Source organism: Klebsiella sp. JB_Kp004, from assembly GCF_040065795.1.
Taxonomy (GTDB): domain Bacteria; phylum Pseudomonadota; class Gammaproteobacteria; order Enterobacterales; family Enterobacteriaceae; genus Klebsiella; species Klebsiella quasipneumoniae.
The window spans coordinates 1-57,671 of record NZ_JBEAKW010000004.1 but is presented as its reverse complement, the minus strand read 5'-3'; the positions used below and the strand labels follow the sequence as shown (position 1 = coordinate 57,671).

Sequence of the window (57,671 nt, the reverse complement as noted above, 5' to 3'; positions counted from 1 at the left end):
TGCATTAATTTATGCGGAGTCAAGATGGAAAGCAAACGCGACCAATCCTACTGGTTCGGGGGCGGTAGGGTTAGGACAGTTTAAACCTGATACATGGTTACCCCTTTGTGCTGAACCTGAGTCTAAGGTTTATCAGTTTATAACAGAAAAATATTCTTACCAAAAACTGTTCTATACAAATGGAAAGCTTTTTGGAGAATCTGTTGATGGGACGGTAACAGAAATTGATAAAGATACTGTTTTATCTTTGCGGGTTAATGTAGAATACAGTATTGATATGATTGGCTTGTATGATAGACAGGGACTTGACAATATTTCTGGCGTGTTACTTGGTGTGTTATCATTAGAACCAGATGAAGTCGCGAAATTAGCTTATCTTATCCATCATAATGGTGAGAACGGAGCATATGACATTATTATGAATGGTGCTGGAACGGAGAATAAATATAGAGTTTATACGGATAAAACTTTAGAATCCAGACTTAAAAGTAATGTTAATGATGAGGATGTAGAGAGGTATCTTTCTATCGATGGAAAAGGTCGTACTGCATATGTGGCTTGGTTAATTTCTTATTACAGAGCTATTATTGTTCCAGATGATTATAGAGTGATACCAAAGGGAACAGATTATGATCTTAAAGAAATCATTAAAAAACTTAATCCTAATTTTGATTTGAATACCGAATTACCGGCACAAACATCGACTGCATCGACTGCATCGACTGCATCGACTGCATCGACTGCATCGACTGCATCGACTGTTGGTGTTGATTCAATGTCAGGATATTCTGACAAATGGCATAACCCTTTAGATATATGTAAAATTAGAACACACGGACTAAGTGGACCCAGAGCTGCGAGTTTTGGAAGTAATGTCAGGCATGTTCACGGAGTACCAAGGCCTCATCAAGGAGTGGATATTGAAGCTCTTCCTGGTACACCTATTTATGCAGTAGCTGATGGGCGTGTGGCTATGATTAGAGATAATGGTGATTATGGAAAACAGATTTGTATTATCATACAAATAGAGGATTTACCTGAAAATAAGATTTCCCTTTGCCAATATGATGGAAATCAGTTACAGGATGTTTATTTTTTTTATGCGCATCTGTCAGAGATTAACTCTGATATTTCTCATGACTCATCAGTGAAATGTGGGGATGTTCTGGGGAAAACAGGATGCACAGGGAATGCTGATGGCATGACTACAATTGAACTGGGTGCACATTTACATTTTGAAGCAAGAAGAATTGAAAGACCTGGGCGAGGGATCATTGACCGTATTGATCCTGTGCCATTTATTGATGGATTCAATTATCCTTAAGGAATTTATGATGACTAAATTAATTAAATTCTTGATATTCTGCTATATAATAATATCGCCATTAACTCAAGCAGAAACTATATCTTCTGGTCGCGTTGATGATCAGTCATGGCAAACTCGTCAAGAAGCTTTTGATCGAGAGCAACATGAAAATTATATAGAATTCAAAGTTAAACAAAATAATCTTCCTGATAATCAAAGATCAAAGCTATTAACAACCAATGAATATTGGTTGGTAAATAAAAAACAGGACTTATGGATTGGGATATTTGATGGGAAATATGTAAAAATACCCGCAGGTACTTATGTTAATATTCCTGGCGAAACGTTATTTCCAGAAAGCATAATTCGAATAAAAAGAGGTGGTAAAATATCTCAATTTTTATTACTAAATAGTAATGGTAAATATCCATCCGTTTGTGTCAATCGAAGAGATGGGATATTGTTTGATGCTCAGGATTATATGGTTTTTTATACTGGATGTGCCCGTGGTGATAAATTATACTCTAAAAAATTAGGCATTTTTTATAATATACTATTTTACAGTAAGACGTTTGATACAATATTGCAGCTTGATGAATTTCCTGATTCGGCATTGCAGGGAGATAGTATCAGCGTTTTCAAAAAATCGGTTGAAAAGGTTAGAGATTATTATATCGATTACAGTATTGAGTCAGCATTTAAGTTTACAGGTTCAGATCAGGTTATTGTTGTTGATAAAAAAACTGGAAAACCCCAGGAAAAGGTACCAGAAATAGATGATAACGGAAGTCCTGTCATGAAAAATGGAAAACCAGTTATGATTGATGATCCAGATGGATTCCAACCTGTCATTTTAAAAAGACTTCCTGAAGTCACTGTTGTTGATTAATATCTCTATTAATTATTTTGATTACCCATAGGGGATAAATCATGAAATATTTAGTTTTATTTTGTTTTTTGATATCAACACAAATTGTTCGTGCTAGCGATAAAAATGATGAGATATTCTCTTCCGAGAGTGATTTTGGAAGTCTATTAGATCTGGATGCAAATGAAAGATATCATGATCAATTTATTGATTTTAAAAAAAAGTCAAAATAACCTCACTGATAGTGAGAGAACAAAGATGTTTTTCAAAATCAATACTGGTTGATAAATAAAAAACAGGACTTATGGCTTGGCTTTTTTGATGGCAAAAAAGTTAAAATCTCCAAAGGTATTTATCCAGATATAAATATTGATTCATATCTGCCACAACAAATCATTAGGATTAAAAAGGGCGGTAAACTATCTCAGTTTATTATAAAAAGCACTGAGGTGAACAGCTATGAATATCCTTTACACTGCTATAATAAATTTGATGCTGTATTACTTGATAAACCTGATTATCTGCTATTTTATTCAGGGTGTACAAATATCAGTCCGGGAAAGGATGGACGTCGAGGTACCTCATATAACATCCTGTTTTATAGTAAAACATTTGATACGTTAGTTTCTATAAATGAATTTACTTCCTCTGCAATAATTGATAATAAGTTGCATGCTGCTTTCCTCAAAAGTAAAGAAGATTATTTTGTTTATGAAAAAAACAATATTGCATTTAGAATCAATGGAAAGGATAAAGTAGAAGATGTGAATCCCGATACAGGATTGCCATTAAATAGGGATGATAGTTCTGAGGATGCTGATGGTGTTCTGGTGTTACCGCTTGAAAGACTTCCTGAGATAAACAATAAATAAAAATGGTTATGATATGAAAAAAACTATCTGTGTAGGTGACAAAACATCTCATGGTGGATCTGTTTTAACGGGCTCACCTCAGATCACCATTGATGGCAAATCTGTGGCACGTAAATCTGATCTTGTCTCCTGTCCGACACATGGTTTGAATAATATAAGTGAAGGGGATGAAAACCATTGCGATAATGGATTAGCTATTGCATTAGAGGGACATCGCTGTGCGTGTGGTGCTATTCTTATCTCTTCTGGTTCGCGTGTTTTAAAGGAATAGAATTATGCCAGTAAATATCTTTGATATTCCATCAGCAGAAAAAGCAGCTCAAAAAAAATTGCCATTATGGATTGATGCCGTAATTTCTGTTTGCATAGTGGTGGTATATATATATGTTTTTTTAGTTTATTTCCCTCAGTATTTATCAAAAAATAGCTTCGCTTTTTGGACTGAATTATTGCTGGTACCACTACTTTTTTGTGGAGCTGTATTTTTTTTCAGAATTATACTTTGGGATAATGAGGATATTGAGGTAACCAACTGGAATGAAACTCGCTCCACTTATTATCAGGAGTTGCTTCAAAAAGGAAGGGTTAATCTTGATATTATTGAGTTACAGGTCAGATTACCTGATTTAAACGGGAAAGTGGTTGATGTGGCAGGCAATTCTTTGTTGCCCGTTCGTTACACACCAAAATCCACACATATGTCCAGGTACCTTACTTTTAATTCGTCAGTAAATGAATTAAAAAGCGGTAGTCAAATACAGCAAAGAAACGTTCATTTATTTAATGAAATCATGGGGGAGTTCATTAATGATATTCATATGCATATAACTATTTTACCTAAGCATGCCAGAATAAAGGTAGTGTGTGTTCTTCATGATAATTTAAAATCTTTGATGGAAAAAATTTGGCAAGTTCGGTTTGAGAATGTATTTCCGTTAGCGAATGTTGAGTTTAGCAATAATCTATCAGAATCTATTGATAGCTGGTTAGACAGATCTTCTGATGAATATATTATTCTCATCGCTGCCAGTTTTCATGGTGTGGAATTATTTTATGATAAAATTGATAATAAATCTGAATCTGTAATGTTTTTATTTGGAAAATTAAAAAATGATGACGAAGGTGGCAACAACTCATCTTTAGGATCTCTTTTTCGTCCAGAATACGACTGGCCGGGGATAGATAAGTCACTAATTTGGGGTGGTGCTAATGATGGGGAGAAATTATCCGGTGTTGTATATTCCGGGTTGAATGAAGAAGAGCTAAAAAAGCTGGTGTTAAAAACCACAGACTATATGTCTGAAAGTGCACTTTCGTCGTATACCTACGTTGATTCAGGCAACTATGTATGTTTATGCCCGCCGCTTACCGAATTTTTACAATTGAATTATGTAAATGAATATCTTCTTCCTGGAAAATATTTGTTTGTAAATAAAAATGATGACCTCTTAATCTCTCATTTCTTTAATTCGGCTGCCAGTGGTAAAGGTGTGCTATAGCATGAAAAGTTTCATTATCAAATTTTCTGGCATTTTTTTTGTTGCTATTGTTACGGCTATTTTACTTCTGATTTATTACTTATGGGGGCCATCTTTAGGATGGACAGCACCAGCAGAAAAATTTGGCATACTCTGTACTATTTTTTCTGTTCCGGTTTTCCTCTCTTTATTGCTTGTAAGTCGGCGCTCACTTGTTGTGTTTGCATCAAGACTGCGTTTTTTTCGTCAGTTAAATGATAAACAGGGCGCTCGATCAAACAATAGCGTTCATTTAAAACAGGTGGCAGTAAATAAGAAATTAATAACCGAATTACAACAAGCCCTGCGACACATTTACGGTAATTTCTGGCCCCGCAAACTCCGCATCCTGCTGATTACCGGCAGCATCGCCGACGTCGAACAGCTGACCCCAAAACTCACCCAGGAACTCTGGCAGGAAGACCGGGGGACATTGCTGCTGTGGGGCGGCGACCCGGCGGCACCGGTGGACGCCGCCTGGTTCGCCGCGCTGCGAAAGCTGCGCCGTCGCCCGGCGGACGGTATGGTGTGGGTGACCTCCGCTTTTGACTCTGTTCCCGGTGCGGATGGCGATATGCCCGCCGCATCACTCACTTCTGATGCGACGGATGCGCTGGCCCATGCCCTGAGCGGTCGTTATGAGGCCCTGGGCTGGCGGCTGCCGCTGTATGTCTGGTCGCTGCACGGGCGTGGCGGGGAACAGGCTGGCCGGACAACCCAGCCGGTGGGCTGCCTGCTGTCAGCGGGATGTGCGCCTGACGCGCTGGCCCGCCAGCTGAACGGGCTGATACCGGCGCTCACCGCGCAGGGCATTCAGCAGATTTGCGACAGACCGCAGCATCATTTTCTGCTCACCCTGGCCGACCAACTGACCCGCGGGCCGGAAAGCCTGACCGGTCCCCTGTCCGTGCTGCTTAATCCGTACCGTCCGCTGCCGCTGGCGGGGGTGGTGTTCAGCGCCCCCTCTGCCGGGGCGCAGCGCAGCGTTGCCCACCACTGGAGCCGGGATAACCGCTGGGACGCCATCCCGGAATCCCCGCTGGCGTTACCGGCAGGCCTGCGTGCGCGTAAACCGGGCGTCAGCGGGGCGCAGATGGCGGGCGTGAGCATTGCGGTGCTGATGGCGCTGTGGGCCGCCTCAATGACCGTCTCCTTTATCACTAACCGCAGCCAGGTGGCGCAGGCGCAGCAGCAGGTTCAGCCGCTTTCAGCGGAGAAACAGCCGCTGACGGTCCGTCTGCATGCCCTGTCTGAACTGCAGAAAACCCTTGCCCGGCTGGAATACCGGTCACAGCACGGAGCACCCTGGTACCTCCGCGCTGGCCTCAGCCAGAATGATGACCTGCTGGCGGCGCTTCTGCCGCGCTATGGCGAAAGCGCCTTACCGCTGCTGCGTGATGCGACGGCGCGCCATCTGGAAGGGCAACTGAACGCCTTTGTGCAGCTTCCGCCGGACAGTCCGCTTCGCGAGAAGAGGGCAAAAACGGCTTACGACCAGTTAAAACTGTACCTGATGCTCTCGCGCCCTGAGAGGATGGACGCGTCCTGGTTTGCCACCACGCTGATGCAGGACTGGTCGCAGCGCTCAGGCATCGCCGACGCCGTCTGGCAGGGCAGCGGCCCTTCGCTACTGGCATTTTACGCTGCCAGCCTGGCGTCGCATCCGCAGTGGCGTCTGCCTGTCGATGACGGTCTGGTCAGCCAGGCGCGCACACGGTTAATTCGCCAACTGGGCCAGCGCAACAGTGAGTCCACGCTTTATCAGAAGATGCTCGCGCAGGTGGCGAATCAGTATGCGGACTTGCACCTGGCGGACATGACCGGCGACACCGACGCGTCGCGCCTGTTCACCACCGATGAGGTGGTGCCGGGGATGTTTACCCGTCAGGCCTGGGAGCAGGCCGTACAGCCGGCCATTGAGAAAGTGGTCGAGGAACGCCGCGATGAAATGGACTGGGTGCTGAGCGACGCGAAGCAGCCTGCCGCGCAGTCGGCGTCGCCGGAAGCTTTGCGAGTCCGGCTGGCGGAGCGTTATTTCGCTGATTTCAGCGGCGCCTGGCTGGATTTTCTCAACAGCTTACGCTGGCAGCGCGTGGAGACCCTCTCCGATGCCATCGACCAGCTGACCCTGATGGCCGATGTGCGCCAGTCGCCGCTGGTGGCGCTGATGAACACCCTGAGCATGCAGGGGCGAACCGGCCAGACCGGGGAAGCTATTGCCGATTCGCTTGTCAAATCAGCGAAAAATCTGTTTAACCGCGACGGGCAGTCCGCCATCGACCAGCAGGGTGGCGTGCGCGGTCCTCTGGATGCCACCTTCGGGCCCGTACTGGCGCTGCTGGACAATCGCGACGGCGGGGCGTCCACCAGCCGTCTTAGCCTGCAGACCTTCCTGACCCGCGTCACCCAGGTGCGTCTGCGCCTGCAGCAGGTCACCAACGCCACCGACCCGCAGGCGATGACGCGCCTGCTTGCGCAGACGGTGTTCCAGGGCAAGGCTGTGGATCTAACCGAAACGCGCGACTACGGCAGCCTGGTGGCGGCGGGACTGGGCCAGCAGTGGAGTGGTTTTGGGCAGACGCTGTTTGTTCGCCCGATGGAGCAGGCCTGGCAGCAGGTGCTGACCCCGGCGGCGGAAAGTCTCAACGCCCAGTGGCGCAGCGCGGTGGTGGAGGACTGGAATAGCGCTTTTGGCGGTCGCTACCCCTTTAAAAATACCAGCAGTGAAGTTTCACTGCCGCTGCTGGCAAAATATCTCAATAGCGAGACCGGACGCATCGCCCGCTTTCTGCAGACCCGGCTGAACGGCGTGCTGCATAAAGAGGGGAGCCGCTGGATGGCGGACAGTATCAATGCCCAGGGGCTGACGTTTAACCCGGCCTTTCTGCAGGCGATGAATACCCTGAGCCATCTCTCCGACGTCGCGTTCGCCAACGGCGAAGCGGGATTGCATTTTGCGCTACGCCCCGGCACCGCGGATGGCGTGATGCAGACGGAGCTGGTCATCGACAGCCAGAAACTTGTCTACATGAACCAGATGCCGGCCTGGCGGCGGTTCAGCTGGCCCGCCGATACCGAAGCGCCGGGCGCCAGTCTGAGCTGGATCAGCACCCGGGCGGGCACCCGCCAGTATGCAGATCTTCAGGGGGCCTGGGGCTGGATCCGCCTGCTGGATAAGGCGGTGGTCAGCGCTTACCCCGGAACGAGCAGCAGCTGGAGCCTGAGCTGGAAAGCGCCGGATGGTCTGTCGCTGAACTACACCCTGCGCACCGAGTCGGGGGAAGGACCGCTGGCGCTGCTGGCCCTGCGAAACTTTACGCTACCGGAGACGATATTCAGCGTGCGCGCGCCTGCTGAGCGTGTTCCGCTGACCGACGATATACCCGGCGAAGAGGGATACTGAAACCGCCTCCCTCACTGATTGGCGTTGACCTGCGACGCCGGGCCTCCTCTGCTCATGGCCGCCCGGCGGCCAACTAATCTGCCCGCGCAGCCATGCTGCGTGTCTCCCTGAAGACGAATAATGGAATAGTCATAATGGACGATTTAACCCTGCGATATTTTGACGCTGAAATGCGCTACCTGCGTGAGGCGGCAAAAGCGTTCGCGCAGGCTCACCCCGACCGGGCGGCGATGCTGGATCTCGATAAAGCCGGCACGCCGGACCCTTACGTTGAGCGCCTGTTTGAAGGCTTTGCCTTTTCCGTAGGTCGCTTGCGCGAAAAAATTGATGATGATCTGCCGGAGCTGACCGAGGGGCTGGTCAGCATGCTGTGGCCGCACTATTTGCGCACCATTCCGTCGTTATCGATCGTGGCGCTGACCCCAACGCTGCCGGCGATGAAGATGGTGGAAACGGTGCCCGCCGGGTTTGAAATAAGCTCCCGCCCACTGGGGCCGAAAAATACCGTGTGCCGGTACCGAACCACCCGCGATCTGACGCTTAATCCGCTGGCGATAGAGGAGGCGGTGATGACGGCGGAGCCGGACGGACGTTCGGTCCTGCGGCTACGCTTCACCTGTAGCGAGCTGGCAGACTGGTCGCAGACCGATCTCCGCCGCCTGCCGCTGTACCTGGGGGAAGACGCCGTTACCGGCAGCGCTCTTCATCTTTGGCTGACCCGACGCCAGGCCTCGCTGTACCTGCGCCTGCCAGGGCAGGCGGAGCGGGTAAGTCTGGACGGCTATTTTTCGCCGGGGGGATTTAGCGAGGAGGATCGTTTATGGCCGAAGGGGGAGAGCGCTTTCAGCGGCTATCAGTTGCTGCTCGAGTACTTCACCTTTCGCGAAAAATTTATGTTCGTGCAGCTAAATGGTCTGGAAAACATGACGCTACCGGCGGGGATAGCGCATTTCACGCTTGAGGTGGTGTTCAGCGAGGTCTGGCAAAGCGATTTGCCCGTCAGCGCAAGCAGCCTGCGCCTGCACTGTGTGCCGGTGATTAACCTGTTTACCCTTGAGGCTGACCCGTTAACCATCAGCGGGCTGGAGAGCGAATACCTCCTGCGTCCGAAGCGCCTGCAGGACGGGCATACCGAAATCTATTCTGTCGACAGCGTGACCGGCTCCGGGCGCACCGGGGAGGCACGCTATGTGCCTTTCACCAGCTTTCGTCACCAGGGCGGGATGATGCGTCGCCATGCGCCGGAACGCTACTACCACACCCGCGTCAAACGGGGCGTCACCGGCATGCACGATACCTGGCTTATCCTCGGCGGACAGCAATGGGAGGCTGACCGGGCGCTGGCGCGGGAAACGGTCTCCTTGCGCATCACCGGCACTAACGGCCAGCTGCCGCGCCGGGCGCTACAGAGCACGCTGCTGGATCGCTGTGAGTCGATATCAGCCACGCCGCTTACCGTCCGTAATCTCTGTAAACCCACGCTGCCGGCATATCCCCCGGCGGAAGACCGCTACCACTGGCGGGTCATGAGCCATCTGGGCACCCGTTTTCTCAACATGATGAGCAGCGCCGAGGTACTGCGCGGTACGCTGTCGCTCTACAACTGGCGGGAGGATGAGCTCAATAACCGTCGTCTGGACGCTATTCTGGCGGTCAGCCATCACCGAATTCAGCGTTTCGAACAGGGCTTCCTGCTGCGCGGGCTGGATATCGAAGTGACGCTCGACGGCAGTGGATTTACCGGCATGGGGGATGTCCATCTGTTTGGCGACATGCTCAACCGCTTTTTCGCGCTGTATGCCGATATGAATCAGTTCAACCAGCTAACGCTCATTGTTCAACCTGAAGGAAAATGTATCCGGTGGAAAGAGAATCACAGTCTGCGCCTGCCCGGCTGATGGCGCAGCTCCGGCCTCAGTTGCCGTACATGAATTTTTACCGCTTCTGCCAGTTGCTGGAGGAGAACCATCCGAAGGCGCCGATCATCGGCAGCGGCTGGCTGGTGGGTGATGAACCCATACGCTTTCGCCCGCATCCGGGGATGGGCTTCCCGGCCGGCGAAATCCGTGGAATGGACGATCCTGACCCGCCCCGGCCGCCGGCGGTTCGCGTTGCTTTTATGGGTCTCTACGGCGTGGAATCCCCGCTACCGACCCACTATAGCGATGACATTGCGCAACGGCGGGAAGGCGTCGAGGCGACCGAGGATTTTCTCGATATCTTTAACCATCGGCTGATCGCCCAGTATTACCGTATCTGGCGCAAATATTCCTACCCGGCAACCTTTCGGGCGGGTGGCACGGACAACACCTCGCAGTATCTGCTGGGCCTGGCGGGGCTGGGTATACCGGGATGTGCCGCCGTTGCCGCAGCGCCGCTGTCGCGATTTCTGGCGTTGCTGCCGGTAATGATGCTGCCGGGGAGATCCGGGGAAGGCATGGAGGCGCTGGTGGCGCTCCTGGCCCCGGGGACCCGGGCGACGGTGTACCACCACGATCCCTGCCGGATCCCCTTGTCGCAGCCGTTAACGATGAGCATCCGCCAGCCGGTTAGCCTGCAGCATCGGCCAGTGATGGGAACTCACGCTACGGATGTGAACGGTCAGGTGTTGCTGCAGCTGGCGACGGAAAAGCCTGATGAGGTCCGCGGCTGGCTGCCCGGCGGCGAACTGTTCAGCGACCTGATGGCGCTCCTGCACGTCTGGCTCGGATCTCATCTCGACGTGCGGCTGCAGCTTTGCGTCGCCCGCCATTTACTGCCGGATGCGCAACTTTGCTGCCAGCAGGCGCATGCCGTCCAGCTCGGGAGAACGGCTGTGCTGCAACCGCTGGATGCGCAGAAGCAGGCTGACGACAGGATCACGATTTATCTGGGGCGCTATCAGCGCGTCCGGGAAAACCTCCACCGCAGGGAGAGCGATGAAGATGGCGATTACCGTAGTTAAACCCTCTGCCACGTTACTGGCATTCTTCATGGTCACCCTCTTAACCGGCTGCGGCCTGACGCAGACCGTAAAAGACGGCGCCGTTTCCGTGACCCAGTCCATTTTTTACCCCCAGGTGAAAACGCTTCATCTGGATCTTCGCGCCCGGGAAGGCGTGAATAACAACGCCAAAGGCGCCTCCCTGGCGACGGTGGTGCGTATTTACCAGCTGAAGGACCGACAGGCGTTTGACAATACTGACTACCCGTCGCTGTTTGCCGGCGATGGCCAGGCGCTGCAGGCGGACCGGGTGGCGGAAAAAGATATTCGCCTGCGTCCGGGCGAATCGGTGACCGTTGATATGCCCATGGAAACCAGCGCGCAGTTTGTGGCGGTGGCGGCCATGTTTATCGATCCAGACCTGACGCTAAATAGCTGGCGGCTGGTACTCACCCGGGACGATCTCGACCCGGCGAGACCGCGCATTATCGAAGCCAGCCAAAATCAACTGACGCTGCACCCGCTTAAGGAGAAGTGAAATGCCTCGTCCCTCCCTGTACGACATCCTCTACGGCAATTTCGCCGGCGGGCTGGACCTGAACAACGTCAGCGAAACGGATCAGGTCATCCTGTCGGTGCTCGATAACATGCAGCGCATCCTCAACTGTCGGGCCGGAACGCTGGCGCATTTGCCGGACTACGGCCTGCCGGATATGACCGCTATCCTCCAGGGCATGCCGGCGTCGGCGCATCAGCTGATGAGTACGCTGTCGGCGGTGTTGCTGAAATACGAACCGCGCCTGCAGCGGATCGCGGTGGTGATGCTCGATCAGGATGCGCCCGGCGAACTGCGCTATGCCATTGATGCTGAGCTGAAGGATATCGGTCTGGTACGTTACGGCACAGAGTTTATGCCTGAAGGCAGGGTGCTGATCCGCCACCTTAAACGTCAGCAGTACCTTGACGCCCGCTCCGCCCTCTAATCTCTCGCTGAAAGACATCATGATGACAACACATAAAGACCGCCGTTATAAAACCGGTGGCGACCCGCGCACGCTGGCTGATTTTATTGCCCTGCGTGCGGAAATGAACAAGCTCAGCCACCCGGCGCGGCCGGATATTAACTGGCCGTATGCCGAGCAGCTTGCCCGTGCGCTGCTGGAGCATCACGGCGCGGATCTGCAGACTGTCGCCTGGTATACGCTGGCCCGCGCCCGGCTGGACGGCCTGGCAGGGATCAACGAGGGGCTATCGCTGCTGGAAACGCTGCTGGCCCACCAGGGTAAAAACCTGTGGCCGCAGGCGCTCCCGGCCCGCACCGAAATCTTCCGCACCCTGAGCAAGCGACTGCGGCAGGTGATCCGCACCCTGAACCTCACCCCGGACGATCTTGCGTCGCTTAGCCAGGCTGAGTGTTCGCTGCAAACCTTCGACGCGGTGCTCCAGCGCCTTGAGATCGCGCCTGAAAACCCGCTGAGTGACCTGCGGGCGCTGCTGCGCAGCACGGCAACCCGCTTCGAGAACCTCGACCCTGCGCCAGCGCCTCCCGCCACGCCGCCGGTGGCGATGTCTGAGGCGGCACTTCCCGACGCTCTGGTCAGCGAAGAGGATGCTGCGAAGGCTGAGCCAGCGCCAGAACGACAACGTAGACCAGAGGCTGAGCCGCTGGCTCCGTCTTCACCAGCAAAGCGGCCCGCGCCAGGGATGGCATCGACTCCGGTCGCCGCGTCGCGCTGGAAGCCATTTATCGCCGGAATGGTCACCATGCTGGCGGTGTCGGGCATCGCCGTCGGTGGATGGCTGGCGCTGCGCCAGACCGATTTGCCGCCAACTGTGATGACGCAACAGGCTGGGCCGCTAGCGGACCTCCCGGGGGCATCTCCCCACGCGCCGGTCGATCTGCGCCAGGCGCAGCGCCAGCTTGACGATCTCGCCCGCCTGGCGCCGGACTGGGCGATAAGCTACGGCGACCGGCTGGTCCAGCTGGCCTTGAGCCGCTGGCCGGAACAGGCAAAGCCCCTGGCGCAGCAGTGGCAGCGGCAGCTAAGCGCTGCGGCATTGCCCGCGGAAAACCTCACCGGCTGGGCGGAGGGCATGCGTCAGCTGCAACGGCTCGCCGGTCAGCTCAATGCCCTCGACGAGCAGAAGGGGAAGTACCTGACGGTGAGCGAACTGAAAACGGCGGTGTTTGCCATTATGCAGTCGCTTAACCGCGCCGTTCCGCTGGAAGAGCAGCTGCGCGAGCTGGCCGCGCTCCCCGCAGGTCAACCCTGGCCAGCCGCCCGCGGCAGTCTCGCCGAACTGCATCTGCAACAGCTGATCGTGGAGTATGCCCTGCTGAAGCGAAAACAGCCGGCGCCACCGCCCGCTGCGCGACCCGCAACCGGTGGGCCTTCGGTGAGTGAGGCGGTGAAATAAAGTGTGCGCATGGCAACATTTTCTTTACATCATGATTGCAAGAACTCTACGCCCTTCGTAGTCTGAAAATGATTTAAATATACCGTTTAATTTTATATTGAAAATTTTATTTCGACCTCTGAGGGCATGCTATGAAGCACTGTAAAATCATCCTGTTAGTTGGCCTTCTGGCCAGTTCCGCTTCGGCATTGGCGGAGAAGATCGGCGTCTCGATGGCTTACTTCGATCAAAACTTTCTCACCATTATTCGTCAGTCCATTGAGAAAGAAGCTCATGCCCGCCAGGTCGAGGTGCAGTTCGAAGACGCCCGCGGCGACACCGGACGCCAGGCCGATCAGGTGCAGAGCTTCATTGCCTCCGGCGTGGACGCGATCATCGTTGACCCCGTGGACTCCGCCAGCACCCCGCAGCTGACGAAGATGGCGCAGCAGGCCAGGATGCCGCTGGTGTATGTGAACCGGACGCCGGGGGATAAAACGTTACCGCCTGGCGTGGTGTTTGTCGGTTCGGACGAGCGGGAGTCCGGCACATTGCAGATGGAAGCGCTGGCGAAGCTGGCGAACTACAAAGGCAACGTCGCCATCATGATTGGTAATCTCACCGATGCCGGCGCGCTGCAGCGCACCAGGGACGTAGAGCAGGTGGTGGCCAAATATCCGGCGATGAAAGTAGTGCAGAAACAGCCGGCCAACTATTCCCGCAGCGAGGGAATGGATCTGATGCAGAACTGGACAGGCAACGGGGAAGCGATTGATATTGTGGCGGCGAACAACGACGAGATGGCGATTGGCGCGGCGATGGCGCTGGAGAAGAGCCAGAAGAAGCTGCTGATCGGCGGCATCGACGCCACGCCGGATGGGCTGAAAGCGTTGGCCAGCGATAAGATCCAGGTAACGGTTTTCCAGGATGCCGTTGGTCAGGGCAAAACGGCCTTAGCGGTGGCGTTGAAGCTGATTAAAGGAGAAAAAGTCGAGTCCCATGTCTGGATCCCGTTTGAGTTAGTGACCAAAGAAAACATGCAGACCTATGTGGAAAAGAGTCATTAACGGCAAGGCAGAAATGTTCGAACTTTGCTGATAAAACCGGGCTGAGAATATGACGCCCGGGCAACGAAACCGGAGGAAAAGAGATGGCAACGGCAAAAAGCGGCTATACGCTGCAGGTGATAAAGGCAGGGCAGCAGGGGCATGTTGAAATGAGGTGGGGGCATCTCGCGGAAGTTGATACGCGCGTGGTGGCGGCGACCATCGCGCAGCATATCGGGCGACCCTCGTCTGCGGCGGATCCGCAGGAGATCAGCCTGTCGCTGACCAATGCCGCCAGCGGCATCTCGGTGGAGCTTCATCACCCGACCTCAGGGGAAAGCGCCACCCCGGCTTTTATTGAGGACGAGTTAAAAAAGATTGTGCAGATCGTTGATGGCTACGAGGCGGCAGAAGAGACCCATATCGTGGAGTAGCGCGCCGCCTTGCGCACAGGAAAAAAATCCACGCCGGAGCGTGGATTTTTTATTACTCGATGGCGGCAGAAACGCCAGCCAGCGGGATTAGACGTTGAACAGGAAGTTCATCACATCGCCATCTTTCACGATGTAGTCTTTACCTTCAGCGCGCATTTTACCGGCTTCTTTCGCGCCCTGTTCGCCTTTGTAGGCGATAAAGTCTTCATAAGCGATGGTCTGCGCGCGGATAAAGCCTTTTTCGAAGTCGGTGTGGATCTTACCGGCTGCCTGCGGCGCGGTCGCCCCGACCGGGATGGTCCATGCGCGAACTTCTTTCACCCCAGCGGTGAAGTAGGTCTGCAGGTTCAGAAGGGCGTAGCCAGCGCGGATCACGCGGTTCAGGCCCGGTTCTTCGAGACCCAGCTCAGCCATAAACTCATCACGCTCTTCATCGTCCAGTTCGGCGATGTCCGCTTCAACCGCGGCGCACACCGGCACCACTACAGACCCTTCCTGCTCGGCGATAGCGCGAACCTGATCGAGGTACGGGTTGTTCTCGAAACCGTCTTCGTTGACGTTCGCGATGTACATGGTTGGCTTGAGGGTCAGGAAGCTCAGATAGCGGATGGCCTCTTTCTCTTCTTTGGTCAGATCCAGCGCGCGCAGCATACCGGCGTTTTCCAGCTGCGGCAGGCATTTCTCCAGCGCGGCCAGCTCAACTTTCGCGTCTTTATCGCCGCCTTTGGCTTTTTTGGAGACGCGGTGAATCGCGCGCTCGCAGGTATCAAGGTCAGACAGCGCCAGCTCGGTGTTGATAACGTCGATATCTTCCGCCGGGTTCACTTTACCTGCCACGTGAATGATATTGTCGTTTTCAAAGCAGCGAACCACATGGCCGATAGCTTCGGTTTCGCGGATGTTGGTCAGGAACTGGTTGCCGAGACCTTCGCCTTTGGACGCGCCTTTCACCAGGCCCGCGATATCAACGAACTCCATGGTGGTCGGCAGGATACGCTGCGGTTTGACGATTTCAGCCAGCTTGTCCAGACGCGGATCGGGCATCGGTACGACACCGGTGTTCGGCTCAATGGTACAGAAGGGGAAGTTGGCCGCTTCAATACCCGCTTTGGTGAGCGCATTGAACAGGGTGGATTTGCCGACGTTGGGCAAACCGACGATACCGCATTTGAATCCCATGATTTAAATCACCTTAATCTTTGGATAATCAATCTGTTATCAGGAACAGATTGCAGAAAATTGAATAGCTTTGCCTATTATACACGGTGCGCGGCAAAAATGCCGCACGACAACGGCTTATTGCGCCTTAAAGGCGTGTAAACGGTTGGTCGCTTTAGTGAGACCATCCTTTAACCAGATTTCCGTACAGCGCGCCGCTTCGTCGACGGCATCATCAATCAGTTTCTGCTCGCTGGCCGGTGGTTTGCCGAGGACAAAGCCGACAACCTTGTTTTTGTCGCCCGGATGGCCGATCCCGACGCGTAAGCGGTGAAAGTTCGGGTTATTGCCGAGCTTGCTGATGATGTCTTTCAGGCCGTTGTGGCCGCCATGGCCGCCGCCAAGTTTAAATTTCGCCACGCCCGGCGGCAAATCCAGCTCATCATGGGCAACCAGAATTTCGTCCGGGTTGATGCGATAAAAGGTCGCCATCGCGGCCACGGCTTTACCGCTAAGGTTCATAAAGGTGGTGGGCACCAGCAGGCGAACATCCTCGCCCGCCAGGTTGATGCGCGAGGTATAGCCGAAGAATTTGCTCTCTTCGCGCAGCGGCGCGCGATGGCGATCCGCCAGTAAATCCACATACCAGGCGCCAGCGTTGTGCCGGGTGGCGGCATATTCCGCACCGGGGTTGGCCAGGCCGACAATCAGTTTAATGGTCACGTTTTCTTTCCTGCATGGGGCATTCTCTGCCGCGTAGTGTACTGTCTGCGGGCGCGCTTGACAAAGTTCTGGCCTCGAGACAATACCAGCATTGATGATTTACTCTCTAAACCATTAGAATTTGATATTGTTCATAGGCTTATTTGTAAATTTTTGTCTATTTGCTGTTCACTAATGTGATCGTGGGCGCACTCCACAGAAGAGACCTTGTCTATACTACACCTATAAGATTTGGGGACATTCCCTGGCAACCCAAAGTCCGGAGGTGACACATGAAACGCAAAAACGCTTCGTTACTCGGTAACGTACTCATGGGGTTAGGGTTGGTGGTGATGGTTGTGGGGGTGGGTTACTCCATTCTGAACCAGCTTCCGCAGCTTAACCTGCCACAATTCTTTGCGCATGGCGCAATCTTAAGCATCTTCGTTGGTGCGGTGCTCTGGCTGGCCGGTGCCCGTATTGGCGGCCACGAGCAGGTCAGCGACCGCTACTGGTGGGTGCGCCACTACGATAAACGCTGCCGTCGTAATCAGCATCGCCACAGCTAACCGTAGCATGATTCCCGCATCGGTCCCTGAAGACCGATGCGTTTTACTGTGCCTCTCGTTATCTCTTCTTCTTTTTCCCGCCATTTGACGACCCCCGTTCCGACCTGAGCTTCGGGATGCTATGGTTGCCGCCAAAAGTGAATATCAAGCGCGTTTTTCGCTTGACCCTGACGTTACGTCAGGCAGCAGAGTAGCGGACCTGGCCACAGAGAGGAGCAGTCATGTTAATTCAGGTGGGAGAGCTGGCGAAGCGCGCCGGGCTGACGGTGCGTACGCTGCATCATTATGAACAGACGGGGCTGTTAACGCCTTCGGCCAGAAGCGAGGCGGGCTATCGGCTCTATAACCTGTCCGCGGTTCAGCGCCTGCATATGATCAAGGCGCTGGCGCAGACCGGGCTGACGCTCGCCACCATTAAGGACTATCTCGATCGGCGAACGCTGTCGCTGCCCGAACTGCTGACGCAGCAGATAGAGACGCTTAATGACCAACTGCGCGATGTCGGCAGGCTGCGCGACCGGCTGTTGGCGCTGCGCGAGGCGCTGGCGAGCGGCAATGAACCCGATCTGGAGTCCTGGCTACAGACGCTGGAGTTAATGAAAATGTACGATCGTTGGTTTAGTCAACAGGAGTTAGCCGTGCTGCCGTTTGCGGCACAGGATGAACAGCGCGCGCAGGCGTGGCGCGAGCTAACAGAGGAGGTGCAGACGCTGATGGCGAGCGGCTGCCCGACGGACAGTCCGCAGGCGATGAGTCTGGCGACGCGCTGGATGGAGCGCCTGGAGCAGGATACGGCCGGGCGCCCGGAGTTTCTGACCCGCCTGAACGAGATGCATGCCGCCGAGCCGCAAATGGTTGAACAGACCGGCGTCACCCCGGCCATCATTGCCTTTATCACCGAAGCCTTTGCCGAAAGCAAACTGGCCATCTGGGCGCGGTATCTCGACGACGAGGAGATGGCGTTCACCCGCCGGCACTACTTCGACCGGCTACAGGAGTGGCCAGCGCTGGTGGCGAAGCTGCATCAGGCGTGCCGTGAGGGCGTAGCGCCGGACTCGGCGTCGGGTCAGGCGCTGGCCCGGGCGTGGCTTGAGCTGTTTCAGTCCTACGCCGGCACCCGGCCGCAGACGCTGCAGAAGTTTCGTCAGGCAATGGAGCAGGAGCCGCATTTGATGAAGGGCACCTGGATGACGCCGGCGGTGCTGCGCTGGCTGCAGCAGGCGACCGGAGCCTTGATGCGGCAGGCGCAGGGGCCTGCCGCCGGGTGATCACAGGTCAGCCAGCGCGGCCTGACGATCGGGGTAGAAGCTCAGGCGTCCGGGCAGCGGCTTGACGCCGGCGCGCGCTAACGTGCGTAGCGGCTGAAATTCGAGGTTAGATACGCGCAATTCACAGCCTTCCGGCAGCTTGTTCACAAAGCGCTGGAAGGCATCCAGACCGCCGGCGTCGAGAACCGGCACCGCGTCCCACTTCAGCACCACGATGCGCTTGCCGGCGATTCGGGTCTCCAGGTCGTTGAATAGACCTTCGGCGGCGGCAAAGAACAGCGGACCGATCACCCGCAGCACCAGCACGTCGTCTGGCACTTCGACGTTGACCGGCGCCAGATGGGTCATGCGCGCGATACGGCGCATAAATAACAGCGAAGCCAGCACGATCCCGACGCTGATGGCGATCACCATATCAAACAGCACCGTCAGCGACATGCACATCAGCATCACCACAATGTCGTCCTTCGGCGCGTGGCGCAGCAGATTGATGACTTTATGCGCCTCGCTCATGTTCCATGCCACCATCAGCAGCAGGGCGGCCATCGCCGACAGCGGCAGCCAGGAGAGCAGCGGGGCGAGGATCAGCAGCGCCATGATCACCAGCAGGGCGTGGATCACGGCGGCGACCGGCGATGTGGCGCCGGCGCGGACGTTCGCCGCCGAGCGGGCAATCGCCGCGGTGGCGGTGATCCCGCCGAAGAAAGGCGCAACGATGTTGCCCAGCCCCTGGCCAATCAGCTCGCTGTTGGCTTTATGTTTGGTACCGGTCATGCCGTCGAGCACCACCGCGCACAGCAGAGATTCAATAGCGCCCAGCATCGCCATGGAGAAAGCCGCGGGCAGCAGCGCCTGCAGCGAAGCCCAGCTCAGGGTAAAGTTGGAACCCGGCATATCCCAGGGCAGCACCAGCTGCGGCAGCAGCTGCGGAATGCCGTTGCCCTGAGTGCCGTCCGCCAGCTGATAGTGGAACTGCGAGCCGATCGTCGCCACATCGCCGCCGAGCAAGTTGACGACCAGCATCACCCCACAGCCGGCCAGCAGCGCCGGGAGGTGGCCCGGCAGACGGATACCCAGCCGCGGCCAAAGGATCAGGGTGCCGAGGGTGACGACGCCGATGGCGGCGTCCCCGACGTTAATGGTCGGCAGGGCCATCGCCAGCGCCGCCACTTTCTGCAGATAATGCTCCGGCACATGGGGCATCTGCAGGCCGAGGAAATCTTTAATCTGCATGGTACCGATGGTGATACCGATCCCGGAGGTGAAGCCGAGGGTGACCGACAGCGGGATATATTCGATCAGGCGGCCAAAGCGCGCCAGGCCGAAAAGCATTAAAAAGATCCCCGACATCAGCGTCGCCACCAGCAGCCCCGCCAGGCCGAACTGCTGGGAAACCGGATAGAGGATCACCACAAAGGCGGCGGTCGGTCCGGAAACGCTAAAGCGCGACCCGCCGGTTAAGGCGATCACAATCCCTGCCACCGCTGAGGTATAGAGGCCGTACTGCGGCGGCACACCGCTGCCAATCGCCAGCGCCATCGCCAGCGGAATCGCAATGATCCCGACGGTGATCCCGGCGATCAGGTCGCGGGTAAAGCGGGCAGTGGTGTACTTTTCTTTCCAGCAAGCGTCGATGAGGGCGCGGAAAGGCATCACATGTGAGGAAAATAATCTGTTCACAATAATGTTTCATCCATGAGCGCATCATCTGTCAACTGAATGGCAGGTGAAGGAGGCATCGGTCATTGCCACATCATCCTTCGGGATGCCTCTGTATTGGCTGCGTTCATTTACCCTGGTCACGTACTGCCTGTACGCTCCCGGGGATTCATTCACTTGCCGCCTTGACGCATGCCGAATGATTTTGTGGAAGAATTAAAAATTCAGAGACAAAAAAACCCGCCGCAGCGGGTTTTTGTGCTCGGCTCGATTAATGTTCGAACATAGCAGAGATTGATTCTTCATTGCTGATACGGCGAATAGCTTCAGCCAGCATACCGGAGAGCGTCAGAGTACGCACTTTATCCAGCGCTTTAATTTCTGGTGCCAGCGGAATGGTATCGCAGACGACAAATTCATCGATCACAGAGTTTTTAATGTTCTGGATAGCGTTGCCGGAGAAGATCGGGTGCGTCGCGTAAGCGAATACGCGTTTCGCGCCGCGCTCTTTCAGCGCTTCTGCCGCTTTACACAGGGTGCCGCCGGTGTCGATCATATCGTCGACCATCACGCAGTCACGACCCGCGACGTCGCCGATGATATGCATCACCTGGGAGACGTTGGCGCGCGGACGGCGCTTGTCGATGATAGCCATATCGGTATCGTTCAGCAGTTTAGCGATAGCGCGAGCACGAACCACGCCGCCGATGTCCGGAGAAACCACGATCGGGTTGTCCAGGTTCAGCTGCAGCATATCTTCCAGCAGGATTGGGCTGCCGAACACGTTATCAACTGGCACATCGAAGAAGCCCTGGATCTGTTCTGCGTGCAGGTCAACGGTCAGTACGCGGTCAACGCCGACGCTGGACAGGAAATCTGCCACCACTTTCGCGGTGATTGGCACACGAGCAGAACGAACACGACGGTCCTGACGAGCATAACCGAAGTAAGGGATAACGGCGGTGATACGACCTGCCGAAGCACGACGCAGAGCATCAACCATAACAACCAGTTCCATCAGGTTGTCATTGGTGGGAGCACAAGTGGACTGGATGATGAAAATATCACCACCGCGTACGTTTTCATTGATTTGTACGCTGACTTCGCCGTCGCTAAAACGACCTACAGCGGCGTCGCCAAGAGAAGTGTACAGGCGGTTGGCAATACGTTGTGCTAGTTCCGGGGTGGCGTTACCAGCAAAAAGCTTCATATCAGGCACGAGAAGAACCTCAGGCATGCGTCCAGTGGTGGATGAATGGGCCAATAATGTGCGGGCTGGCGCCATTCGATCCAGTCGGTGTATTTAAAGAGCACGATGCAACGTCTGGAACAGGGTGACGTTGTCACCGTAACTCAATTTCCCCGGCTGACTCATGAACGATGCGCCCTCACGGCGCAGGATTCAGAGCAGGGCCTGCTTGAGCGGCGAGAGGTTTACTCCGCGCGCCACAAAGCCATTTAGCCATGCCGGGGCAGTGTCCAGCACCTGACGGGCAGCGGATTCGGTGTTAAATTCAGCAAACACACAGGCCCCTGTGCCGGTCAGGCGTGACGGCGCATATTCTAACAGCCAGGAAAGCGCGGCATCAACCTCGCGAAAACGTTTTCTTGCGATAAGCTCGCAATCGTTGCTGAATTCACAATTTAATAACGTATTAATTGACCGGCGCGGGGTATTTCGTGGTAGCTCCGGGTCGCGAAAAATGATCGGCGTCGGAATACTGACGCCCGGATGGGCCACCAGGTACCATTTTTCCTCGGGCTCCACCGGCGTCAGAATTTCACCTACCCCCTCGGCAAAGGCTGCATGGCCGCGCACGAAGACCGGCACATCGGCCCCCAGCTGCAGGCCCAGGGTCGCCAGCTCATCTTCCGAGAGTCCGCAGCCCCAGAGATGGTTGAGCGCCACCAGCACGGTGGCGGCATTGGACGAGCCGCCCCCCAGGCCGCCGCCCATCGGCAGGCGCTTATCGATACTGATATCGGCGCCGCTGCCCGCCGGCAGGCGGCCGCTTTCGCCGGCGGCGCGCATCAGCAGACGCGCGGCGCGAACGATCAGATTCTCTTCGTCCGGCACCCCGGCCACCGGCGTCAGCAGGCGCAGTTCGCCGTCAGCGCGCGGTTCGATGGTCAGCGTATCGCCGTAGTCGAGGAACTGAAACAGCGTCTGCAGGGTGTGGTAACCATCAGCCCGCTGGCCGGTGATATATAAAAACAGATTCAGTTTTGCAGGTGAGGGCCAGCGGCTCATCATTTCACGATCCAGTTATCCATCTTCAGCTTGATGCGCTGGGCGCCATTGTTCAGCTCGACATTAGACGGCAGGGCGGGCTGGGTATCGCTGGTGTAGCCGCCGTAGGTGACGTGCCAGGTTTTGCCGTTTTGCGTGTAGTTCAGTTCACGCAGACGGTACCGATCGTCCAGCGAATAGTCGGTGGCGTCGCCCGGCAGGCCGATGATCCACTGGCGCAGGCTGTTCAGCGGGATCGGCATCCCGGTCAGGCGGCCAATCATCTCTTCGGCATCGGTGGCGGTGTAGGTCTGGCCTTTGTTGTCGATCAACTGCACGCTGCCAGGCTGCGCGGTCAGCGACAGCTCGGTGCTGCCCAGTGGGTTGGTCAGCAGCAGGCGATAGCGGTCCTGGCCGGTCTGCTGCCAGAAGAAGCGGGCATAGACTTTTTGCTCATCAGAGAGATAGGCAAACGCCCCGCGGGTCTGGAACTGGTTGAGGCTGCGAACAGCCTGCTGGTGCTGGCGCCACTGCGGCGAATCCGGGCTTTTGCCAGGCCCCTCGGGGGTATGAACAGAACAAGCGGTCAGGACGAGGCTGGCCAGCGGCAGCAGGCGGAACAGTCGATTCATAATGATGACAAATCCTTGATGTCTACAGTGAAATCCGGCGGCAGGGGAACAGCGGGCCGATTTGTGTAGCAGGTTACATTTATAATCCTTAATGCTAGCGTCGCCGGGCGATAGCGTCTACGTTCAAGTTGTCTGAAATCAAAAAATTAACCTTAATGGCGGTCTTGCTTTGGCTATTACTCCAAAAGGGGAGCCTCTCTTTTATTGATTACGCGCATCCTGTATGATGCACTCAGACTAACCTTAGCAACGCTGGTACTACTCCCTCACAATGACCCTTTTAGCTCTTGGCATCAATCACAAAACAGCTCCGGTCGCCCTGCGAGAACGCGTCGCGTTTTCGCCGGAAACGCTCGATAAGGCGCTGGAGAGCTTGCTGGCTCAGCCGATGGTGCAGGGTGGGGTGGTGCTGTCGACCTGCAACCGCACAGAACTCTATCTCAGCGTCGAAGAGCAGGATAACCTGCAGGAAGCGCTGATCCGCTGGCTGTGCGATTACCACGGCCTCAATGAAGAAGACCTGCGTAAAAGCCTCTACTGGCACCAGGATAACGACGCCGTCAGCCATCTGATGCGCGTCGCCAGCGGCCTTGATTCGCTGGTGCTGGGCGAACCGCAGATCCTCGGTCAGGTGAAAAAAGCCTTCGCCGATTCCAGCCGCGGCCATCTTAACGTCAGCGAACTGGAGCGGATGTTCCAGAAATCGTTCTCGGTGGCCAAGCGCGTGCGTACCGAAACCGATATCGGCGCCAGCGCCGTTTCCGTCGCGTTCGCCGCCTGTACCCTGGCGCGGCAAATCTTTGAATCCCTGTCGAGCGTGACGGTGCTGCTGGTCGGCGCCGGTGAAACCATCGAACTGGTGGCGCGCCATCTTCGCGAACATCACGTGCGCAAAATGGTGATCGCCAACCGCACTCGTGAACGCGCCCAGGCGCTGGCGGAAGAAGTGGGCGCCGAGGTGATTGCCCTCAGCGATATCGACGAACGGCTGAAAGAGGCCGACATCATCATCAGCTCCACCGCCAGCCCGCTGCCGATCATCGGCAAAGGCATGGTGGAACGTGCGCTCAAGGCGCGGCGCAACCAGCCGATGCTGCTGGTGGATATCGCCGTCCCGCGCGACGTCGAACCGGAGGTCGGCAAACTGGCTAACGCTTACCTCTACAGCGTCGACGATCTGCAAAACATCATTCAGCATAACCTGGCGCAGCGTAAGGCCGCGGCGGTGCAGGCGGAATCGATCGTCGAGCAGGAGACCAGCGAATTTATGGCCTGGCTGCGCGCGCAGAGCGCCAGCGAGACCATTCGCGAATACCGTTCTCAGTCCGAGCAGGTCCGTGAGGAGCTGACGGCGAAGGCGCTGGCCGCGCTGGAGCAGGGCGGTGATGCCCAGGAAATTATGCAGGATCTGGCGCGTAAACTCACCAACCGCCTGATCCACGCGCCAACCAAATCACTTCAGCAGGCCGCCCGTGACGGGGACGACGAACGCCTGCATATTCTGCGCAACAGCCTCGGGCTGGAATAGCGCACCTTTCTCTTATTTTCAGGACAGGGTGAATTCACGCCTATGAAGTCTTCTATTGTTGCCAAACTGGAAGCGTTGTACGAGCGCCACGAAGAAGTGCAGGCGCTGCTCGGCGATGCCGCGACGATTGCCGATCAGGATAAATTCCGCGCGCTGTCGCGGGAGTATGCTCAACTAAGCGATGTGGCGCGCTGCTATACCGACTGGCGTCAGGTGCAGGAGGATATTGAAACCGCGCAGATGATGCTCGACGATCCGGAAATGCGCGAAATGGCGCAGGAAGAGCTGCGGGACGCCAAAGATAAAGGCGAACAGCTGGAGCAACAGCTACAGGTCCTGCTCCTGCCGAAAGATCCTGATGACGAGCGTAACGCCTTCGTGGAAGTGCGCGCCGGGACCGGCGGCGACGAAGCGGCGCTGTTTGCCGGCGATCTGTTCCGCATGTACACCCGTTACGCGGAATCGCGCCGCTGGCAAGTGGAGATCCTCAGCGCCAACGAAGGTGAACACGGCGGCTTTAAAGAGGTGATCGCCAAGATCAGCGGCGACGGCGTTTATGGTCGGCTCAAATTTGAATCCGGCGGCCATCGCGTGCAGCGCGTGCCGGCCACCGAGTCGCAGGGGCGTATCCACACCTCCGCCTGTACGGTGGCGGTGATGCCGGAGCTGCCGGAGGCGGAAATGCCGGATATCAACCCGGCGGATCTGCGCATCGATACGTTCCGTTCCTCCGGCGCGGGCGGTCAGCACGTTAACACCACCGACTCGGCGATCCGTATTACCCACCTGCCCACCGGCATCGTGGTGGAGTGTCAGGACGAACGTTCCCAGCATAAAAACAAAGCCAAGGCGCTGTCGGTGCTGGGGGCGCGGATCCGCGCCGCCGAAGTGGCCAAGCGTCAGCAGGCGGAAGCCTCCACGCGCCGCAACCTGCTGGGCAGCGGCGACCGCAGCGATCGAAACCGTACCTACAACTTCCCGCAGGGCCGCGTGACCGACCACCGCATCAACCTGACCCTTTACCGTCTCGATGAGGCGATGGAGGGCAAACTCGACATGCTGATTGAGCCGATAGTCCAGGAACATCAGGCCGATCAGCTGGCGGCGCTGTCCGAGCAGGAATGATGACCTTTCAGGCCTGGCTGCAGCAGGCAATCGCCTGCCTGGCGGAGAGCGACAGTCCGCGACGCGACGCCGAGATCCTGCTAGGACACGTCACCGGTCGGGCGCGCACCTGGATCCTGGCCTTCGGCGAAACGACGCTGTCCGCCGACGAGGCGACGACGCTGGAGGCGCTCCTGCAGCGACGCCAGCGCGGGGAGCCCATCGCCCATCTGGTCGGGCAGCGGGAGTTCTGGTCGCTGCCGCTGTTTGTCTCCCCGGCGACGCTGATCCCCCGCCCGGATACCGAATGTCTGGTGGAGCAGGCGCTGGCGCGTCTGCCCGTCGCGCCGTGCCGTATTCTCGACCTCGGCACCGGGACCGGCGCCATTGCCCTGGCGCTGGCCAGCGAACGTCCTGACTGTGAAGTGATCGCGGTGGACGTGATGCCGGACGCCGTGGCGCTGGCGTTGCGTAATGCCGCCCATCTGGGCATTGCTAACGTGACGATACGGCAAAGCGACTGGTTCAGTGCGCTGGCCGGGCAGCGCTTCGCCATGATCGTCAGCAATCCCCCCTATATCGACGCCGCCGACCCGCATCTTGCCGAAGGCGATGTGCGTTTTGAGCCGTTGACGGCGCTGGTGGCAGGCGACCAGGGGCTGGCCGATTTGGCGCAGATTATCCGCGAGGGGCGGCAGTATCTGCAGCCCGGCGGCTGGATGCTGCTGGAGCATGGCTGGATCCAGGGCGAAGCGGTACGCGCCCTGTTCCGCGAGGCGGGCTATCTGGATGTCGCGACCTGCCGCGACTATGGCGACAATGAGCGTCTGACCCTCGGACGTTTACCCGACATGGAGAACGTTGGCTGATGAACTTATTCACGGCTGTCCTCTACCTGCACATCGCCAGCGTGGTGGTGTCGGTAGGATTGTTCGTTTTACGTTACTGGTGGATGTATCACCAGAGCCCGCTGCTGAACCAGCGGTGGGTGCGAATTGCGCCGCACTGCAGCGATACGCTGCTGTTTCTCAGCGGTGCGGGATTAATGGCGATAACGCACTACCTGCCGTTCACAGAAGACGGCGCATGGCTGACTGAAAAGCTGTTTGGCGTTATCATTTACATCGCATTAGGTTTTATCGCGCTGGGCCGTCGTCGTCCGCGCAGCCAGCAGAGCCGCTTTATCGCGTTCCTGCTGGCGCTGGTGGTGTTGTTTATCATTATTCAACTCGCCATCACAAGAATACCGATACTGGGGTAGGTCATGGGGTCATTAGCGGATTTCGAATTTAACAAAGCGCCATTGTGTGATGGCATGGTCCTCATTTCTGAACAGGTCCGCGACGATTTTCCGACGCGTTTTGTCGAGGAAGAGCTGCAGCGGCTGCTGCGCCTCGCGCAGGAGGAGATTGCGCCTTCGTGGGACCAGGAACGCCAGATAGAACGCCTGCTGGCGCTGTTTTACGAGGAGTGGGGCTTTGGCGCCTCGCAGGGCGTTTATCGTCTATCCGACGCGCTATGGCTCGATAAAGTGCTGGTCAACCGCCAGGGGAGCGCGGTGTCATTAGGCGCGATCCTGCTGTGGATCGCTCAGCGCCTGGGGCTGCCGGTGGTGCCGGTGATCTTCCCGACCCAGATGCTGCTGCGCGCGGACCCGGAAACCAGCGAAGAGATGTGGCTGATTAATCCGTTCGACGGCGAAACCCTCGACGAACATACCCTGGAGGTATGGCTGAAGGGCAACATCGGGCCGGTGGCGGAACTGTTTAATGAAGATCTCGACGAAGCGGATAACGCCGAGGTGATCCGCAAGCTGCTGGACACCCTGAAGTCGGCGCTGATGGAAGAGCGGCAGATGGAGCTGGCCCTGCGCGCCAGCGAAGCGCTGCTGCAGTTTAACCCGGAAGATCCGTATGAGATCCGCGACCGCGGGCTGATATACGCCCAGCTGGATTGCGATCACGTGGCGCTGCTGGACCTGAGCTATTTTGTCGAACAGTGTCCGGAGGATCCGATCAGCGAGATGATCCGCGCACAAATCAACACGATTTCGCACAAACAAATTACATTGCATTAGTCTGGAACCATTCCGGTTACACCCTGATAAGGCGAATTTATGAAACAAAAAGTGGTTAGCATTGGTGATATCAACGTAGCGAACGACCTGCCGTTCGTGCTGTTCGGAGGGATGAACGTGCTGGAGTCACGCGATCTGGCGATGCGCATCTGCGAACATTACGTCACCGTTACGCAGAAGCTTGGCATCCCCTACGTCTTCAAAGCCTCCTTTGATAAAGCCAACCGTTCCTCCATTCACTCCTATCGTGGGCCGGGTCTGGAAGAAGGGATGAAGATTTTCCAGGAGCTGAAGCAGACCTTTGGCGTGAAAATCATCACCGACGTTCATGAAGCCAGCCAGGCGCAGCCGGTGGCTGACGTCGTGGACGTGATCCAGCTTCCCGCCTTCCTCGCGCGCCAGACTGACCTGGTGGAAGCGATGGCCAAAACCGGAGCGGTGATCAACGTCAAGAAACCGCAGTTCGTCAGCCCGGGCCAGATGGGTAACATCGTCGATAAATTCATCGAAGGTGGTAACGACAAAGTGATCCTCTGCGACCGCGGCGCTAACTTCGGTTACGACAACCTGGTGGTGGATATGCTCGGCTTCGGCGTGATGAAGAAAGCCTCCAACAACTCGCCGGTTATTTTCGACGTCACCCACGCGCTGCAGTGCCGCGACCCGTTTGGCGCTGCCTCCGGCGGTCGCCGCGCGCAGGTGAGCGAGCTGGCCCGCGCTGGTATGGCGGTGGGTATCGCCGGTCTGTTTATCGAAGCGCATCCGGATCCGGACCACGCGAAATGCGACGGCCCGTCCGCGCTGCCGCTGGATAAACTGGAGCCGTTCCTCAAGCAGATGAAAGCGATTGACGATCTGGTGAAAAGCTTCGACGAGCTGGATACCAGCAAGTAAGCCTGACCGCATCACTGAAAAAGCCTGCCGGCGTCAAAACCGGCAGGCTTTTTTTCGCCCGGACTCCGCCGGACGGGCAAGCGGGGTCAGGCGAAAATGGTCATCAGGTAGGCGGCGAACAGCGCCAGATGGGCCGCGCCGTTCAGCACATTGGTGCGTCCGGTGGAGAAGGAGATATGGCACAGCACCAGCGAGGCGACCATCACCACCATCTCCGGCGCGCCAAGGCCAAAGCGCAGCTCATTGCCGGTCAGGAAGGCGATGAGGGTGACCACCGGGACCGTCAGCGAGATGGTGGCCAGCACGGAGCCGAAGAACAGGTTCATCGCCCGCTGTACCTGATTGTTGAGCACCGCTTTGAGCGCGCCAAGGCCTTCCGGCGACAGGATCAGCAAGGCCACGAGGAAGCCGGTGAAGGCCACCGGGGCATCCATGCTGGTCAACAGCGTTTCCAACGGGTTGGCGTTCATTTTAGTAACGGCGATCACCGCCACCAGGTGCACCAGCAGCCAGGCGGTATGCCACCCGCTGCTGTGGGCGGACGGTTTACCGTGGTGCGGGTCGTCATCATCGCCGTCGTCTTCATGCTCATAAACAAACAGACTCTGATGGGTTTTGGTCTGAATAAGCAGGAAAACGCCGTACATGGCCGCCGAAATCACCGCCACCAGCAGCGATTGCCCGGTGCTGAAGTTCGCGCCCGGCAGCGCCATGGGAAACACCAGCACGATAATCGCCAGCGGAAACAGGGCGATAAGATACTGCTTAATGCCGAACAGATTCATATATTGGGTGGCGAATTTACGCCCGCCCAGCAGCAGGGAGAAACCGACCAGACCGCCGGTGACGATCATAATGATGGAGTAGAGCGTATCACGCATCAGGGTCGGCGCGGCGTCGCCGGTGGCCATCAACGCGGAGATCAGACTGACCTCAAGGATAACCACCGACAGGCTGAGAATCAGGGAGCCGTAGGGTTCGCCCAGGCGGTGGGCTAGGACGTCGGCGTGGCGGACCACGCTGAAGGCGCTGCTTAAAATACCGACCAGCGCGAGGATATTAATCGCGATAACCACTGGCAGTGACTGGCTGCTGCCCCAGAAAAACAGCACCGCCAGCGCCAGCACCGGAAAGACGAGGGAAGACTCCTTATGGCGGGTTTTTACCGCCTCATGTGCATGGGTCATGAACCATCTCCATTTATGCAGGTGTTATAATTATAAAAACGCAGGGCGATAAAGTAACAGATTTTGCTAAATTTCTGCTGAATTTTTACTTAAGTTTACGGGTATCGAGAGATATCTTGATTAGTTTATTATAATTTGCGATTACGCTATTTTTATACTTATTATTCAGATGATTACTAAAATTAATTTTTAACTCATCCTCGGCTTGATAGCCTGCCGCCTGCGTTCCAGACTTAAATTTTATGCTCAAACAGGAGGTCATTATGCCCTATAACAGTAAACAAGAGCTCCCCGACAGCGTTCAGCATGTTCTGCCTGCCCATGCGCAGGAAATTTATAAAGAAGCGTTTAACAGCGCCTGGGATCAATATAAAGATAAAGACGAGCGGCGCGATGACGCCAGCCGTGAAGAGACGGCGCACAAAGTCGCCTGGGCGGCGGTGAAGAACAGCTACGAAAAAGGCGATGACGATAAGTGGCATAAGAAAAAATAATTGCTGACGCCGCTTTTATGCTTGCCAGCGCCCCGCTGATTGCTTATTGAAAGATAAAGCTGGATAATATTTCAGCAATATTGACGGATGCATGAGACGAACGCCGGGAAGCGGGCAGTGGCGGAGGTAGTAAACAGTGTTAACTCGTGATTTCTTGATGAATGCGGATTGTAAGACAGCGTTTGGCGCTATTGAGGAATCGCTACTCTGGTCGGCAGAACAACGCGCAGCCTCGCTGGCGGCGACGCTGGCCTGCCGCCCGGATGATGGCTCAGTATGGATCTTTGGCTACGGTTCGCTTATCTGGAACCCGGCGCTCAATTATCGCGAGTCCTGCACCGGCACGCTGCCGGGCTGGCACCGCGCGTTTTGCCTGCGGTTGACCGCCGGGCGCGGGAGCGCCTGCCAGCCGGGACGTATGCTGGCCCTGAAAGAGGGCGGTCGAACCACCGGCGTCGCTTATCGTCTGCCGGACGACACGCTGGAAGAAGAGCTGACGCTGCTGTGGAAACGGGAGATGATTACCGGCTGCTATCTGCCCACCTGGTGCAAGCTGGAGCTGGACGACGGGCGGACGGTAAATGCGCTGGTGTTTATTATGGATCCGCGTCATCCGCTGTTTGAGCCGGATACCAGCGCCCAGGTCATTGCTCCGCTGATCGCCCGGGCCAGCGGGCCGCTCGGCACCAACGCTCAGTACCTGTTTTCGCTGGAACAGGCGTTGAGTAAGCTCGGGATGCACGACGCCAGTCTTGATGATCTGGTGGCCAGCGTCCGCGCGCTGTTGGGCGACAGCCCGACGCCGGGCCTGGCCTGAGCGCGCGGAAAAGAAAAACGCCCGGCATGGCCGGGCGTGTGTTAAGGCAGTGACTGTCAGGCCGGAACGTAGCTGATGGAGTGCTCCAGTGACTGGCTGTGACTGTCGATAAGCACGTTCCAGGTGCCGCTGTAGGGCACCGTCAGATAGGCGCTGTCCCGATCCTGCACGCTCAGAATATCCGCATGGCTGTCGCCAGGAACCTTCGCGCTCATCAGATGAATATGGCAGCGCTCTGAGCAACGCACCACCAGCGTGTCACCGCCAAACAACGTCAAACTTGCTTTTACCATCGCCATTTTTGTACCCCGTTTCTGTCCCGCTACAGCATCCTGCCCACCCAGTCCTCGCGTGATATTGTTCACACTTTGCTCTGTGCATCACACCAAACGGCGCGGGTCGGGATGCTGATTTTGATCAAAAAAAGGGATAAAGATTAAACAAAAATGACGTTGTTCCTGAAAGCATTCAGCTAACGTTTTTTTTACCTCTTCAGGCGGCGAAACCTGATATTTCCTGCCGTTCGGCGGCGCAGATTTAGAAGGTCAGCACTTTATCTGCCGCCAGGGTCCACTGGGCCAGCTCAACGAGAGTGCCAACCTCCACCCCATCAACCAGCGGCAGTGCGCTGACCCCGCGGCCGTCCGCGCAGGTCTTGCACAGCTTCACGGGAACCTGCTGGGCGGTGAGGATCTCCAGCATCTGCTGCACATTATACCCTTCCGCCGGCTTCTGCCCGCGCAGCCCGGCGGTGACGGCGTCGGACATCAAAAACAGCTTGAGATCGAGGTCGGACTGCTGTTCGCGCAGGGCAATGGCCAGACGCAGGCTGTTGAACAGGGATTCACTGCCGTAGGCGGCGCCGTTGGCGATAATCACAATACGTTGCATACAAACTCCTTCTTAAAGGCACGGTTATTGCTTTACCGCAGTATAAAGCGTTAACCCGGAGGAGGGGTATGAATAATACGACTGGTCACGCGGACGAGGCGACGGCCTGGCTGCAGCTGGCGCGCCGCCTGCAAAAACAACAGCTTCAGCAACTAGCCCGGCTGGGCGAGCTGGCAAGTCAGCTCAGCGCGCTGGTGCATATGCTGCAGTGCGAGCGCGGGGCGTCGAATATTTTTCTTTGCTCGGGCGGTCAGCTGTACGCGGCGGAGTGTCGGGCGGGTGGGGCGCTGGTTGATGAGCGGCTGGCCTTGTTCTATGCCGCCCTCGAACGGGCGCGCGCGGTCGCCGGCAGCGCGCTGTGCTGGCGCATCGCCCGGGCGGTCGGCGATCTGGCGCAGCTCCCGGCGCTGCGTGAGCAGGTCAGCCGCCGGCAGGTCGCCGCTGAAGCCGCGACGGAGCAGTTCAGCCGTATTATCCGCCATCTGCTGAATATCGTCCCGCAGCTCAATGACAGCATTGACGACCCGTCGGTAGCCGGGCGTATGGTCGCCCTGTACAGCTTTATGCAGGGAAAAGAGCTGGTGGGCCAGGAGCGCGCGCTGGGAGCATTGGGCTTTACCCGCGGCGAGTTCAGCGACAGCCTGCGCCAGCAGCTGGTGGACCGTATTGACGGTCAGCAGCCCTGCTTTGACAGCTTCCAGGCGCTGGGCAGTCCGGCGACGGTCCAGCTGTTTACGACCGAGTGCCAGGCCGGTCTGGACATCGAGCAACTGCGGCGGATCGCCTGCACCCGCCAGCCGGCGGCGGACGGCGGGGAAACGGCGCTGCGCTGGTTCGGCCTGCAAACCCAGCGGCTTGAGCAACTGCGCGAAGTGGAAGAGCAACTGATCGACGATCTGCTGGATGCCACCGACGCGCTGTTAGAAGACGACGCGCCTGGCTGGCTGGCCGGGGAGGAGAGCGACAGCGTGACGCCGCGGCTGGATAAACAGCTGCTGCCGCTGGTGCGCCAGCAGGCCTATGAGCTGCAGCAGCTCTCCAGCCAGCTGGCTTCGCTGAAAGACGCGCTCGAGGAACGCAAGCTGATCGAAAAAGCGAAAAGCCTGCTGATGACTCACCAGGGGATGCCGGAGGAGCAGGCCTGGCAGACGCTGCGCAAGATGGCCATGGACAAGAATCAGCGGATGGTTGAGATCGCCCGCGCGCTGCTGATGGTGAAGGCGATCTGGCCATTAACCCCAAAGGAGTAGATGCACAATCGATGGGCATTCGCTGCCTGTCGGCGGTGCACTTTTGCCTGACAAACCGACCAGAGCGAAAGGAAAAGCCCGCCAGTGCGCCATAGCCAAAGCTGGCATCCCCTTTGCATTAGCATTAGTGAGTGAATAAAAGTCCGGGCGACGAACCAATGGCGGTTCGGGTGTCCGTGGATAAAGGCGTCCTGCAGTGCATATGCACTGTCGGGCGCTTTTTTTTGCGCGTGTGGAGCGGATATGAGCGATAAGTTTTCAATTTCACGGCGGCGCTTGCTGCAGGCAGGGGCCGCGCTGGGCGGCGCGATGCTGCTGCCGGGCGTGATGCAGGCCGCATGGGCCGGCGGCTCGGACAGACCGGAGCAAACCACCGTGCGGGTAGGGTTTATTCCGCTGACCGACTGTGCGCCGCTGGCTATCGCCGCAGCGAAGGGGTTTGACAAAAAATATGGCATTACCCTGGCGCCGAGTAAGGAGGCCAGCTGGGCGGCGGTGCGCGACAAGCTGGTGGCCGGTGAACTGGACGCGGCGCATATTCTCTATGGCCTGCTGTACGGTCTTGAACTGGGGATCGCCAGCAAGCCGCAGGCGATGGCTAATCTGATGACCCTCAACCGCAATGGTCAGGCCATCACCCTCTCCAGCGAACTGCAGGAGAAAGGGGTGACCGACCTCGGCGGACTGAAGCGGCTGATCGACCGCAGCGCGCCGGGCAGCTACACCTTCGCCCATACCTTTCCCACCGGCACCCATGCCATGTGGCTTTACTACTGGCTGGCGAGCGCCGGCATCGATCCCTTTAACGATGTGCGCACCGTCGTGGTGCCGCCGCCGCAGATGGTGATGAACATGCGCATCGGCAATATGAGCGGCTTTTGCGTCGGCGAGCCGTGGAACGCCCGCGCCATTAACGACCGTATCGGCTTCACCGCGGCCACTTCCCAGGATATCTGGCCTGAGCATCCGGAAAAGGTGCTGGGCGCCCGTCGCGACTGGGTGGAACGCCACCCGAACACCGCCCGCGCGCTGGTGGCAGCCCTGATGGAGGCGCAGCGCTGGATCGCCGCCTCGGCGGAGAACACCCGGGAGACGGCCCGCCTGCTCGCCAGACGCGGCTGGCTCAATACCAAAGAGCAGTACCTCACCGGCCGGATGCTTGGGGAGTATGACAACGGCCTCGGCCGCCGCTGGCAGGATGCCCATCCGATGCGCTTTTACGCCGAGGGAGAGGTGAGCTTCCCCTGGCTGTCGGACGGGATGTGGTTCCTCACCCAGTTTCGTCGCTGGGGGCTGCTGAAGCAGGCTCCGGATTACCTCGCGGTGGCGTCGCGCCTTAACCGCATCGACGTCTGGCAGGCGGCCGCCCAGGCGGTCGGCGGGATCAGTACACCGGCGGCCACGATGCGCAGCAGCACACTGATGGACGGTACGGTCTGGAACGGGTCTGACCCGGAAGGCTACGCCCGCCATTTCGCTATTCAACGTAAGGGGGCATGAGATGAAGCAGGCACAACGTAAGCAACCGGTCGTCAGCGCGGAGAACGCGCCTGGCGAAGTCATTATCCTGCCGCCGGTGCAGGTCCGGCGCACCACGTCGACCGTCACGCGCTGGCTGCGTGAGCTCACCCAACGCCTGCTGCCCCCGCTGCTGGGGCTGGGGGTGCTGCTGCTGGCCTGGCAGCTGGCGGCGATGCACAGCAAAGGCTTTCCCACCCCGTTGAGCACGCTGGACTCGGCGCTGACGCTGTTCGCCGATCCGTTCTATCAGGACGGGCCGAATGACATGGGGATCGGCTGGAACGTGCTGGCCTCCCTGCAGCGCGTGGCGGTGGGCTTCGGCCTGGCGGCGCTGGCGGGCATTCCGCTGGGGTTTTTGATCGGCCGCTCGCTGTTCTTCGCCCGCATGTTTAATCCGCTGATTGCTCTGCTGCGCCCGGTCAGCCCGCTGGCCTGGCTGCCGATTGGCCTGCTGCTGTTCCAGAAGGCGGAGCCCGCCTCCAGCTGGACCATTTTTATCTGCTCCATCTGGCCGATGGTGATCAACACCGCGGAAGGCGTGCGGCGGATCCCGCAGGACTATCTCAATGTCGCCCGCGTCCTCCAGCTCTCAGAGTGGACGGTGATGCGCAAAATTCTCTTTCCGGCGGTGCTGCCGGCGGTGCTCACCGGCGTGCGCCTCTCCATCGGCATCGCCTGGCTGGTGATCGTGGCGGCGGAAATGCTCACCGGCGGGCTGGGGATCGGCTTCTGGATCTGGAACGAGTGGAACAACCTCAATGTGGAAAACATCATCATCGCCATCGTCATTATCGGCGTCGTCGGCCTGCTGCTGGAGCAGGGCCTGATGCTGCTCGCCCGCCGCTTTAGCTGGCAGGACAAATAAGGAGCCAATATGAAACCATTAATTCAGGTGCAGGCCGTCAGCCAGCGCTTCAACACCGCCAGCGGCGAGTTTCTGGCGCTACAGAATGTCTCCTTCGATATCGTCGAAGGGGAGACCATTAGCCTGATCGGCCACTCGGGGTGCGGAAAATCGACCCTGCTGAATCTGATCGCCGGGATCACGACCCCTACCGAGGGCGGACTGCTGTGCGATAACCGGGAAATCGCCGGGCCCGGGCCGGAGCGGGCGGTAGTTTTCCAGAACCACTCGCTGCTGCCGTGGCTGAGCTGTTTCGACAATGTGGCGCTGGCGGTGGATCAGGTGTTCCGTCGCACCATGAGCAAGCATGAGCGTCGGGAGTGGATTGAACACAACCTCGCGCGCGTGCAGATGAGTCATGCGCTGCATAAACGGCCCGGGGAGATCTCCGGCGGCATGAAGCAGCGGGTGGGTATCGCCCGGGCGCTGGCGATGAAGCCGAAAGTGCTGCTGCTTGATGAGCCCTTCGGTGCCCTGGACGCGCTGACCCGCGCTCACCTCCAGGACACGGTGATGCATATCCAGCAGGAGCTCAATACCACCATCGTCATGATCACCCACGACGTTGATGAAGCGGTGCTGCTTTCCGACCGTGTGCTGATGATGACCAACGGCCCGGCGGCGACGGTCGGCGAGATCCTCGCGGTCGATCTGCCGCGTCCGCGCCATCGCGTTCAGCTGGCGGACGACAGCCGGTACCACCATCTGCGCCAGCAGATCCTCCATTTCCTGTATGAAAAACAGCCGAAAGCGGCATAAGGAGGCGGTCATGACGCGGCGACTGGTGGTGATCGGTAACGGCATGGCGGCCACCCGGCTGGTGCAGCGGCTGGTTGAGCGCGACCCTGCGCGGTTTGCCATTACCGTCGTCGGCGACGAGCCGCACCCGGCCTATAACCGCATCCAGCTCTCGCCGCTGCTGGCTGGCGAAAAAACGGCATCGCAGATCCCGTTGCTGCCGGCGGAGTGGTACACCCGGCACGGGGTGTGTCTGCGGTCTGGCGAGGCGGTGGATGAAGTGGATGTTGCGCAACGGCGACTGCGCATCGCTGACGCCTGGCTGCCGTGGGACGAGCTGGTTTTCGCCACCGGCTCGCGGCCCTTTATCCCGCCGCTGCCGGGCATTGATCGTCCGCAGGTTATGCCCTTCCGCACCCTGGCGGACGTGGAACGTATTCTGGCGATACCCGGCCCGGCGGTGGTGATTGGCGGTGGGGTTCTGGGCGTGGAAGCGGCGGCGGCGCTGCGTCGCCGCGGCGGAGAGGTCACACTCCTGCATCGCGGCAGCGGCTTAATGGCGCCGCTGATCGACGCCTTTGCCGCCGATGAGCTCAGGCAGCAGCTTGAAGCGCGCGGCATTCGCTGCGTGCTGGAGTGCCGGATCGCCGCCATCGACGCCGACGGCGTGCGGCTGGCGGACGGGCGGGTATTCCGCGCCGCCCGAGTGGTGCTGGCGACCGGCGTGCAGCCCAACAGCCGTCTGGCGGCGCAGTCCGGCGTGCTGTGCCAGCAGGGGATCGTGGTTGACCGCCAGATGGCCGCCTCGCTGCCGGGGATCAGCGCCATTGGCGAGTGTTGCGAAATTGACGGCCAGACCTGGGGGCTGGTGGCTCCCTGCCTGCGCCAGGCCGAGGTGCTGGCGGATCGCCTGTGCGGCGCCCCCGGCGCGGGCTTTGTCTGGCAGGACGCCGGGACCCGCCTGAAGGTCACCGGCATTGAACTCTTTAGCGTCGGCGAACAGCAGGCCGGCGAACAGAATGACATCTATACCAGCTGGGATCCCATCGACCGGCACTATCGTCGCCTGCTGCTGCGCGACGGCCGCCTGCGCGGCGTGCTGCTGATGGGCGACTGTACCGCCGCCGCCGCGCTCACCGCGCGCCTGGAAAGCGACGAGCCCGCCACCGCGGACTGGCTTTTTGACCCTTCTTCAACGCAGCCGCAGGCTGCAGGAATAATGACGATGACGAAACCTGTATTAGTGCTGGTGGGACATGGCATGGTCGGCCACCATTTTCTCGAACAATGCGTGAGCCGCAACTTGCATCAGCAATATCGTATCGTGGTGTTTGGCGAAGAGCGTTACGCCGCCTACGACCGGGTGCATCTCTCCGAATATTTCGCCGGACGCAGCGCCGAATCGCTGTCGCTGGTGGCCGATGATTTCTTTCACCAGCACGGCATCGAACTCCGCCTCGGCAAGGCGGTGGCGACGATCGACCGCGACGCGCGGCTGGTGCGGGACGCCGAGGGGCATGAAACTCACTGGGATAAACTGGTGCTGGCGACCGGCTCCTATCCCTTTGTTCCGCCGATCCCTGGCAACGATCTCGACGGGTGCTTTGTCTATCGCACCCTTGACGATCTCGACCGTATCGCCGCCCATGCCGCCGCGGCGAAGACCGGGGTGGTGATCGGGGGCGGCCTGCTCGGGCTGGAGGCCGCCAACGCCCTGAAACAGCTGGGGCTGGAGACGCACGTGGTGGAGTTTGCCCCGAACCTGATGGCCGTCCAGTTGGATAACGGCGGGGCGGCGATGCTGCGGGAGAAGATCGTCGCCCTCGGCGTGGGGGTGCATACCAGCAAAGCCACCACCGCCATCGTGCGCGAGGCCGATGGCCTGCGGCTGAACTTTGCCGACGGCGGCACGCTGGCGGCCGACATGGTGGTCTTCTCGGCAGGGATCCGCCCGCAGGACGCGCTGGCCCGCGGCTGCGCGCTGCAGGTTGGCGAGCGCGGGGGGATTGGCATCGACGGCCAGTGCCGCACCACTGACCCGGACGTGCTGGCGATAGGCGAATGCGCCCTGTGGGATAATAAAATTTACGGCCTGGTGGCGCCGGGTTATCAGATGGCGCGGATCGCCGCGGCTACCCTCGCAGGAGAGGACGCCTGCTTTAGCGGCGCCGACATGAGCACCAAACTGAAGCTGCTGGGGGTTGACGTAGCCTCGTTTGGCGATGCGCAGGGGCGCACGCCGGGCTGCCAGAGCTATCAATGGACCGACGGTCCTCAGCAGGTTTACAAAAAAATCGTCGTCAGTCAGGACGGCAAAGCCCTGCTTGGCGGCGTGCTGGTGGGGGACGCCAGCGACTACGCCACGCTGCTGCAGATGATGCTGAACGGCATGGCGCTGCCGCCGCGTCCGGAGAGCCTGATCCTGCCGGCGCTGGAGGGGGCCGCGCCGAAGGCGCTGGGGGTGGCGGCGCTGCCCGACAGCGCGCCGATCTGCTCGTGCCATAGCGTCAGCAAAGGCGATATCTGCCAGGCGGTGAACAATGGCGCGGGGGATATGGCGGCGATAAAAAGCTGCACCAGAGCGGCCACCGGCTGCGGCGGCTGCAGCGCGCTGGTGAAACAGGTGATGGAGTACCAGCTGGCGGCGCAGGGCGTCGAAGTGAAAAAAGACGTCTGCGAGCATTTCCCGTGGTCGCGTCAGGAGATCTACCATCTGGTGCGGGTCAACCATTTCCATACCTTCGAGCAGCTGATTAGCCGCTACGGCCAGGGGCACGGCTGCGAGGTTTGTAAACCGCTGGTGGCCTCGGTGCTGGCCTCCTGCTGGAACGAATACCTGCTGAAGCCGGCGCACCTGCCGCTGCAGGATACCAACGACCGCTATTTCGCCAACATTCAGAAGGACGGCACCTATTCGGTGGTGCCGCGGATGGCGGCGGGGGAAGTGACGCCGGACGGGCTGATCGCCATCGGGCAGATCGCCAAACGTTACCAGCTCTACAGCAAAGTGACCGGCGGCCAGCGCATCGACCTGTTTGGCGCGCGGCTGGAACAGCTGCCGGCGATCTGGCGCGAGCTGGCCGACGCCGGGTTTGAAACCGGCCACGCCTATGGCAAGTCGCTGCGCACGGTGAAGTCCTGCGTCGGCGCAACCTGGTGTCGCTACGGCGTGCAGGACTCCACCGGGCTCGCGGTGCGGCTCGAGCATCGCTATAAAGGGCTGCGCGCCCCGCACAAAATCAAGATGGCGGTCTCCGGCTGCACCCGCGAGTGCGCCGAAGCCCAGGGCAAAGACATCGGGGTGATTGCCACCGACAAAGGCTGGAATCTCTACGTCTGCGGCAACGGCGGAATGAAGCCGCGTCACGCCGACCTGTTTGCCAGCGACCTCGACGAAGCGACGCTGATCCGCAGCATCGATCGTCTGCTGATGTTCTATATCCGCACCGCCGATCGCCTGCAGCGGACCAGCACCTGGATGGACAACCTGGAGGGCGGCGTGGCCTACCTGCGGCAGGTGGTGCTGGAGGATAGCCTCGGCATTGGCGAGGAGCTGGAACAGGAGATGGCCCGCATCGTCGACAGCTACCAGTGCGAGTGGCAGACCACGCTCAACGATCCCCAGCGCCTGGCGCTGTTCCGCTCCTTCGTGAACAGCGACCAGCCCGACGAGGCGGTGCAGCGCCACGATCTGCGCGGTCAGCCGCAGCCGTTGCCTGCTGAAGCGTTGCCCGAAGGCGAACTCCCATCCCGGCCGTGGCAGGCGATTTGCGACCTTGACGCCATCCCGGCGCAGGCGGGGATCGGCGCCCGGTTAGGGGAGCGGCAGATCGCCCTGTTCCGCTTCGGCGATCGGGTGTATGCCCTGGACAACCGCGAGCCGGGCAGCGCGGCCAACGTGCTGTCGCGGGGGCTGTTAGGGGACGTCGGCGGGGAACCGGTGGTGATCTCCCCGCTGTACAAACAGCGGATTCGCCTGCGCGACGGCTGGCCGTGCGACGGCGGTGAACAGGCAGTGCGCGCCTGGCCGGTGAAAGTGGAAAACGGCAAAGTGTGGGTGGGCAGCCAGCAGCTGCTGGCGCGAGCGGAGGCCTCCTGATGAAGACCATCCGAACGACCTGTCCCTACTGCGGCGTAGGCTGCGGCGTGCTGGCGAGCGTGGATGACGCGTGTCAGGTGAGCGTGCGCGGCGACGATCAGCACCCGGCCAACCTCGGCCGCCTGTGCGTCAAAGGGGCGGCACTAGGGGAGACCACGGGCCTGGCGGGGCGGCTGCTGGCGCCGGAGGTGGACGGCCAGCCGGTGGCCTGGTCTCAGGCGCTGGCGGAGACCGCTTCCCGCCTGCAACAGGTTATCGACCAGCACGGTCCGCAGGCGGTGGCCTTCTACGCCTCCGGCCAGCTGTTGACGGAGGATTACTATGCCGCCAACAAGCTGATGAAGGGATTTATCGGCGCGGCGAATATCGATACCAATTCGCGGCTGTGCATGTCGTCGGCGGTGACCGGCTACAAGCGGGCCTTTGGCGCCGACGTGGTGCCCTGTAGCTATGAGGATGTGGAAAACAGCGATCTGGTGGTGCTGGTCGGCTCGAACGCCGCCTGGGCGCACCCGGTGCTGTACCAGCGTCTGGCGCAGGCGAAGCGGGATAATCCCCGGCTGCAGATCGTGGCGATCGACCCCCGGCGCACCGCCACCTGCGAGATCGCCGATCGCCATCTGGCGCTGGCGCCGGGAAGCGACGGCGGGCTGTTCGTGGGGTTGCTTAACGCCCTGGCGCAGGCCGGGGCCTGCGTCGACGGTTTTCGCGACGGCCCGCAGGCGCTGGCCGCCGCTCGCGGCTGGGACGTGGCGAAAGTGGCGGCTTTTTGCGGCCTGCCCGCCGATGAGGTGGCGGGTTTCTATCGCGATTTTATCACCGCCCCGCGGGCCATCACCCTCTACACCATGGGAATTAACCAGTCAGCCAGCGGCAGCGACAAATGTAATGCCATCATCAACGTCCATCTGGCCAGCGGAAAGTATGGCCGCCGCGGCTGCGGCCCCTTTTCGCTGACCGGTCAACCCAACGCCATGGGCGGGCGCGAAGTCGGCGGGTTGGCGACGATGCTGGCGGCGCACATGGATTTTGTGCCAGACGATCTGCAGCGGCTGGCCCGCTTTTGGGGAACCGAGCGGCTGGCGCAGACCCCGGGGCTGACCGCCGTGGAGCTGTTTGCCGCCATCGGCCGCGGCGAGGTGAAAGCGGTGTGGATCATGGGCACCAACCCGGTGGTGTCGCTCCCCGACAGCCACGCGGTGAGCCAGGCGCTGGCCGGCTGTCCGCTGGTGATCGTCTCGGATGTCGCCGCTGAGACGGATACCGGACAATTCGCCCACATTCGCTTTCCGGCGCTGGCCTGGGGCGAGAAAAATGGCACGGTCACCAACTCGGAGCGGCGCATCTCCCGTCAGCGTAGCTTCCTGCCGCCGCCGGGGGAGGCGAAAGCGGACTGGTGGATCATCGCCAGAGTGGGGCAGGCGCTGGGGTATCGCGAGGCGTTTACCTGGCAGCATCCGCATGACGTCTTCCGCGAGCATGCGGCGCTGTCCGGTTTCGAAAACGACGGCCAGCGGGCATTTGATATCGGCGCGCTGGCGGATCTCAGCCGCGAGGCATGGGACGCCATGGCGCCGGTACGCTGGCCGGTCAGCCGCCGCCGCGCCGCCTGGGATGTCACGCGCGGCTGGCATAGCGATGGCAGGCTGCGGATGGTGCCAGTGACGCCTCAGCCGACCCGGGCGGCAACCGATGTCTTTTATCCGCTGATCCTCAACAGCGGGCGGATCCGCGATCAGTGGCACACCATGACCCGCACCGGCGCCGTGCCGCGGCTGATGCAGCATATCGCGGAGCCGGTGGTGGAGGTGGCGCCGCAGGACGCCGTTCGCTACCAGCTTGTCGCCGGCGGGCTGGCGCGGATCTGGTCGCGCCATGGGGTGATGGTGGCGAAAGTGGCGATCAGCGAAGGCCAGCGCCCCGGCTCGCTGTTTGTCCCAATGCACTGGAACAATCAGTTCGCCCGCCAGGGGCGGGTGAATAATCTGCTGGCCGCCGTCACGGACCCGCATTCCGCCCAGCCGGAGAGTAAACAGGCGGCGGTGGCCATCGCCCCCTGGCAGCCTGCCTGGCATAGCGAACTGTTTTGTCGCGAACCGCTGCCGTTTCCTGCGGCCTGGCACTGGCGGCGGCGGGCGGCGGCGGGCGTATTGCACTACTCGCTGGCCGGGGAGGCGTCAGCCCGACAGTGGCTCAGCGTCTGGTGCGCGCAGCGCGGCTGGCAGCTGCAGATAGCAGACGGCGGCGCGGTGTGGAACCTGCTGGCGTGGCATCAGGGGAGGCTGATGCTGGGCTGGTGGAGCGATGCGCGCGAGCCGGCGGTGGATAGCGCAGGGATAAGCGTCGCCTTCGCCGCGCCGCCGTCCGATGCCGCCCGGCGCCATGCGTTGCTCAGCGGCCGACCGGACGCCGCCGCCGCGCCGCCGGGGCGGATCGTCTGCAGCTGTTTTGGGGTGGGGGAGCGGGCGATCGGCGAGGCCATCGCCAGCGGCTGCGCCAGCGTTGGGGCTTTGGGCGCCAGGCTTAAGTGCGGGACCAACTGCGGCTCCTGCGTGCCGGAGCTCAACGCGCTGCTGACGGCGCAACCGGCCCGCGCCGGGGCGTAACGGCGCGGCGGCACCTTCTGTGGTTGGGCGACAATTTGCCCAACCGGTTTCAGCATATTCCTGGAATTGTCCGCAGGGCTGCGGGAGAAGGGAAAAAACGATAAACTAAAACTATCTTCCAATTTTTTCTGCGAGCCCGCGCAAATCCTGTTGATGCCTGTGTCGTACCGTTTGCTGCCATCCCTGATCTTTCTCCTGCTGCTGCCGGGCGCTCCCGTCTGGGCGCTGACCGCCAGCGACACCGCTCTTACGCCCCAGGGAGAAGATCCCTTGCCCGATTTGGGGATCGCCCCGCAGGTCGATGACGACGCCAGACACTTTGCCGAAGTGGCGAAGAAGTTCGGCGAGGCCAGCATGAGCGATAACGGACTGACGGCGGGCGAGCAGGCGCAGATGTTCGCCATCAACAAACTCGGCAATGAAGTGAGCCACCAGCTGGAGAGCTGGCTCTCGCCGTGGGGCAACGCCAATGTCGACCTGCTGGTCGATAAAGAGGGGAAGTTCACCGGCAGTAAAGGGAGCTGGTTCGTGCCATTGCAGGATAACGATCGCTACCTGACGTGGAACCAGTATTCGGTAACCCGGCGCGAGAACGATCTGGTGGGCAATATTGGGCTTGGTCAGCGCTGGCGGGTCGGCGGCTGGCTGCTGGGCTATAACTCGTTTTATGACAAGGTGCTGAGCGAAAGCCTGGCCCGCGGCAGCGTCGGCGCCGAGGCGTGGGGGGAATATCTCCGCCTGTCGGCGAACTACTATCATCCGCTGGGCGACTGGCAGCTGCGGGAGAATCAAACTCAGGAGCAGCGGATGGCCGCGGGGTATGACGTTACCGCCCAGGCGCGGCTGCCGTTTTATGAGCACATCAACACCAGCGTCAGCGTCGAACAGTACTTCGGCGACAGCGTCGATCTGTTTCACACCGGCACAGGCTACCATAACCCGGTGGCCGTCTCCGTCGGGCTCAATTATACCCCGGTCCCGCTGGTCACCGTGACCGCCAAGCATAAGCAAGGGGAAAATGGCGTCAGCCAGAACAACGTTGGCCTGAAGCTCAACTACCGCTTTGGCGTGCCGCTCAAGCAGCAGCTGGCGGCGGACGAGGTGGCGTTCAGTAACTCGCTGCGCGGCAGCCGCTTCGACAGCCCGGAGCGGGATAATCTGCCGGTGGTGGAGTATCGGCAGCGCAAAAATCTGACGGTCTACCTGGCCACGCCGCCCTGGGATCTACAGTCCGGGGAGACGGTGCAGCTGAAGCTGCAGATCCATAGTCTGCACGGCATCAAGTCGCTGCACTGGCAGGGCGACACCCAGGCGCTCAGCCTGACGCCGCCGGTGGATGCCAGCAGCCCCGATGGCTGGAGCGTGATTATGCCGGTGTGGAACAGTGAACCGGGCGCCGCGAACCGCTGGCGCCTGTCGGTGGTGGTAGAGGATAAACAGGGGCAGCGCGTCTCCTCCAATGAGATCGTCCTGACGCTGACCGAGCCGCTGATCAAGTTCACCGCACCTGGCGTCTCGTGGACGGACTCGCCTTAAAAAATTCGCTCCTGGTGGACCCATACCGCGGCTTCCACCCGAGATTTGAGCTTCATTTTCTTCAGCATGTGCTTGACGTGCACTTTGACGGTGCTTTCGGTGATATCCAGCCGGCGGGCGATCATTTTGTTCGGCAGCCCCTGGGCGATCAGCTTGAGGATGTCGCGCTCGCGCGGGGTCAGCTGGCTGATGTCGCGATCGGAGGTGGCGCGGTTGGCGCGCAGGCTGGCGGCCAGCACCGGGGTTAACGCTTCGCTTAATACCATCTCGCCGGCGGCGGCCTGCTGCAGCGCTTTCAGCAGATCTTCCGGCTCCATGTCTTTCAGCAGATAGCCATCGGCGCCGCGCTTGAGGGCGGTAACAACGTCCTCTTCATGGTTAGAGACGCTGAAGACCACCACCCGGCCAGACAGCGATTTCTCACGCAGTTTGTCCAGCGTCTCCAGACCGTTCATGCCCGGCATATTGAGGTCCAGCAGGATCAGGTCCGGATCCAGCGACTCCGCCAGCTCGATACCTTGCGCGCCATTGCTGGCTTCGCCAATCACCTGGATGTCCGGCGCCATGCTGATCAGTTGTTTCACGCCGGTGCGCAGCATCGGATGGTCGTCAATGAGAAGGATGGTTGCCCGTTCCTGTTGACTCATGGGGGTCTCCTTATTGGATGGAAAACGTTTTTTCCGGGATAAACGTGACGATCACTTCGGTCCCGCCGGTTTCCCGGCGCCGAACCTGACAGTCGCCGCGCAGGCTTTGCGCGCGATCCCGCATAATGATTAAACCGTAATGGTTACTCCGCTCGGCGTGGTCCGGCACGCCGCGGCCGTTATCCGCCACCACCAGACGGACCTGATTATCGCGTTGTGACACCGTCACGGTGACTTGGGTCGCGCTGGCATGCTTCAGGGCATTGCTTAACGCTTCGCGGGCGATCTGCAGCAGGTGAATGGCCTGATGCGACGGCACAAAGCGCGGCGGGAGCTGATAATCAAGCTGCACCGTAAAGCCGAAGTGGGCGCTGTACTCCTGACAGCTGGCCTCCAGCGCCGGGCGCAGGCCCGGCTCGGTCAGTTGCAGGCGGAAGGTGGTCAACAGCTCACGCAGCTGGGCCCAGGAGGTATTCAGCTCGTTACGTATCTGCCCCAGCAGCTGACGGCTCTCCGCCGGCAAGGCGTCGCCCTGCATCTGCAGGCAGCTGACCTGCATCTTCATACAGGATAGCGACTGGGCGATGGAATCATGCAGCTCGCGGGCGATAGTGGCCCGCTCTTCCATAACGATCAGCTGCTGCTGTTTCTCCTGATGGCGGTCCAGCGCCAGGGTGCTGGTCAGTTGTTCAACCACAGTATCCACCAGCTGCTGCTGATCGTGGCTGAGATGACGGCCAACCGGCAGCGTCGCCAGCAGGATGCCGTACTGATTATGCGCATCCGACAGCCGCCACTTCAGCGTCGTTCCGCCATCCGGCAGCGGCGGCAGGTTGCGTGGGCAGAGGTAGCAGCCCATGTCGTCACACTCATTATCCGAGTGGCAGGTAAACTCCTGATGGTTGTCTTCATCTTCCAGATCGTAGACCCGCACCTCGATATCGCGCAGCAGCGTCAGACCCTGCAGGCCGTTCAGCACCGGCGAAATGCGTTCACAGAGCGGGGCGTTGGCGTGCAGCCGGCGGTTGGCCTGCCATAAGAAAGCGAGGATCTCGTTCTTCTGTTCCAGCCCGGCGGTCTTCTCCTGCACCCGGCGCTCGAGCACGGCGTAGCTTTCCGCCAGCTCTTCCGACATGTTATTTAGCGCCATGCCGAGGGTCGCCATTTCGTTGCGTCCGCTGATGTGCGCCCGCTGGGTGAAATCACGCTGGCTCACCGCTCGCGCCATGCTCAGCAGCTGTTTCCATGGCCGCAGCAGGCGGGCGCGTAGCCAGATGATGGTGAAGATCAGCAGCAGCGCCATGCCGATGGCGAGGAGGCGATGGATCCAGACCACCCGTTCGATACGCTGCTCGGTGGTATGGTCGAATGCGGTGACCAGCTGGTCGATACGATCGACAAAGTCGGCGACATCCTGGGCGACCTCCGCCTGGTTGACCGCGCGCTGCATGCCGGGAGCCAGCGCCAGCTGCCAGTACTGCTGCAGGGCCTGCAGCTGGCGCTCCTGCCCGTCGCGGCGGGCGGAGTTTTGCAGCTCCGGACTGAAGACGGTGGCGGTCATATCATCGACCAGCTTTTGGTCGTGTTCATTCAGCGGGATCGCCGCCAGCAGCCGGTAGCTCTGCATGCGTAATGACCCGGCTTTGTTAATGGCGTGCGCGCTGCCCTGCACGCCGTTGACCAGGCGCGCGGAGATCGCCATACCGGCGACGCCAGTAAGGGTGGCAAGCAGGACGATCAACGCCAGTTGATTGACCAGCGTCAGCGGGGTAAAAAGACGTTTTAACATGGAATGCGTGGCTCCTGACCGGTCGTGTCCCCGGGAGTGGCGCTTATTCTCGGCTATCCCCTGGAGTATACCCATACCCACAAAGAGTTACTCCTTAATTGTCGGTGGTAGGCGCCGTTGGGAGAGGGGTTAGACGCATCCCGGCAGCCGTGTGAAAAACCACACTTTTTTTCCCACCATTCTCTACTCACTTCGGAGCATGGTTTATTTTCGCACAAATTAGCGCGCGCTTTTCCTTTGATTTATATCAACTTACCGCCCGGGGCAACCCCTAAGGTAGCGGCAGGAAAAATGAATAATCAGAGGTATCTATGAGTCAATCTTCCCTCCCGGAGAAGGCTAACCGCTCGGTCATTACCGACTGGCGGCCTGAAGATCCTGAATTCTGGCAACAGCGCGGCCACCATGTGGCGAGCCGCAATTTATGGATCTCCGTTCCCTGTCTGTTACTGGCGTTCTGCGTGTGGATGTTGTTCAGCGCCGTTGCCGTTAACCTCAACAAAGTGGGCTTTCAGTTTACGACCGATCAGCTGTTTATGCTGACCGCGCTGCCGGCGCTGTCAGGCGCTTTGTTGCGCGTGCCTTACGCTTTCATGGTACCGCTGTTCGGCGGCCGCCGCTGGACGGCGTTCAGTACCGGGATCATGATTGTGCCGTGCGTGTGGCTGGGCTTTGCGGTCCAGGATACCTCCACGCCGTTTAGCGTCTTCGTGATCATCTCTCTGCTGTGCGGCTTCGCCGGGGCCAACTTCGCCTCCAGTATGGCCAATATCAGCTTCTTCTTCCCGAAAGCGAAGCAGGGCGGGGCGCTGGGCGTCAACGGCGGCCTTGGTAATATGGGCGTCAGCGTGATGCAGCTGGTCGCGCCGCTGGTGGTGTCGGTCTCGGTGTTTGCCATTTTTGGCGGGACCGGCAGCGAGCAGCCGGACGGCTCAATGCTGTATCTGGAAAACGCCGCGTGGATCTGGGTACCTTTCCTGATTATTTTCACCCTGGCGGCGTGGTTCTTTATGAACGACCTGTCCGCTTCTAAAGCCTCGCTGAGCGAACAGCTGCCGGTGCTCAAACGCCTGCACCTGTGGATCATGGCGCTGCTCTATCTGGCGACCTTCGGCTCCTTTATCGGTTTCTCCGCCGGTTTCGCCATGCTGTCAAAGACCCAGTTCCCGGACGTGCAGATCCTGCACTACGCCTTCTTCGGTCCGTTTATTGGCGCGCTGGCGCGTTCGATGGGCGGGGCGATCTCCGACCGTCTCGGCGGTACCCGCGTGACGCTGGTCAACTTTGTGGTGATGGCTGTCTTCTGTGCGCTGCTGTTCCTGACCCTGCCGACCAACGGCCAGGGCGGTAACTTCATCGCCTTCTTCGCGGTGTTTATGGTGCTGTTCCTGACCGCCGGGCTGGGGAGCGCTTCCACCTTCCAGATGATCTCCGTGATCTTCCGTAAGCTGACCATGGACCGGGTGAAGGCCCAGGGCGGCAGCGAAGCCCAGGCGATGCGCGAGGCGGCGACCGATACCGCGGCGGCGCTGGGCTTTATCTCCGCTATTGGCGCCATCGGCGGCTTCTTTATTCCGAAGGCGTTCGGTATCTCGCTGGATCTGACCGGCTCGCCGGCCGGCGCGATGAAAGTCTTCCTGATCTTCTATATCGCCTGCGTGATCATCACCTGGGCGGTATACGGCCGTAAGCGTCAGTAATTCGCTATCGTCGATGTTGCTTCGTAAAGGCGTACTCCCGGAGGAGGCGCCTTTTTTTACCGGCCTATTTAGTTACAACATACTAATGGGTGATTGGATACGTATTGGCCACTGAGCCGGGAAGGGACGGCTTGCCAGCGTCACTGCTCTACCCCTTAATACCTCCCTGGTGAACAATTCCGCGCCTGGTGACCCATTTTTCGATAAAAACCATTAAAAAACAATAAGTTAAAAAATTTAACTTCCTACCACCTTGGTGGTAAATGCCAATTTCCGCCGCGATAACAAGCCAGTCCGTATTGATCGCTATCAATTCCCGTCCGCTTTCATAGCGTTACCTTCGCTGCAAATCCAGCAATGTCGATTTATCAGAGAGCCGTCAGGCTCCATATCAGGAGAAACCCGATGAGTAAATTCCTGGACCGGTTTCGCTACTTCAAACAGAAGGGTGAAACCTTTGCCGATGGGCACGGCCAGCTTCTAAACACCAACCGGGACTGGGAGGATGGATACCGTCAACGTTGGCAGCATGACAAAATTGTGCGTTCCACTCACGGTGTCAACTGCACCGGTTCATGCAGCTGGAAGATTTATGTCAAAAACGGACTGGTGACCTGGGAGACCCAGCAAACGGACTATCCGCGCACCCGTCCGGACCTGCCAAACCACGAACCACGCGGCTGCCCGCGCGGCGCCAGCTACTCCTGGTATCTGTACAGCGCGAACCGCCTGAAATACCCGCTGATGCGCAAACGCCTGATGAAGATGTGGCGGGAAGCGAAGGTCCAGCACAGCGATCCGGTTGAGGCATGGGCCTCGATTATCGAAGACGCCGACAAAGCGAAAAGCTTCAAGCAGGCTCGCGGTCGCGGCGGGTTTGTCCGCTCCTCCTGGCAGGAAGTGAATGAGCTGATTGCCGCCTCCAACGTCTATACCGTGAAAACTTACGGTCCGGATCGCGTGGCCGGCTTCTCGCCGATCCCGGCGATGTCGATGGTCTCCTACGCCTCCGGCGCTCGTTACCTGTCGCTGATCGGCGGTACCTGCCTGAGCTTCTACGACTGGTACTGCGACCTGCCGCCGGCCTCGCCGATGACCTGGGGCGAGCAGACCGACGTGCCGGAATCCGCCGACTGGTACAACTCCAGCTATATCATCGCCTGGGGCTCCAACGTGCCGCAGACCCGTACCCCGGATGCGCACTTCTTTACCGAAGTTCGCTATAAAGGGACCAAAACTGTCGCCATCACCCCGGACTACGCCGAAATCGCCAAGCTCTGCGATCTGTGGCTGGCGCCGAAGCAGGGTACCGATGCCGCGATGGCGCTGGCGATGGGCCACGTGATGCTGCGTGAGTTCCATCTTGATAAACCGAGCCAGTACTTCACCGATTACGTGCGTCGCTACACCGACATGCCGATGCTGGTGATGCTTGAGGAGCGCGACGGCTATTACGCCGCCGGCCGCACGCTGCGCGCGTCCGACCTCGTGGATTCCCTTGGTCAGGAGAAGAATCCGGAATGGAAAACCGTCGCCTTTGATGAGAAGGGCGATCTGACCGTGCCGAACGGTTCCCTCGGATTCCGCTGGGGCGACAAAGGCAAATGGAACCTCGAACAGCGCGACGGTAAAACCGGCGAAGAGATTGAGCTGCGTCTGAGCCTGCTGGGCAGCCATGACGAGGTCGCGGACGTCGGCTTCCCGTACTTCGGCGGCGAAGGTTCTGAACACTTCAACAAAGTCGCGCTGGAAAACATTCTGCTGCACAAACTGCCGGTTAAACGCCTGCAGCTGGCTGACGGCTCCACCGCCCTGGTGACCACCGTGTACGACCTGACCATGGCCAACTATGGCCTGGAGCGCGGTCTGAACGATGACAACTGCGCCGCCAGTTATGATGAAGTGAAAGCCTACACCCCGGCCTGGGCGGAGAAAATTACCGGCGTCTCCCGCGCGCATATTATCCGTACCGCCCGCGAGTTTGCCGATAACGCCGATAAAACCCATGGTCGGTCGATGATTATCGTCGGGGCGGGTCTCAACCACTGGTTCCACCTCGACATGAACTACCGCGGTCTGATCAACATGCTGATCTTCTGCGGTTGCGTCGGCCAGAGCGGCGGCGGTTGGGCGCACTATGTGGGCCAGGAAAAACTGCGTCCGCAGACCGGCTGGCAGCCGCTGGCGTTCGCCCTTGACTGGCAACGTCCGGCACGTCATATGAACAGCACCTCGTACTTCTATAACCACTCCAGCCAGTGGCGCTATGAAAGCGTGACCGCGCAGGAGCTGCTCTCGCCGATGGCGGATAAATCCCGCTACAGCGGCCATCTGATCGACTTCAACGTCCGCGCCGAGCGGATGGGCTGGCTGCCGTCGGCGCCGCAGCTGGGCGTAAACCCGCTGCGCATCGCCGATGAGGCGAAAAAAGCGGGCATGACGCCGGTGGATTACACCGTCAAATCTCTGAAGGAGGGATCGATTCGCTTTGCGGCAGAGCAGCCGGAAAACGGAAAAAACCATCCGCGTAACCTGTTTATCTGGCGTTCCAACCTGCTGGGCTCCTCCGGTAAAGGTCATGAGTACATGCTCAAGTACCTGCTGGGTACGGAGAACGGCATTCAGGGTAAAGACCTTGGCAAGCAGGGCGGCGTGAAGCCGGAAGAAGTCGAATGGCGCGATAACGGCCTCGACGGCAAACTGGACCTGGTGGTGACCCTCGACTTCCGTCTGTCGAGCACCTGTCTCTACTCCGATATCGTGCTGCCGACCGCCACCTGGTACGAAAAAGACGACATGAATACCTCGGATATGCATCCGTTTATTCATCCGCTGTCGGCGGCCGTTGACCCGGCCTGGGAATCGAAGAGCGACTGGGATATCTACAAAGGTATCGCGAAGAAATTCTCTGAAGTGTGCGTGGGCCACCTCGGTAAAGAAACCGACGTCGTTACGCTGCCGATCCAGCATGATTCCGCCGCGGAAATGGCGCAGCCGCTGGACGTCAAAGACTGGAAGAAGGGCGAATGTGACCTGATTCCGGGGAAAACCGCCCCGCATATTATTCCGGTCGAGCGTGATTATCCGGCGACTTATGAGCGCTTCACCTCCATTGGCCCGCTGCTGGAAACCATCGGCAACGGCGGGAAAGGCATCGCCTGGAATACCCAGAGCGAAATGGACCTGCTGCGTAAGCTCAACTACACCAAGGCCGAAGGCCCGGCGAAAGGTCAGCCGAAGCTGGAAACGGCCATCGACGCCGCGGAGATGATCCTCACCCTGGCGCCGGAAACGAACGGTCAGGTGGCGGTGAAGGCGTGGAAAGCGCTGAGCGAAATCACCGGCCGCGAACACGCGCACCTGGCGCTGAACAAAGAAGACGAGAAGATCCGTTTCCGCGATATTCAGGCGCAGCCGCGGAAAATCATCTCCAGCCCGACCTGGTCCGGGCTGGAAGACGAACACGTCTCCTATAACGCCGGATACACCAACGTTCACGAGCTGATCCCATGGCGTACCCTGTCCGGTCGTCAGTCGCTGTATCAGGATCACCAGTGGATGCGCGACTTTGGCGAGAGCCTGCTGGTTTATCGTCCGCCGATTGACACCCGCTCGGTGAAAGCGGTGATGGGCGAGAAGTCCAACGGCAACCCGGAGAAGGCGCTGAACTTCCTGACGCCGCACCAGAAATGGGGTATCCACTCGACCTACAGCGATAACCTGCTGATGCTGACCCTGTCACGCGGCGGTCCGATCGTCTGGATGAGCGAGGCGGATGCGAAAGATCTGGGTATCGAAGATAACGACTGGATCGAAGTGTTCAACGCCAACGGCGCCCTGACGGCGCGCGCGGTGGTGAGCCAGCGCGTGCCGGCCGGGATGACCATGATGTACCACGCGCAGGAACGCATCGTGAACCTGCCTGGCTCTGAAGTCACCGGCCAGCGCGGCGGGATCCATAACTCGGTTACCCGTATTACGCCGAAACCGACCCATATGATCGGCGGCTATGGCCATCTGGCCTATGGCTTTAACTACTACGGCACCGTCGGCTCCAACCGCGATGAATTTGTGGTGGTACGTAAGATGAAGAACATTAACTGGTTAGACGGCGAAGGCAATGACCAGGGACAGGAGAGCGTAAAATGAAAATTCGTTCACAAGTCGGCATGGTGCTGAATCTCGATAAATGCATCGGCTGCCACACCTGCTCGGTAACCTGTAAAAACGTCTGGACCAGCCGGGAAGGGATGGAGTACGCCTGGTTCAATAACGTGGAGAGTAAGCCTGGCGTCGGTTTTCCGAACGACTGGGAAAACCAGGAGAAATGGAAGGGCGGCTGGATCCGCAAAATCAACGGCAAGCTGCAGCCGCGCATGGGCAACCGCGCGATGCTGTTAGGTAAAATCTTCGCGAACCCGCATCTGCCGGGCATCGATGATTACTACGAGCCGTTCGATTACGACTACCAGAACCTGCATAACGCCCCGGAGAGTAAACACCAGCCGATCGCCCGTCCGCGCTCGCTGATCACCGGCCAGCGGATGGACAAGATCACCAGCGGTCCGAACTGGGAAGAGATCCTCGGCGGCGAGTTTGAAAAGCGCGCCAAAGACCAGAACTTCGACAACATGCAGAAGGCGATGTACGGCCAGTTCGAAAACACCTTCATGATGTATCTGCCGCGCCTGTGCGAGCACTGCCTGAATCCGGCTTGCGTCGCAACCTGCCCGAGCGGCGCCATCTATAAGCGTGAAGAAGACGGCATCGTGCTGATCGACCAGGACAAGTGCCGCGGCTGGCGGATGTGCATCACCGGCTGTCCGTACAAGAAGATCTACTTCAACTGGAAGAGCGGGAAATCTGAGAAGTGCATCTTCTGCTACCCGCGTATTGAATCCGGAATGCCGACGGTATGCTCCGAAACCTGCGTGGGCCGAATCCGCTACCTCGGCGTCCTGCTGTATGACGCGGACGCGATCGAAAATGCCGCCAGCACCGAGAACGAGAAAGATCTCTATCAGCGTCAACTGGACGTGTTCCTCGATCCGAACGACCCGAAAGTGATTGAGCAGGCGCTGAAAGATGGCGTACCGCAGGGCGTGATTGAAGCCGCGCAGCAGTCGCCGGTCTGGAAAATGGCGATGGACTGGAAGCTGGCCCTGCCGCTGCACCCGGAATATCGCACCCTGCCGATGGTCTGGTACGTGCCGCCGCTGTCGCCGATTCAGTCCGCCGCCGATGCCGGCGAACTGGGCAGCAACGGGATCCTGCCGGACGTGGAAAGCCTGCGTATTCCGGTGCAGTATCTGGCGAACCTGCTGACCGCCGGCGATACCCAACCGGTCCTGTTGGCCCTGAAGCGGATGCTGGCGATGCGTCACTATAAGCGGGCGGAAACCGTTGACGGCGTTGTCGATACCCGCGCGCTGGAAGAGGTGGGCTTAAGCGAAGCGCAGGCTCAGGAGATGTACCGCTACCTGGCGATCGCCAACTACGAAGATCGTTTCGTGGTGCCGAGCAGCCATCGTGAACAGGCGCGGGAAGCGTTTCCGGAGAAAAATGGCTGCGGCTTTAGCTTTGGTGACGGCTGCCACGGCTCTGACAGCCAGTTCAACCTGTTCAACAGCCGTCGTATCGACGCCATCGACGTGACCAGCAAAACGGAGCCGCACGCATGATTGAACTTGTGATTGTGTCGCGTTTGCTCGAATACCCTGACGCTGCCTTATGGCAGCATCAGCAGGAGATGTTCGAGGCGCTCGCGTCATCGGAGAAACTCAGCAAAGAAGATGCTCACGCGCTGGGCGTTTTTCTGCGCGATCTGCTGGCTCAGGATCCGCTGGATGCCCAGGCGGCCTACAGCGAACTGTTTGACCGCGGCCGGGCCACCTCGCTGCTGCTGTTTGAACACGTGCACGGCGAATCCCGCGATCGCGGGCAGGCGATGGTTGACCTGATGGCGCAGTATGAGCGCCACGGTCTGCTGCTCGATAGCCATGAGCTGCCGGATCATCTGCCGCTGTATCTGGAGTATCTGGCGCAGCTGCCGGAAGAGGAAGCGCTTGGCGGCCTGCGGGACGTCGCGCCGATCCTCGGCCTGCTCAGCGCGCGCCTGCAGCAGCGCGAGAGCCGCTATGCGGTGCTGTTCGAGCTGCTGCTGAAGCTGGCCAACACTCAGGTCGACAGCCAGAAAGTGGCGGAGAAGATTGCCGACGAAGCCCGCGACGATACGCCGCAGGCGCTGGACGCAGTCTGGGAAGAAGAACAGGTTAAATTCTTTGCCGACCAGGGCTGCGGCGAGTCGGAGATTTCCGCTCACCAGCGTCGTTTTGCCGGAGCCGTGGCCCCGCAATATCTGAATATCTCTAACGGAGGACAGCAATAATGCACTTCCTGAATATGTTCTTCTTTGACATTTATCCGTACATTGCGGGCTCGGTGTTTCTGATCGGCAGCTGGCTGCGCTATGACTACGGTCAGTACACCTGGCGCGCGGCCTCCAGCCAGATGCTGGACCGTAAAGGGATGAATCTGGCGTCGAACCTGTTTCATATCGGCATCCTCGGTATTTTCGCCGGCCACTTCCTCGGCATGCTGACGCCGCACTGGATGTATGAATCTTTCCTGCCGATCGACGTCAAGCAGAAGATGGCGATGATCGCCGGCGGCGCCTGCGGTGTGATGACCCTGGTGGGCGGTTTACTGCTGCTCAAGCGTCGTCTGCTCAGCCCGCGCGTTCGCGCCACCACCACCGGCGCGGATATTCTGATCCTCTCCCTGCTGATGGTGCAGTGTGCGTTGGGCCTGCTGACGATCCCGTTCTCAGCCCAGCATATGGACGGCAGCGAAATGATGAAGCTGGTCGGCTGGGCGCAGTCGGTGGTCACCTTCCACGGCGGTGCGTCGCAGCACCTGGATGGCGTGGCGTTTATCTTCCGCGTCCACCTGGTGCTGGGTATGACCCTGTTCCTGCTGTTCCCGTTCTCCCGTCTGGTTCATATCTGGAGCGCGCCGGTAGAGTACCTGACGCGCAAATACCAGATTGTTCGCGCCCGTCGCTAACTGGCCCGCGACTGCTGACTGACCCCGCTCTGGCGGGGTTTTTTTTCGCCCCAGCCGAGGTTATTCCCCGCGGCGGCAAACAGAATCAGCATCCCGCCGCACCACTGCACAGGGGTTAACGCATGGTGGAAGACCAGATAGTCGACCCCCATCGCCACCAGTGGATAAATAAAGGAGAGTGAACCGGTAATGGGCGTTGGCAGCTTCTGTATCGCGCTATATAAAAGCTGATACATGATCCCGGTATGGACGACGCCGAGGATCAGCAGATAGCGCCAGGGAAAGCTGGCAGAAAACTCGGGCATTTGCACCAGCGGCAGCAGCATCACGACGCCGACCAGCACCTGAATAAAGGCGATATGCTGAGCAGGGAGCGGATGCAGTTTGCGGGCGATAATGGCGGTCAGAGCATAGAAAAATGCTGCGGCTAATGCCAGCAAAACGCCAGTCGCGAGACTATCGCCGTGCGCCGGGGCAAGCTCGCTTGACAGCAGGATCACCACGCCGCCGAAGGCCAGCAGTAACCATCCCCATTTTACGGCGCTGACTCGCTCCCCCAGCACCATGCCCATCAGTACCAGCATAAACGGCTGGGTGTTGTAGACCACCGTGGCCATGCCAATTGAAATACGCGAGTAGGCGGCAAAAAGCAGTAGCCAGTTGATGACCAGCGCAATGCCGCCAAGCACCGCGAGGGCGAGGGTGAAGCGCGTGAGACGACTGAAGGGTTGGCGGCTGAGAACGATAAACAGCAGCAGGGTGAGCGCGCCAATCAGGCAGCGCCAGAACACCACATCAATTACCGGCAAACCAGAGAGCAGCACGAACGCGCCGATCGAGCCAGAAATTATCATCGCCAGGCTCATTTGCCAGACGCCGCGGGTAAGTTGCATATTTCACCTCCAGTAGTTTTCCATTATTGTGCGAAAAATCCTGACAGCCTGACATGGCTGAATTAAGGTAAGCAGGGGGAAATTCCTTTCATAATTAGGTGAAAACCATGAATGACTTACTTGATGAAATTGACCGGGCGATCCTCGCTTGCCTGACTCAGGACGCCAGAGTCTCGTTGAAGGTATTGAGCGCGCGGGTGGGGCTGACCTCGCCGAGCACCGCCGAGCGGGTGAAGCGCCTGGAGGAGCGGGGGGTGATCCAGGGCTATGGGGCGCGGGTGAATCTTGCCGCGCTGGGCTACAGCCTGCAGGCGCTGGTGCGGGTCCGGCCGCTGCCTGGTCTGCTGCAGAAGGTGGATAAATATATCCAGGCGATGCCGGAGTGCATCGAAAGTGACAAAGTGACCGGAGAGGATTGTTTCGTGATGCGACTGGTGGTGCGTGATATTGCCCAACTGGATACGCTGCTTGACGGCCTGGCCGAATTTGCTCAGTGCAATACCTCGGTGGTGAAAAGTTCGCCGGTGAAGAGACGACTGCCCCCGCTGTGAGTTTCCCGGAGGCGGCGCGGCGCACCAGTCCGGGCTGCCGGTCGGCACAGGCAGCGTTCTCTCGCTACGCTCGAGTCGAACCTGAGTTGAAGCTTCTCATCCTTCCCCGTGGGGCAGAATATAGAGTATCGCAAGTGAAGTAAGTTGGGTAATACATGAAGAGATAGTGGTGGGGGAAGGATGACTCGGCGCTAACGCGCCTCGCCCTTCGGGCCGTTGCCTGCGGCAACGTTCTCTCGCTACGCTCGAGTCGAACCTTAGTTGAAGCTTCTCATCCTTCCCCGTAGGGCAGAATATAAAAGATCGTCGAGTAGTCGAATTGGAAGTTTTTTAAGAAGATGGTGGTGGGGGAAGGATGACTCGGCGCTAACGCGCCTCGCCCTTCGGGCCGTTGCC

49 protein-coding genes and 1 other RNA gene (1 of these 50 running past the window's edge) are annotated in these 57,671 nt (G+C 58.8%); 37 read left to right on the top strand and 13 right to left on the bottom strand.

Translation table 11 applies throughout. The features are described 5' to 3' along the window. From ABLX76_RS04445 to ABLX76_RS04380, 14 genes are all read left to right on the top strand, one after another. Positions 1–1,324, top strand: partial view of a peptidoglycan DD-metalloendopeptidase family protein gene (locus ABLX76_RS04445; protein WP_348874075.1) — the 3' portion only. Its footprint begins 728 nt before the window's first position; only the last 1,324 of its 2,052 coding nucleotides appear in the window; its start codon lies off the left edge, out of view; it ends in the stop codon at positions 1,322–1,324. Positions 1,325–1,331: 7 nt separating this feature from the next. Further along, entirely contained in the window at positions 1,332–2,195 is an 864-nt protein-coding gene (locus ABLX76_RS04440; RefSeq protein WP_223822573.1) for a hypothetical protein, read from the top strand. A 41-nt stretch (positions 2,196–2,236) separates the two neighbouring features. Continuing rightward, positions 2,237–2,407, top strand: coding sequence for a hypothetical protein (locus ABLX76_RS04435; RefSeq protein ID WP_158240111.1), 171 nt, complete (start codon positions 2,237–2,239; stop codon positions 2,405–2,407). Between the two features lie 48 nt (positions 2,408–2,455). Then, positions 2,456–3,046: a hypothetical protein gene (locus tag ABLX76_RS04430; RefSeq protein ID WP_142276980.1), complete on the top strand. Its 591-nt coding sequence runs from the start codon at positions 2,456–2,458 to the stop codon at positions 3,044–3,046. Between the two features lie 13 nt (positions 3,047–3,059). Further along, a complete protein-coding gene (locus ABLX76_RS04425) occupies positions 3,060–3,317 on the top strand; it encodes a PAAR domain-containing protein (protein ID WP_065881245.1) in 258 nt (85 codons plus the stop codon). A gap of 4 nt (positions 3,318–3,321) precedes the next feature. After that, entirely contained in the window at positions 3,322–4,545 is a 1,224-nt protein-coding gene (locus tag ABLX76_RS04420; protein WP_101992896.1) for a hypothetical protein, read from the top strand. A 1-nt stretch (position 4,546) separates the two neighbouring features. Next, positions 4,547–7,966: an ImcF-related family protein gene (locus ABLX76_RS04415; protein WP_192870650.1), complete on the top strand. Its 3,420-nt coding sequence runs from the start codon at positions 4,547–4,549 to the stop codon at positions 7,964–7,966. 134 nt (positions 7,967–8,100) lie between these two features. Continuing rightward, positions 8,101–9,864, top strand: a complete 1,764-nt coding sequence (tssF, locus tag ABLX76_RS04410) for a type VI secretion system baseplate subunit TssF (protein WP_348874071.1) — start codon at positions 8,101–8,103, stop codon at positions 9,862–9,864. 29 nt (positions 9,865–9,893) lie between these two features. After that, positions 9,894–10,910, top strand: coding sequence for a type VI secretion system baseplate subunit TssG (tssG, locus tag ABLX76_RS04405; RefSeq protein ID WP_072199222.1), 1,017 nt, complete (start codon positions 9,894–9,896; stop codon positions 10,908–10,910). Next, positions 10,891–11,427 (top strand): type VI secretion system lipoprotein TssJ, encoded by a 537-nt coding sequence (gene tssJ, locus ABLX76_RS04400; RefSeq protein WP_086075653.1) that lies wholly within the window; start codon positions 10,891–10,893, stop codon positions 11,425–11,427. Before tssG ends, tssJ begins: the two co-directional genes overlap by 20 nt. A 1-nt stretch (position 11,428) precedes the next feature. Further along, the gene (tssE, locus tag ABLX76_RS04395) at positions 11,429–11,872 is read left to right on the top strand and encodes a type VI secretion system baseplate subunit TssE (RefSeq protein ID WP_048297773.1); all 444 of its coding nucleotides are present in this window, start codon (positions 11,429–11,431) and stop codon (positions 11,870–11,872) included. Positions 11,873–11,891: 19 nt separating this feature from the next. Beyond that, positions 11,892–13,307 carry a VasL domain-containing protein gene (locus ABLX76_RS04390; RefSeq protein ID WP_348874069.1) on the top strand — a complete coding sequence of 472 codons (1,416 nt, stop codon included), beginning with the start codon at positions 11,892–11,894 and terminating at the stop codon, positions 13,305–13,307. 131 nt (positions 13,308–13,438) lie between these two features. After that, entirely contained in the window at positions 13,439–14,353 is a 915-nt protein-coding gene (locus ABLX76_RS04385) for a sugar ABC transporter substrate-binding protein (RefSeq protein WP_023290154.1), read from the top strand. An 83-nt stretch (positions 14,354–14,436) separates the two neighbouring features. Further along, entirely contained in the window at positions 14,437–14,766 is a 330-nt protein-coding gene (locus ABLX76_RS04380; protein ID WP_050533290.1) for a DUF1869 domain-containing protein, read from the top strand. A gap of 87 nt (positions 14,767–14,853) precedes the next feature. Here ABLX76_RS04380 and ychF read toward each other — a convergent pair whose 3' ends face one another. Next, positions 14,854–15,945: a redox-regulated ATPase YchF gene (gene ychF / locus ABLX76_RS04375; protein WP_002910443.1), complete on the bottom strand. Its 1,092-nt coding sequence runs from the start codon at positions 15,943–15,945 to the stop codon at positions 14,854–14,856. Between the two features lie 117 nt (positions 15,946–16,062). Further along, positions 16,063–16,647: an aminoacyl-tRNA hydrolase gene (pth, locus tag ABLX76_RS04370; RefSeq protein ID WP_004180389.1), complete on the bottom strand. Its 585-nt coding sequence runs from the start codon at positions 16,645–16,647 to the stop codon at positions 16,063–16,065. A gap of 272 nt (positions 16,648–16,919) precedes the next feature. Between pth and ychH the strand changes: the two genes are divergently transcribed. Continuing rightward, entirely contained in the window at positions 16,920–17,195 is a 276-nt protein-coding gene (gene ychH, locus ABLX76_RS04365; protein WP_002910437.1) for a stress-induced protein YchH, read from the top strand. 221 nt (positions 17,196–17,416) lie between these two features. Beyond that, positions 17,417–18,463 (top strand): MerR family transcriptional regulator, encoded by a 1,047-nt coding sequence (locus ABLX76_RS04360; RefSeq protein ID WP_065881258.1) that lies wholly within the window; start codon positions 17,417–17,419, stop codon positions 18,461–18,463. Here ABLX76_RS04360 and dauA read toward each other — a convergent pair whose 3' ends face one another. The 4 genes from dauA to lolB form a co-directional block, all read right to left on the bottom strand. After that, on the bottom strand, positions 18,464–20,143 hold the full coding sequence (gene dauA / locus ABLX76_RS04355) for a C4-dicarboxylic acid transporter DauA (protein ID WP_064733271.1): 1,680 nt from the start codon (positions 20,141–20,143) through the stop codon (positions 18,464–18,466). It lies immediately after the preceding gene. A gap of 250 nt (positions 20,144–20,393) precedes the next feature. Continuing rightward, a complete protein-coding gene (prs, locus tag ABLX76_RS04350; RefSeq protein ID WP_002910407.1) occupies positions 20,394–21,341 on the bottom strand; it encodes a ribose-phosphate diphosphokinase in 948 nt (315 codons plus the stop codon). Positions 21,342–21,524: 183 nt separating this feature from the next. Continuing rightward, entirely contained in the window at positions 21,525–22,373 is an 849-nt protein-coding gene (gene ispE, locus ABLX76_RS04345; RefSeq protein ID WP_072413462.1) for a 4-(cytidine 5'-diphospho)-2-C-methyl-D-erythritol kinase, read from the bottom strand. Next, complete coding sequence (gene lolB / locus ABLX76_RS04340; RefSeq protein WP_023290149.1) at positions 22,373–22,984, bottom strand: lipoprotein insertase outer membrane protein LolB; 612 nt, start codon at positions 22,982–22,984, stop codon at positions 22,373–22,375. The genes ispE and lolB overlap by 1 nt, the downstream gene beginning before the upstream one ends. A gap of 271 nt (positions 22,985–23,255) precedes the next feature. Here lolB and hemA point away from each other — a divergent pair, with 271 nt between their 5' ends. Genes hemA through kdsA form a run of 6 tightly spaced genes read left to right on the top strand, consistent with a single transcriptional unit; the run spans position 23,256 to position 28,587 of the window. Beyond that, positions 23,256–24,512, top strand: a complete 1,257-nt coding sequence (hemA, locus tag ABLX76_RS04335; RefSeq protein WP_023290148.1) for a glutamyl-tRNA reductase — start codon at positions 23,256–23,258, stop codon at positions 24,510–24,512. 42 nt (positions 24,513–24,554) lie between these two features. Continuing rightward, positions 24,555–25,637, top strand: a complete 1,083-nt coding sequence (gene prfA, locus ABLX76_RS04330; RefSeq protein WP_004203214.1) for a peptide chain release factor 1 — start codon at positions 24,555–24,557, stop codon at positions 25,635–25,637. Beyond that, positions 25,637–26,485, top strand: a complete 849-nt coding sequence (prmC, locus tag ABLX76_RS04325; RefSeq protein ID WP_348874207.1) for a peptide chain release factor N(5)-glutamine methyltransferase — start codon at positions 25,637–25,639, stop codon at positions 26,483–26,485. Before prfA ends, prmC begins: the two co-directional genes overlap by 1 nt. Then, a complete protein-coding gene (gene sirB2 / locus ABLX76_RS04320; protein WP_008804389.1) occupies positions 26,485–26,877 on the top strand; it encodes an invasion regulator SirB2 in 393 nt (130 codons plus the stop codon). The genes prmC and sirB2 overlap by 1 nt, the downstream gene beginning before the upstream one ends. 3 nt (positions 26,878–26,880) lie before the next feature. After that, a complete protein-coding gene (gene sirB1 / locus ABLX76_RS04315; protein WP_348874065.1) occupies positions 26,881–27,693 on the top strand; it encodes an invasion regulator SirB1 in 813 nt (270 codons plus the stop codon). A 39-nt stretch (positions 27,694–27,732) separates the two neighbouring features. Next, positions 27,733–28,587 (top strand): 3-deoxy-8-phosphooctulonate synthase, encoded by an 855-nt coding sequence (gene kdsA, locus ABLX76_RS04310; RefSeq protein WP_002910393.1) that lies wholly within the window; start codon positions 27,733–27,735, stop codon positions 28,585–28,587. An 86-nt stretch (positions 28,588–28,673) separates the two neighbouring features. Here the strand turns inward: kdsA and chaA are convergent, their stop codons facing one another. Further along, positions 28,674–29,774 carry a sodium-potassium/proton antiporter ChaA gene (gene chaA, locus ABLX76_RS04305; RefSeq protein WP_065881264.1) on the bottom strand — a complete coding sequence of 367 codons (1,101 nt, stop codon included), beginning with the start codon at positions 29,772–29,774 and terminating at the stop codon, positions 28,674–28,676. A gap of 263 nt (positions 29,775–30,037) precedes the next feature. On the opposite strand from chaA, the gene chaB reads away from it, so the two are divergent. Further along, positions 30,038–30,268 (top strand): putative cation transport regulator ChaB, encoded by a 231-nt coding sequence (gene chaB, locus ABLX76_RS04300; protein ID WP_023290145.1) that lies wholly within the window; start codon positions 30,038–30,040, stop codon positions 30,266–30,268. 136 nt (positions 30,269–30,404) lie between these two features. Further along, a complete protein-coding gene (locus tag ABLX76_RS04295) occupies positions 30,405–31,085 on the top strand; it encodes a gamma-glutamylcyclotransferase (protein ID WP_023290144.1) in 681 nt (226 codons plus the stop codon). A gap of 56 nt (positions 31,086–31,141) precedes the next feature. Here the strand turns inward: ABLX76_RS04295 and ABLX76_RS04290 are convergent, their stop codons facing one another. Continuing rightward, complete coding sequence (locus ABLX76_RS04290; RefSeq protein ID WP_002910387.1) at positions 31,142–31,384, bottom strand: DUF1883 domain-containing protein; 243 nt, start codon at positions 31,382–31,384, stop codon at positions 31,142–31,144. Positions 31,385–31,622: 238 nt separating this feature from the next. Next, on the bottom strand, positions 31,623–31,976 hold the full coding sequence (locus tag ABLX76_RS04285; RefSeq protein WP_002910380.1) for a DsrE/DsrF/TusD sulfur relay family protein: 354 nt from the start codon (positions 31,974–31,976) through the stop codon (positions 31,623–31,625). A 68-nt stretch (positions 31,977–32,044) separates the two neighbouring features. Here ABLX76_RS04285 and nasR point away from each other — a divergent pair, with 68 nt between their 5' ends. The 7 genes from nasR to ABLX76_RS04250 all read left to right on the top strand — a co-directional run bounded on the left by nasR (position 32,045) and on the right by ABLX76_RS04250 (position 44,630). Continuing rightward, positions 32,045–33,226, top strand: coding sequence for a nitrate regulatory protein NasR (nasR, locus tag ABLX76_RS04280; RefSeq protein WP_044523872.1), 1,182 nt, complete (start codon positions 32,045–32,047; stop codon positions 33,224–33,226). Positions 33,227–33,469: 243 nt separating this feature from the next. After that, positions 33,470–34,726, top strand: a complete 1,257-nt coding sequence (locus tag ABLX76_RS04275) for a CmpA/NrtA family ABC transporter substrate-binding protein (protein WP_032453296.1) — start codon at positions 33,470–33,472, stop codon at positions 34,724–34,726. Between the two features lies 1 nt (position 34,727). Beyond that, entirely contained in the window at positions 34,728–35,612 is an 885-nt protein-coding gene (gene ntrB / locus ABLX76_RS04270; protein WP_086075639.1) for a nitrate ABC transporter permease, read from the top strand. A 9-nt stretch (positions 35,613–35,621) separates the two neighbouring features. After that, positions 35,622–36,410, top strand: coding sequence for an ABC transporter ATP-binding protein (locus ABLX76_RS04265; protein ID WP_023290140.1), 789 nt, complete (start codon positions 35,622–35,624; stop codon positions 36,408–36,410). 10 nt (positions 36,411–36,420) lie between these two features. Next, entirely contained in the window at positions 36,421–40,488 is a 4,068-nt protein-coding gene (gene nirB / locus ABLX76_RS04260) for a nitrite reductase large subunit NirB (protein WP_348874062.1), read from the top strand. Beyond that, a complete protein-coding gene (locus tag ABLX76_RS04255) occupies positions 40,488–43,094 on the top strand; it encodes a nitrate reductase (protein ID WP_348874060.1) in 2,607 nt (868 codons plus the stop codon). The genes nirB and ABLX76_RS04255 overlap by 1 nt, the downstream gene beginning before the upstream one ends. 153 nt (positions 43,095–43,247) lie before the next feature. Continuing rightward, positions 43,248–44,630, top strand: a complete 1,383-nt coding sequence (locus ABLX76_RS04250; protein WP_032453282.1) for a YchO/YchP family invasin — start codon at positions 43,248–43,250, stop codon at positions 44,628–44,630. Here the strand turns inward: ABLX76_RS04250 and narL are convergent. Next, positions 44,627–45,277, bottom strand: a complete 651-nt coding sequence (gene narL / locus ABLX76_RS04245) for a two-component system response regulator NarL (protein ID WP_002910198.1) — start codon at positions 45,275–45,277, stop codon at positions 44,627–44,629. The two genes, ABLX76_RS04250 and narL, sit on opposite strands and share 4 nt — an antisense overlap. Positions 45,278–45,287: 10 nt before the next feature. Beyond that, complete coding sequence (gene narX, locus ABLX76_RS04240) at positions 45,288–47,066, bottom strand: nitrate/nitrite two-component system sensor histidine kinase NarX (RefSeq protein ID WP_032428899.1); 1,779 nt, start codon at positions 47,064–47,066, stop codon at positions 45,288–45,290. A 311-nt stretch (positions 47,067–47,377) separates the two neighbouring features. Here narX and ABLX76_RS04235 point away from each other — a divergent pair, with 311 nt between their 5' ends. The 5 genes from ABLX76_RS04235 (at position 47,378) to narI (ending at position 55,831) form a co-directional block, all read left to right on the top strand. Further along, complete coding sequence (locus ABLX76_RS04235; protein ID WP_023290135.1) at positions 47,378–48,766, top strand: NarK family nitrate/nitrite MFS transporter; 1,389 nt, start codon at positions 47,378–47,380, stop codon at positions 48,764–48,766. Positions 48,767–49,171: 405 nt separating this feature from the next. Then, positions 49,172–52,915: a nitrate reductase subunit alpha gene (locus ABLX76_RS04230; RefSeq protein ID WP_348874057.1), complete on the top strand. Its 3,744-nt coding sequence runs from the start codon at positions 49,172–49,174 to the stop codon at positions 52,913–52,915. Then, complete coding sequence (narH, locus tag ABLX76_RS04225; protein WP_023290133.1) at positions 52,912–54,447, top strand: nitrate reductase subunit beta; 1,536 nt, start codon at positions 52,912–52,914, stop codon at positions 54,445–54,447. The genes ABLX76_RS04230 and narH overlap by 4 nt, the downstream gene beginning before the upstream one ends. Continuing rightward, a complete protein-coding gene (gene narJ / locus ABLX76_RS04220) occupies positions 54,444–55,154 on the top strand; it encodes a nitrate reductase molybdenum cofactor assembly chaperone (RefSeq protein WP_023318561.1) in 711 nt (236 codons plus the stop codon). Before narH ends, narJ begins: the two co-directional genes overlap by 4 nt. Further along, positions 55,154–55,831 (top strand): respiratory nitrate reductase subunit gamma, encoded by a 678-nt coding sequence (gene narI / locus ABLX76_RS04215; RefSeq protein ID WP_002910189.1) that lies wholly within the window; start codon positions 55,154–55,156, stop codon positions 55,829–55,831. The genes narJ and narI overlap by 1 nt, the downstream gene beginning before the upstream one ends. On the opposite strand, the gene ABLX76_RS04210 is transcribed toward narI, so the two are convergent. Beyond that, the gene (locus tag ABLX76_RS04210) at positions 55,828–56,724 is read right to left on the bottom strand and encodes a DMT family transporter (RefSeq protein ID WP_348874055.1); all 897 of its coding nucleotides are present in this window, start codon (positions 56,722–56,724) and stop codon (positions 55,828–55,830) included. The two genes, narI and ABLX76_RS04210, sit on opposite strands and share 4 nt — an antisense overlap. A gap of 107 nt (positions 56,725–56,831) precedes the next feature. On the opposite strand from ABLX76_RS04210, the gene ABLX76_RS04205 reads away from it, so the two are divergent. Further along, the gene (locus ABLX76_RS04205) at positions 56,832–57,275 is read left to right on the top strand and encodes an Lrp/AsnC family transcriptional regulator (RefSeq protein ID WP_023290130.1); all 444 of its coding nucleotides are present in this window, start codon (positions 56,832–56,834) and stop codon (positions 57,273–57,275) included. 164 nt (positions 57,276–57,439) lie between these two features. Here ABLX76_RS04205 and ABLX76_RS04200 read toward each other — a convergent pair. Further along, positions 57,440–57,571, bottom strand: a non-coding RNA gene (locus ABLX76_RS04200) — RtT sRNA. Between the last annotated feature and the right edge of the window lie 100 nt (positions 57,572–57,671).

Bases quoted from the DNA above. Each gene is read 5' to 3' on its own strand.
- narX (WP_032428899.1), bottom strand. From the start codon at position 47,066: ATGTTAAAACGTCTTTTTACCCCGCTGACGCTGGTCAATCAACTGGCG.
- ABLX76_RS04255 (WP_348874060.1), top strand. From the start codon at position 40,488: ATGAAGACCATCCGAACGACCTGTCCCTACTGCGGCGTAGGCTGCGGC.
- ABLX76_RS04230 (WP_348874057.1), top strand. From the start codon at position 49,172: ATGAGTAAATTCCTGGACCGGTTTCGCTACTTCAAACAGAAGGGTGAA.
- ABLX76_RS04360 (WP_065881258.1), top strand. From the start codon at position 17,417: ATGTTAATTCAGGTGGGAGAGCTGGCGAAGCGCGCCGGGCTGACGGTG.
- sirB1 (WP_348874065.1), top strand. From the start codon at position 26,881: ATGGGGTCATTAGCGGATTTCGAATTTAACAAAGCGCCATTGTGTGAT.
- ABLX76_RS04265 (WP_023290140.1), top strand. From the start codon at position 35,622: ATGAAACCATTAATTCAGGTGCAGGCCGTCAGCCAGCGCTTCAACACC.
- ABLX76_RS04205 (WP_023290130.1), top strand. From the start codon at position 56,832: ATGAATGACTTACTTGATGAAATTGACCGGGCGATCCTCGCTTGCCTG.
- nirB (WP_348874062.1), top strand. From the start codon at position 36,421: ATGACGCGGCGACTGGTGGTGATCGGTAACGGCATGGCGGCCACCCGG.
- ABLX76_RS04380 (WP_050533290.1), top strand. From the start codon at position 14,437: ATGGCAACGGCAAAAAGCGGCTATACGCTGCAGGTGATAAAGGCAGGG.
- tssF (WP_348874071.1), top strand. From the start codon at position 8,101: ATGGACGATTTAACCCTGCGATATTTTGACGCTGAAATGCGCTACCTG.
- ABLX76_RS04210 (WP_348874055.1), bottom strand. From the start codon at position 56,724: ATGCAACTTACCCGCGGCGTCTGGCAAATGAGCCTGGCGATGATAATT.
- hemA (WP_023290148.1), top strand. From the start codon at position 23,256: ATGACCCTTTTAGCTCTTGGCATCAATCACAAAACAGCTCCGGTCGCC.
- ychF (WP_002910443.1), bottom strand. From the start codon at position 15,945: ATGGGATTCAAATGCGGTATCGTCGGTTTGCCCAACGTCGGCAAATCC.
- tssE (WP_048297773.1), top strand. From the start codon at position 11,429: ATGCCTCGTCCCTCCCTGTACGACATCCTCTACGGCAATTTCGCCGGC.
- tssG (WP_072199222.1), top strand. From the start codon at position 9,894: ATGAATTTTTACCGCTTCTGCCAGTTGCTGGAGGAGAACCATCCGAAG.
- ABLX76_RS04415 (WP_192870650.1), top strand. From the start codon at position 4,547: ATGAAAAGTTTCATTATCAAATTTTCTGGCATTTTTTTTGTTGCTATT.
- chaA (WP_065881264.1), bottom strand. From the start codon at position 29,774: ATGACCCATGCACATGAGGCGGTAAAAACCCGCCATAAGGAGTCTTCC.
- tssJ (WP_086075653.1), top strand. From the start codon at position 10,891: ATGGCGATTACCGTAGTTAAACCCTCTGCCACGTTACTGGCATTCTTC.
- kdsA (WP_002910393.1), top strand. From the start codon at position 27,733: ATGAAACAAAAAGTGGTTAGCATTGGTGATATCAACGTAGCGAACGAC.
- ABLX76_RS04390 (WP_348874069.1), top strand. From the start codon at position 11,892: ATGATGACAACACATAAAGACCGCCGTTATAAAACCGGTGGCGACCCG.
- ABLX76_RS04235 (WP_023290135.1), top strand. From the start codon at position 47,378: ATGAGTCAATCTTCCCTCCCGGAGAAGGCTAACCGCTCGGTCATTACC.
- narI (WP_002910189.1), top strand. From the start codon at position 55,154: ATGCACTTCCTGAATATGTTCTTCTTTGACATTTATCCGTACATTGCG.
- ispE (WP_072413462.1), bottom strand. From the start codon at position 22,373: ATGAGCCGCTGGCCCTCACCTGCAAAACTGAATCTGTTTTTATATATC.
- prfA (WP_004203214.1), top strand. From the start codon at position 24,555: ATGAAGTCTTCTATTGTTGCCAAACTGGAAGCGTTGTACGAGCGCCAC.
- ABLX76_RS04285 (WP_002910380.1), bottom strand. From the start codon at position 31,976: ATGCAACGTATTGTGATTATCGCCAACGGCGCCGCCTACGGCAGTGAA.
- narH (WP_023290133.1), top strand. From the start codon at position 52,912: ATGAAAATTCGTTCACAAGTCGGCATGGTGCTGAATCTCGATAAATGC.
- ychH (WP_002910437.1), top strand. From the start codon at position 16,920: ATGAAACGCAAAAACGCTTCGTTACTCGGTAACGTACTCATGGGGTTA.
- prmC (WP_348874207.1), top strand. From the start codon at position 25,637: ATGACCTTTCAGGCCTGGCTGCAGCAGGCAATCGCCTGCCTGGCGGAG.
- ABLX76_RS04420 (WP_101992896.1), top strand. From the start codon at position 3,322: ATGCCAGTAAATATCTTTGATATTCCATCAGCAGAAAAAGCAGCTCAA.
- narL (WP_002910198.1), bottom strand. From the start codon at position 45,277: ATGAGTCAACAGGAACGGGCAACCATCCTTCTCATTGACGACCATCCG.
- ABLX76_RS04440 (WP_223822573.1), top strand. From the start codon at position 1,332: ATGATGACTAAATTAATTAAATTCTTGATATTCTGCTATATAATAATA.
- ntrB (WP_086075639.1), top strand. From the start codon at position 34,728: ATGAAGCAGGCACAACGTAAGCAACCGGTCGTCAGCGCGGAGAACGCG.
- nasR (WP_044523872.1), top strand. From the start codon at position 32,045: ATGAATAATACGACTGGTCACGCGGACGAGGCGACGGCCTGGCTGCAG.
- sirB2 (WP_008804389.1), top strand. From the start codon at position 26,485: ATGAACTTATTCACGGCTGTCCTCTACCTGCACATCGCCAGCGTGGTG.
- ABLX76_RS04425 (WP_065881245.1), top strand. From the start codon at position 3,060: ATGAAAAAAACTATCTGTGTAGGTGACAAAACATCTCATGGTGGATCT.
- ABLX76_RS04250 (WP_032453282.1), top strand. From the start codon at position 43,248: ATGCCTGTGTCGTACCGTTTGCTGCCATCCCTGATCTTTCTCCTGCTG.
- lolB (WP_023290149.1), bottom strand. From the start codon at position 22,984: ATGAATCGACTGTTCCGCCTGCTGCCGCTGGCCAGCCTCGTCCTGACC.
- ABLX76_RS04385 (WP_023290154.1), top strand. From the start codon at position 13,439: ATGAAGCACTGTAAAATCATCCTGTTAGTTGGCCTTCTGGCCAGTTCC.
- narJ (WP_023318561.1), top strand. From the start codon at position 54,444: ATGATTGAACTTGTGATTGTGTCGCGTTTGCTCGAATACCCTGACGCT.
- chaB (WP_023290145.1), top strand. From the start codon at position 30,038: ATGCCCTATAACAGTAAACAAGAGCTCCCCGACAGCGTTCAGCATGTT.
- ABLX76_RS04435 (WP_158240111.1), top strand. From the start codon at position 2,237: ATGAAATATTTAGTTTTATTTTGTTTTTTGATATCAACACAAATTGTT.
- ABLX76_RS04290 (WP_002910387.1), bottom strand. From the start codon at position 31,384: ATGGCGATGGTAAAAGCAAGTTTGACGTTGTTTGGCGGTGACACGCTG.
- ABLX76_RS04275 (WP_032453296.1), top strand. From the start codon at position 33,470: ATGAGCGATAAGTTTTCAATTTCACGGCGGCGCTTGCTGCAGGCAGGG.